At 68.7% G+C, this 57199-nt stretch carries 51 protein-coding genes (2 of these 51 running past the window's edge); 16 read left to right on the top strand and 35 right to left on the bottom strand.

The genetic code is table 11. The features are described 5' to 3' along the window. The 10 genes from DKG75_RS13595 to DKG75_RS13550 form a co-directional block, all read left to right on the top strand. Window positions 1-228, top strand: partial view of a vWA domain-containing protein gene (locus tag DKG75_RS13595; protein ID WP_109921660.1) — the 3' portion only. 954 nt of this gene lie to the left of the window's left edge; the window shows 228 of its 1182 coding nt (coding positions 955-1182); the start codon falls outside the window, past its left edge; it ends in the stop codon at window positions 226-228. Between the two features lie 14 nt (window positions 229-242). Continuing rightward, window positions 243-1061 carry an XdhC family protein gene (locus DKG75_RS13590; RefSeq protein WP_109921659.1) on the top strand — a complete coding sequence of 273 codons (819 nt, stop codon included), beginning with the start codon at window positions 243-245 and terminating at the stop codon, window positions 1059-1061. Between the two features lie 66 nt (window positions 1062-1127). Next, window positions 1128-1691, top strand: a complete 564-nt coding sequence (locus DKG75_RS13585) for an SRPBCC family protein (protein ID WP_243746570.1) — start codon at window positions 1128-1130, stop codon at window positions 1689-1691. Window positions 1692-1702: 11 nt separating this feature from the next. Further along, window positions 1703-2671 (top strand): XdhC family protein, encoded by a 969-nt coding sequence (locus DKG75_RS13580; RefSeq protein WP_109921657.1) that lies wholly within the window; start codon window positions 1703-1705, stop codon window positions 2669-2671. Next, entirely contained in the window at window positions 2668-4290 is a 1623-nt protein-coding gene (locus DKG75_RS13575) for an NTP transferase domain-containing protein (RefSeq protein ID WP_109921656.1), read from the top strand. Before DKG75_RS13580 ends, DKG75_RS13575 begins: the two co-directional genes overlap by 4 nt. 81 nt (window positions 4291-4371) lie before the next feature. Continuing rightward, the gene (locus DKG75_RS13570; protein WP_109921655.1) at window positions 4372-4998 is read left to right on the top strand and encodes an OmpW/AlkL family protein; all 627 of its coding nucleotides are present in this window, start codon (window positions 4372-4374) and stop codon (window positions 4996-4998) included. Between the two features lie 26 nt (window positions 4999-5024). Then, window positions 5025-6044 carry a GTP 3',8-cyclase MoaA gene (moaA, locus tag DKG75_RS13565; protein WP_109921654.1) on the top strand — a complete coding sequence of 340 codons (1020 nt, stop codon included), beginning with the start codon at window positions 5025-5027 and terminating at the stop codon, window positions 6042-6044. A 197-nt stretch (window positions 6045-6241) separates the two neighbouring features. Beyond that, window positions 6242-7408, top strand: coding sequence for an MHYT domain-containing protein (locus tag DKG75_RS13560; protein ID WP_109921653.1), 1167 nt, complete (start codon window positions 6242-6244; stop codon window positions 7406-7408). Between the two features lie 159 nt (window positions 7409-7567). Continuing rightward, window positions 7568-9586 (top strand): gluzincin family metallopeptidase, encoded by a 2019-nt coding sequence (locus DKG75_RS13555; RefSeq protein ID WP_109921652.1) that lies wholly within the window; start codon window positions 7568-7570, stop codon window positions 9584-9586. Window positions 9587-9588: 2 nt separating this feature from the next. Continuing rightward, entirely contained in the window at window positions 9589-11073 is a 1485-nt protein-coding gene (locus DKG75_RS13550; RefSeq protein ID WP_109921651.1) for an MBL fold metallo-hydrolase, read from the top strand. A gap of 9 nt (window positions 11074-11082) precedes the next feature. Here the strand turns inward: DKG75_RS13550 and DKG75_RS13545 are convergent, their stop codons facing one another. Then, window positions 11083-12444 (bottom strand): flavin monoamine oxidase family protein, encoded by a 1362-nt coding sequence (locus tag DKG75_RS13545; protein WP_166646543.1) that lies wholly within the window; start codon window positions 12442-12444, stop codon window positions 11083-11085. A gap of 95 nt (window positions 12445-12539) precedes the next feature. Here DKG75_RS13545 and DKG75_RS13540 point away from each other — a divergent pair, with 95 nt between their 5' ends. Together DKG75_RS13540 and DKG75_RS13535 are read left to right on the top strand one after the other, a co-directional pair. Continuing rightward, window positions 12540-13196, top strand: a complete 657-nt coding sequence (locus DKG75_RS13540) for a TetR/AcrR family transcriptional regulator (RefSeq protein WP_109921649.1) — start codon at window positions 12540-12542, stop codon at window positions 13194-13196. A gap of 112 nt (window positions 13197-13308) precedes the next feature. Then, entirely contained in the window at window positions 13309-15651 is a 2343-nt protein-coding gene (locus tag DKG75_RS13535; RefSeq protein WP_166646542.1) for a diguanylate cyclase, read from the top strand. A gap of 8 nt (window positions 15652-15659) precedes the next feature. Here DKG75_RS13535 and DKG75_RS13530 read toward each other — a convergent pair whose 3' ends face one another. The 12 genes from DKG75_RS13530 to DKG75_RS13475 form a co-directional block, all read right to left on the bottom strand. Then, a complete protein-coding gene (locus DKG75_RS13530; RefSeq protein ID WP_109921647.1) occupies window positions 15660-16385 on the bottom strand; it encodes an SDR family oxidoreductase in 726 nt (241 codons plus the stop codon). 53 nt (window positions 16386-16438) lie between these two features. Continuing rightward, window positions 16439-17641, bottom strand: coding sequence for an ABC transporter substrate-binding protein (locus DKG75_RS13525; protein WP_166646541.1), 1203 nt, complete (start codon window positions 17639-17641; stop codon window positions 16439-16441). Window positions 17642-17671: 30 nt separating this feature from the next. Next, the gene (locus DKG75_RS13520; RefSeq protein ID WP_109921645.1) at window positions 17672-18367 is read right to left on the bottom strand and encodes an ABC transporter ATP-binding protein; all 696 of its coding nucleotides are present in this window, start codon (window positions 18365-18367) and stop codon (window positions 17672-17674) included. Beyond that, window positions 18364-19077 (bottom strand): ABC transporter ATP-binding protein, encoded by a 714-nt coding sequence (locus tag DKG75_RS13515; protein WP_109921644.1) that lies wholly within the window; start codon window positions 19075-19077, stop codon window positions 18364-18366. The genes DKG75_RS13520 and DKG75_RS13515 overlap by 4 nt, the downstream gene beginning before the upstream one ends. Beyond that, window positions 19070-20077, bottom strand: coding sequence for a branched-chain amino acid ABC transporter permease (locus DKG75_RS13510; protein WP_109921643.1), 1008 nt, complete (start codon window positions 20075-20077; stop codon window positions 19070-19072). Before DKG75_RS13510 ends, DKG75_RS13515 begins: the two co-directional genes overlap by 8 nt. Next, window positions 20077-20925 carry a branched-chain amino acid ABC transporter permease gene (locus DKG75_RS13505; protein ID WP_109921642.1) on the bottom strand — a complete coding sequence of 283 codons (849 nt, stop codon included), beginning with the start codon at window positions 20923-20925 and terminating at the stop codon, window positions 20077-20079. Before DKG75_RS13505 ends, DKG75_RS13510 begins: the two co-directional genes overlap by 1 nt. Window positions 20926-20989: 64 nt before the next feature. Continuing rightward, on the bottom strand, window positions 20990-22720 hold the full coding sequence (locus DKG75_RS13500) for an FAD-dependent oxidoreductase (protein WP_109921641.1): 1731 nt from the start codon (window positions 22718-22720) through the stop codon (window positions 20990-20992). A 12-nt stretch (window positions 22721-22732) separates the two neighbouring features. Further along, window positions 22733-24151, bottom strand: a complete 1419-nt coding sequence (locus tag DKG75_RS13495; RefSeq protein WP_109921640.1) for an FAD-dependent oxidoreductase — start codon at window positions 24149-24151, stop codon at window positions 22733-22735. Between the two features lie 10 nt (window positions 24152-24161). Then, window positions 24162-24404, bottom strand: coding sequence for a hypothetical protein (locus tag DKG75_RS13490; protein WP_109921639.1), 243 nt, complete (start codon window positions 24402-24404; stop codon window positions 24162-24164). A gap of 231 nt (window positions 24405-24635) precedes the next feature. Then, the gene (locus tag DKG75_RS13485) at window positions 24636-26126 is read right to left on the bottom strand and encodes an FAD-dependent oxidoreductase (protein WP_109921638.1); all 1491 of its coding nucleotides are present in this window, start codon (window positions 26124-26126) and stop codon (window positions 24636-24638) included. 12 nt (window positions 26127-26138) lie between these two features. Further along, window positions 26139-26771 (bottom strand): maleylacetoacetate isomerase, encoded by a 633-nt coding sequence (maiA, locus tag DKG75_RS13480; protein WP_109921637.1) that lies wholly within the window; start codon window positions 26769-26771, stop codon window positions 26139-26141. Window positions 26772-26895: 124 nt separating this feature from the next. Then, the gene (locus DKG75_RS13475) at window positions 26896-27690 is read right to left on the bottom strand and encodes an SDR family NAD(P)-dependent oxidoreductase (RefSeq protein ID WP_109921636.1); all 795 of its coding nucleotides are present in this window, start codon (window positions 27688-27690) and stop codon (window positions 26896-26898) included. 140 nt (window positions 27691-27830) lie between these two features. Between DKG75_RS13475 and DKG75_RS13470 the strand changes: the two genes are divergently transcribed. Next, on the top strand, window positions 27831-28298 hold the full coding sequence (locus DKG75_RS13470) for a MarR family winged helix-turn-helix transcriptional regulator (protein WP_109921635.1): 468 nt from the start codon (window positions 27831-27833) through the stop codon (window positions 28296-28298). A gap of 3 nt (window positions 28299-28301) precedes the next feature. On the opposite strand, the gene DKG75_RS13465 is transcribed toward DKG75_RS13470, so the two are convergent. The 12 genes from DKG75_RS13465 to DKG75_RS13410 form a co-directional block, all read right to left on the bottom strand. After that, the gene (locus DKG75_RS13465) at window positions 28302-28997 is read right to left on the bottom strand and encodes a fumarylacetoacetate hydrolase family protein (protein ID WP_109921634.1); all 696 of its coding nucleotides are present in this window, start codon (window positions 28995-28997) and stop codon (window positions 28302-28304) included. Further along, window positions 28994-30046, bottom strand: coding sequence for a gentisate 1,2-dioxygenase (gtdA, locus tag DKG75_RS13460; protein WP_109921633.1), 1053 nt, complete (start codon window positions 30044-30046; stop codon window positions 28994-28996). The genes DKG75_RS13465 and gtdA overlap by 4 nt, the downstream gene beginning before the upstream one ends. Next, complete coding sequence (locus DKG75_RS13455; protein ID WP_109921632.1) at window positions 30039-31283, bottom strand: 3-hydroxybenzoate 6-monooxygenase; 1245 nt, start codon at window positions 31281-31283, stop codon at window positions 30039-30041. Before DKG75_RS13455 ends, gtdA begins: the two co-directional genes overlap by 8 nt. A 172-nt stretch (window positions 31284-31455) precedes the next feature. Next, entirely contained in the window at window positions 31456-32652 is a 1197-nt protein-coding gene (locus DKG75_RS13450) for an acyl-CoA dehydrogenase (protein WP_109921631.1), read from the bottom strand. Window positions 32653-32678: 26 nt separating this feature from the next. Continuing rightward, window positions 32679-33443, bottom strand: coding sequence for an enoyl-CoA hydratase/isomerase family protein (locus tag DKG75_RS13445; protein ID WP_208112127.1), 765 nt, complete (start codon window positions 33441-33443; stop codon window positions 32679-32681). Between the two features lie 2 nt (window positions 33444-33445). Continuing rightward, window positions 33446-34645 (bottom strand): 3-oxoadipyl-CoA thiolase, encoded by a 1200-nt coding sequence (locus DKG75_RS13440; protein WP_109921630.1) that lies wholly within the window; start codon window positions 34643-34645, stop codon window positions 33446-33448. Window position 34646: 1 nt separating this feature from the next. Continuing rightward, window positions 34647-35591, bottom strand: a complete 945-nt coding sequence (locus DKG75_RS13435) for an electron transfer flavoprotein subunit alpha/FixB family protein (RefSeq protein ID WP_109921629.1) — start codon at window positions 35589-35591, stop codon at window positions 34647-34649. A 14-nt stretch (window positions 35592-35605) separates the two neighbouring features. Then, on the bottom strand, window positions 35606-36340 hold the full coding sequence (locus DKG75_RS13430) for an electron transfer flavoprotein subunit beta/FixA family protein (RefSeq protein ID WP_109921727.1): 735 nt from the start codon (window positions 36338-36340) through the stop codon (window positions 35606-35608). 7 nt (window positions 36341-36347) lie between these two features. Beyond that, complete coding sequence (locus DKG75_RS13425) at window positions 36348-38390, bottom strand: 3-hydroxyacyl-CoA dehydrogenase NAD-binding domain-containing protein (protein ID WP_109921628.1); 2043 nt, start codon at window positions 38388-38390, stop codon at window positions 36348-36350. 13 nt (window positions 38391-38403) lie between these two features. Continuing rightward, entirely contained in the window at window positions 38404-39198 is a 795-nt protein-coding gene (gene badI / locus DKG75_RS13420) for a 2-ketocyclohexanecarboxyl-CoA hydrolase (RefSeq protein WP_109921627.1), read from the bottom strand. Window positions 39199-39336: 138 nt separating this feature from the next. Further along, window positions 39337-40665 (bottom strand): DcaP family trimeric outer membrane transporter, encoded by a 1329-nt coding sequence (locus DKG75_RS13415; protein WP_109921626.1) that lies wholly within the window; start codon window positions 40663-40665, stop codon window positions 39337-39339. Between the two features lie 316 nt (window positions 40666-40981). Continuing rightward, the gene (locus DKG75_RS13410) at window positions 40982-41749 is read right to left on the bottom strand and encodes a glucose 1-dehydrogenase (protein WP_109921625.1); all 768 of its coding nucleotides are present in this window, start codon (window positions 41747-41749) and stop codon (window positions 40982-40984) included. Window positions 41750-41845: 96 nt separating this feature from the next. Between DKG75_RS13410 and DKG75_RS13405 the strand changes: the two genes are divergently transcribed. Next, on the top strand, window positions 41846-42337 hold the full coding sequence (locus tag DKG75_RS13405) for a MarR family winged helix-turn-helix transcriptional regulator (protein WP_109921624.1): 492 nt from the start codon (window positions 41846-41848) through the stop codon (window positions 42335-42337). A 12-nt stretch (window positions 42338-42349) separates the two neighbouring features. On the opposite strand, the gene DKG75_RS13400 is transcribed toward DKG75_RS13405, so the two are convergent. The 5 genes from DKG75_RS13400 to DKG75_RS13380 form a co-directional block, all read right to left on the bottom strand. Continuing rightward, window positions 42350-43981, bottom strand: coding sequence for an AMP-binding protein (locus DKG75_RS13400; protein WP_109921623.1), 1632 nt, complete (start codon window positions 43979-43981; stop codon window positions 42350-42352). 73 nt (window positions 43982-44054) lie between these two features. Further along, a complete protein-coding gene (locus tag DKG75_RS13395; protein WP_208112126.1) occupies window positions 44055-45233 on the bottom strand; it encodes an acyl-CoA dehydrogenase family protein in 1179 nt (392 codons plus the stop codon). A gap of 4 nt (window positions 45234-45237) precedes the next feature. Then, window positions 45238-46392, bottom strand: coding sequence for an acyl-CoA dehydrogenase family protein (locus DKG75_RS13390; RefSeq protein WP_109921622.1), 1155 nt, complete (start codon window positions 46390-46392; stop codon window positions 45238-45240). Window positions 46393-46607: 215 nt separating this feature from the next. After that, window positions 46608-47078: a styrene-oxide isomerase StyC gene (gene styC / locus DKG75_RS13385; protein WP_133637022.1), complete on the bottom strand. Its 471-nt coding sequence runs from the start codon at window positions 47076-47078 to the stop codon at window positions 46608-46610. A 79-nt stretch (window positions 47079-47157) separates the two neighbouring features. Further along, the gene (locus DKG75_RS13380; protein WP_109921620.1) at window positions 47158-48282 is read right to left on the bottom strand and encodes an alkane 1-monooxygenase; all 1125 of its coding nucleotides are present in this window, start codon (window positions 48280-48282) and stop codon (window positions 47158-47160) included. A gap of 342 nt (window positions 48283-48624) precedes the next feature. Here DKG75_RS13380 and DKG75_RS13375 point away from each other — a divergent pair, with 342 nt between their 5' ends. Both DKG75_RS13375 and DKG75_RS13370 read left to right on the top strand, forming a co-directional pair. Beyond that, a complete protein-coding gene (locus DKG75_RS13375; RefSeq protein ID WP_109921619.1) occupies window positions 48625-50055 on the top strand; it encodes a coniferyl aldehyde dehydrogenase in 1431 nt (476 codons plus the stop codon). 34 nt (window positions 50056-50089) lie between these two features. Beyond that, complete coding sequence (locus DKG75_RS13370) at window positions 50090-51151, top strand: 2Fe-2S iron-sulfur cluster-binding protein (protein WP_109921618.1); 1062 nt, start codon at window positions 50090-50092, stop codon at window positions 51149-51151. A 15-nt stretch (window positions 51152-51166) separates the two neighbouring features. On the opposite strand, the gene DKG75_RS13365 is transcribed toward DKG75_RS13370, so the two are convergent. From DKG75_RS13365 to DKG75_RS13345, 5 genes are all read right to left on the bottom strand, one after another. Beyond that, entirely contained in the window at window positions 51167-52543 is a 1377-nt protein-coding gene (locus DKG75_RS13365) for a DUF1329 domain-containing protein (RefSeq protein WP_109921617.1), read from the bottom strand. Window positions 52544-52708: 165 nt separating this feature from the next. Next, on the bottom strand, window positions 52709-54547 hold the full coding sequence (locus DKG75_RS13360) for a DUF1302 family protein (protein ID WP_166646540.1): 1839 nt from the start codon (window positions 54545-54547) through the stop codon (window positions 52709-52711). Window positions 54548-54631: 84 nt separating this feature from the next. Next, complete coding sequence (locus DKG75_RS13355; RefSeq protein WP_109921615.1) at window positions 54632-55585, bottom strand: sialidase family protein; 954 nt, start codon at window positions 55583-55585, stop codon at window positions 54632-54634. A gap of 21 nt (window positions 55586-55606) precedes the next feature. After that, complete coding sequence (locus DKG75_RS13350) at window positions 55607-56989, bottom strand: DUF1329 domain-containing protein (RefSeq protein WP_109921614.1); 1383 nt, start codon at window positions 56987-56989, stop codon at window positions 55607-55609. 38 nt (window positions 56990-57027) lie between these two features. Beyond that, window positions 57028-57199: the end of an efflux RND transporter permease subunit gene (locus DKG75_RS13345; protein ID WP_208112125.1), read on the bottom strand. 2231 nt of this gene lie beyond the right edge of the window; 172 of the gene's 2403 nt are visible here — the last part of the coding sequence; its start codon lies beyond the right edge, outside the window — the gene reads right to left on this strand; it ends in the stop codon at window positions 57028-57030.

The raw sequence follows: 57199 nt of genomic DNA, 5'->3' as shown, positions 1-57199 counted from the left end.
GTCTCGGACGGTTACGACACCGGCGAAGCCCCGCGCCTCGGGCGCGAGATGGCGGCGCTCCGGCGCCGCTGCCGCCGCATCGCCTGGCTGAACCCGATGATGGGCTGGCGCGACTATGCCCCGGTCGCCGCGGGCATGCGGGCCGCCCTGCCCCATCTCGACCTTTTTGCGCCGGCCCACGACCTCGAGAGCCTCGAAGCCCTCGAACCCTATCTGGCACGGCTTTAGCGGGGGACGGCACGATGATCGAACCCGATCTCTTCGCCAAGGTCTACGACCTCCAGGAAGCGGAAACGCCCTTCGTCCTGGCGACGGTGGTGCGCACCGTCTCGGTCACCGCCGCCAAGGCCGGGGCCAAGGCGGTGATCCTGGCCGACGGCACGGTGGCGGCGGGCTGGATCGGCGGCGGCTGCGCCCGCGGCGCCACCCTGAAGGCGGCGCAGGACTCCCTGGCCGACGGCCAGCCCCGGCTGATTTCGGTCCAGCCCGACGACCAGATGGAGGAGCAGGGCCTGCTGAACGGCGAGACGCGCGATGGCGTGCGTTACGCCCACAACCATTGCCCGAGCCGAGGCACCATGGATATTTTCGTCGATCCCGTGCTGCCGCGGCCCGAACTGCTGGTCATGGGCACCTCGCCGGTCGCCCGCGTCCTGGTCGCGCTGGCCGGGGAATTCGGCTTTCGCGTGATGGCGGCAGCCCCCGCCGCGGCCCACGGCCAATTGTCCCTGGCCGACCGCCTGATCGACGGCTTCGTGCCGCCGCCGGCGAACGGGCTGCGCTACGTCGTGGTGGCGACGCAAGGGGCCGACGATTTCGCGGCGCTGAGTGCCGCGGTCGCCCTCGACGTGCCCTATATCGCCTTCGTCGGCTCGCGCCGCAAGGCCGAGAGCCTGCGCGGCGACCTGCTCGACGCCGGCGTGCCGGCCGCGCGCCTTGCCGCGCTCAAGGCCCCCGCCGGCTTCGACCTCGGCGCCGTCACCCCCGAAGAGATCGCTCTCTCGATCCTGGCCGAGGCGGTGGCGGTGCGGCGCCGCGGCATTGCTTCCCCCGCGCCCTGAAGACCCAGAAACCCAGAAACCCAGAAAACCCAAAAAACCCAGAGACAAGGCAGCAGAACCATGGAAATGACCGGTGCACAACGGATCAACGCGTCCCAGCAGGCCGTCTGGACCGCCTTGAACGATGTCGACGTCCTGAAGCAATGCATCCCGGGCTGCGAGCAGATCGCGCGCGTCAGCCCGACCGACCTCGAAGCCCTGGTCGTGCTCCGGGTCGGGCCGGTGAAGGCCAGCTTCAAGGGCGCCGTGAAACTGTCCGACATCGACCCCCCGAACGGTTACACCATCAAGGGCGAAGGCAACGGCGGCTCGTCGGGCCAGGCCAAGGGCGGGGCCCGGGTCTGGCTGACGCGGGACGGGCGCTATACCGTGCTCAACTATGATGTGAATGCCGAGGTTACGGGCAAGCTGGCCCAGCTGGGCGCCCGCCTGATCGATGCGACGGCGAAGAAGCTGGCGGACGATTTCTTCCAGAAGCTGGGCGATATCGTCGCCCCGCCGACGAACGAGATCCTGGCCGAGCGCGAGGCGCGGCAGTGGATCGTCATCCGCGTGATCAAGCGGGTGGTGCGGGCGATCCGGCGCCTGTTCGGCGGCGGCGGCGATGCCGCCGACCGGCCCGCGGGCTGACGGGAGGTCCCATGGACCGCACCGAGATCCTTGCCCAGGCCGGGCGCTGGGCCGATGCCGACGGCAGCGCCGCGCTCGCCACGGTGATCGAGACCTGGGGCTCGGCGCCGCGGGCGGCGGGCAGCCTGCTGGCGGTCAGCCGGCGGGGCGGTTTCGTCGGCTCGGTCTCGGGCGGCTGCGTCGAGCGGGCGGTGATCGAGGCGGCGCAGGAAGCGATCGACGACGGCCGCCACCGCGTCCTCAGCTTCGGCGTCGCCGATGCCGATGCCTGGGCGCTGGGCCTTGCCTGCGGCGGGCGCATCCGCGTCCTGGTCGAGCCGGTGGCGCGCACGCCCGACTTCACGGAATGGGAACAGGCGGTCGCCGCCGGCCGCCCCGCCGTGCGCGCGACCGACCTCGAGACCGGCAGCAACACCTTGCGTTACCCGGACGACGAGGCCGCCGCCGCCGTCCTGGCCGCCGACCAGGCACAACTGAGCGCGGACGGCCGCTTGTTCCTGAACCCGTTCAGCCCGCCGCTCCGCCTCGTCCTGGTCGGCGCGGTCCATATCGCCGAGCCGCTGGCGCGCATGGCCACGATCGCCGGCTATGCCGTCACCGTGGTCGAGGGGCGACGCGCCTTCGCCCGCGCCGAACTGTTTCCGGACGCGGCGCTCCGCGCCGGCTGGCCGGCGGAGATCCTGCCCGATCTCGGCCTCGACCAGCGCTCGGCGGTGATCACCCTGACCCACGACCCGAAGTTCGACGATGGCGCGCTGGCCGCCGCCCTGGCCACGCCGGCCTTCTATATCGGCGCCCTCGGCTCGAAGAAGACCCATGCCAAGCGCCTGGCCCGGCTGGCGGTCGCGGGTTTCGACACGGCGGCGCTGGCCCGGGTGCACGGGCCGGTCGGGCTCGACATCGGCGCCGGCACGCCGGGCCAGATCGCCGTCGCCATCCTGGCCGAGATGACCGCGGTCCTGCACGGGAGACTGTCATGAAATTCGGTGCCGTTCCCCTGGCCGAGGCGGCGGGCGCCATTCTGGCCCACAGCCAGGTGGTCGCGGGCAAGGCCTGGAAAAAGGGCCGCAGGCTCAGCGACGAGGATATTTCCCTGCTGGGCGCCGCCCGGCGCGAGACCGTGATCGTCGCCCGTCCCGAGACCGGCGACATCGGCGAGGACGAGGCCGCCCGCCGCTTGGCCGAGGCGCTGTGCGGCGCGGGCGCCGTGCTGACCGAAGCCTTCACCGGGCGCGCCAACCTTTATGCCCGCAGCGCCGGCCTCGCCCGCATCGACGTCGACCGCATCAATGCCGTCAACCGGATCGACGAGGCGATCACCGTCGCCACCCTGCCGGTGGACGAGATGGTGGAACCGCGCCAGATGCTGGCGACGGTGAAGATCATGCCCTTCGCCGTGCCGCGCGACCTGATCGAACGGGCGGTGGCCGCCCTCGGCAATGCGCCGGCCGTCGCCGTCGCCCCCTTTGCCCCGCTGTCGGCCGCGCTCATCGTCACCACCACGCCGACCACCAAGGACTCGGTGATCCAGAAGGCGATGGCGGCGACGGCGGCCCGGGTTGCCGGCCTCGGCGGGCGGATCGTGCTGCACCTGACCGTGCCCCATGAGGCCGGCGCCCTGACCGAGGCCCTGGCCCGGGCCGGGGCGGCGGGCCCGGACCTGATCCTGGTGATGGGCGCCAATGCGGTGATCGACCGCCGCGACCATATCCCGGCCGCGATCGAGGCGGCGGGCGGCCGGGTGGAACGCTTCGGCATGCCGGTCGATCCGGGCAACCTGCTGCTGACCGGAACCCTGTTCGGCCGGCCGGTGATCGGCGTGCCGGGCTGCGCCCGCAGCCTGAAGCTGAACGGTTTCGACCTCGTGCTGCGGCGCCTTTTCGCCGGCCTGGCCACCGACCGCGACACGATCGCCACCATGGGCGTCGGCGGCCTTTTGAAAGAGATCGAGATGCGGCCGCAGCCGCGCGACGGCGAGGGCTGCCCGGCGGCCCAGCCCGCCCGGGCGCCGCGCCTCGCCGCCCTGGTGCTGGCCGCCGGCCGCTCCACCCGCATGGCGGGGCCGAACAAGCTGCTGCTGCCGCTGGCCGGCAAGCCCCTGGTCCGCCACGCGGTCGAGGCGGCGGTCGCGGCCGACCTCGGGCCGGTCGTGGTCGTGACCGGCCATGAGGGCGAGGCGGTGCGCGCGGCGCTGGCCGGCTGCCCGGTGGAATTCCGCGACAACCCCGATTACGCCGAGGGCTTGTCCGCCTCGCTCCGGGTCGGGGTGGGCGCGCTCGACGATACGGTCGACGGCGCTTTCGTCCTGCTCGGCGATATGCCGCGGATTACGGCCGCGCATCTGCGCCGCCTGGCCGCCGCCTTCGCCCCCGGCGAAGGGCGCGAGATCGCCGTGCCCACGGTGCGGGGCCGCTGGGGCAATCCGCTGCTCTGGGCCCGGCGCTTCTTTCCCGCCATGGCGGCCCTCGACGGCGACCGCGGCGCCCGCCTGCTGGCGGCCGCCCAGGCGGACAGCATCGTCGAGATCGAAATGGCGGACGACGGCGTGCTGACCGACATCGATACCGGCGCCGCCTATGCCGAGGCCGGCGGTACGTAAGCGTTGCGTTCAACCTTGGCGCCCGGTGCCGGCGCCCGTCGAACCACAGGCAGCCAAGACTGAAGCAGGGAGGAAAAAATAATGCTCGGAAGACTAATGCTGATCGCCGCCACGCTGGCCGGCCCCATGATCGCCGCGGCGGAAGCGGCTGCCGCCGACCGCAGCCCCTGGATGGTGCGCGGCCGCGTCCTCGCCGTCCTGCCGGAAGAGGACCTCGACAGCATCAACCCGGTCCTCGGGCCGAATACCGATGTCTCGATCGACAATTCCGTCGTGCCGGAACTGGACATCACCTATTTCCTCACCCCCAACATCGCGGCCGAGCTGATCCTGGGCACCACGCCGCATGATGCCAAGGTGAAGAGCCCGGACGTCGATCTCGGCAGTGTCTGGCTGCTGCCGCCGACCCTGACCCTCCAGTATCATTTCGCGCCCGAGGGCAAGATCCGGCCTTACCTGGGGGTCGGGGTGAATTACACCATCTTCTACGGCAAGGACGAGCCGGGCGGCACCACGGTCGACTACGAGAACCGCTTCGGCTGGGCGTTGCAGGCCGGCGTCGACATTCCGATCGACGACCATTGGGCGCTGAACGTCGACGTGAAGCAGATCTTCCTGTCGACCGAGGTGACGGTGAACGGCGCGGTCAAGGCCGATGTCGACATCGATCCCCTGCTGGTCGGCGTCGGCGTCGGCTACCGCTTCTGATCCCCCGTTTCCTGCCGGAGCCCCCGATGCTCGTCCCCGCCGGCCCCGTGCCGCCGCTGACCGATCCCTTTCAGCGGCGGATCACCTATCTCCGGGTCTCGGTCACCGACCGCTGCGATTTCCGCTGCCTCTACTGCATGGCCGAGGAGATGGACTTCCTGCCGAAGGCGGAGGTCCTGGGGCTCGAGGAACTGGAACGCCTGTGCACCGCTTTCATTCGGCTGGGCGTGCGCAGGCTGCGCCTGACCGGGGGGGAACCCCTGGTCAGGCGCGACGTCATGACCCTGGTCGCCGCGCTCGGCCGCCAGGTCGCGGCCGACGCGCTCGACGAATTGACCCTGACCACCAACGGCAGCCAGTTGGCCCGCCATGCCGCGGCCCTGGCCGCCGCCGGCGTGCGCCGGGTGAACGTCAGCCTGGACAGCCTGGAGGCCGGGCGCTTCGCCCGCATCACCCGCCGGGGCCGGTTGGACAATGTGCTCGACGGCATCGCCGCGGCCCGGGCGGCGGGCATCGCGGTCAAGCTGAACGTGGTCGCGCTGCGCGGCCTGAACGACGACGAATTCATCCCCCTGGTCGAATGGGCGCACGGCCAGGGCCACGAGGTCACCTTCATCGAGACCATGCCCCTCGGCGATGTCGACGGCGACCGCACGGCGCATTACCTGCCCCTCGGCGAGGTCCGCGCCGCGCTCGCCCGGCGCTTCACCCTGATCGACAGCGCCCACCGCAGCGCCGGCCCCGCCCGCTATGTCCGCATCGCCGAGACCGGCGGCCGGGTCGGCTTCATCACCCCGCTCAGCGATCATTTCTGCGACAGCTGCAACCGGGTGCGGCTGACCTGCACCGGCCGGCTCTATCTCTGCCTCGGCCAGGAGGACAGCGTCGATTTCCTGCCCCTGCTGCGCGGCGGCGCCGACGATCCGGCGATCGAGGCCGCGATCCGGCGCGCCCTGGCGCACAAGCCCCGGGGCCATGACTTCGTCATCGACCGCGCGACGCCCCGCCCCGCCCTGGCCCGGCACATGAACGTGACCGGCGGATGAGGTCCGGAATGCCGCCTTGCCCCGGACCGGGTGATCTGACGGTTGACCCGGTCCCTGCCTGTGCCATCCTGGATCACAATAAGCCGCGCCGATCAGCACCCGGCGCGAAATCGAAGAAACCGACAGGAAACGCGGCATCACCGGGAGCCCCGGCCGCACGGTGACCCCGAAGCAACAAAAATCCTGGGAGGACGGACGTGCTCGCCCATAGCCCCTGGCTCGTCGGGCTGTCGATCATCATCGCCGCGCAGGGCAGCTATGTCGGCCTTCTCCTCGCGGACGAGGGGGATCGCGCCTTCGGCATGCGCCGGCGCTTCATCCTGGCAGCCTCGGCCTTCACCTTGGCGACCAGCATCTGGTCCATGCATTTCGTCGCCATGCTGGCCGCGCGCTTTCCCGTCATGGTCGGCTTCCGGGTCCTGCCCACCCTCGTCTCCCTGCTCATCTGCGTGCTGGTGGTGGGCGCCGGGGTGCTGATCGTCCATACCGAGCGGCCCAAGCTGCAACGTATCCTCTGCGGTGCCATCGCCATGGGGGCGGGCATCGCCGCCATGCATTACGTCGGCATGTCGGCGATCGACAGTTGCGAGCTGCACCATTCCGGCCTCTCCATCGTCGCCTCGGTCCTGATCGCGATCGCGGCCAGCAGCCTGACCCTGTGGCAGATGGAACGCTCGCGGCCGGCGGGCGTCGCCCACGGCCTGCCCGCGGTCCTGTTCGGGCTTGCCATCGCCGGCATGCATTACAGCGCCATGGCCGGCATGACCGCGGTGCCGATCGATCTCGCCCCGCCGTCCGATCCGGTGATGCCCCACGACACGATGGCGATCGTGGTCGCCGTCGTTTCCTTCGTCATTTCCGGCGGCTTCCTGCTCTCGCTGACGCCGGACCGGCGCCCGCCGCCGGCACCGGCCCTGGCCGCGCCGGCCTTGCCCGCCGCCGCCCCGGCCGAACGGCCGGCGCCCCGCGCGGGCATGCCGGCGTCGGGCCATGCCCCGACCGCCATGCCCCGGCCCCCCAGCTATCCGCGCCAGATCGAAGTGCAGAAGGACAACCGCCTGCACTGGCTGCCGGTCGCGAGCATCGCCTTCATCCGGGCCAACGGCCACTACACGCTGATCTCCGACGGCGAGCAGGAATTCTTCTGCCAAAGCGCGATCAGCGAAATCGAGGCCCAGCTGGACCCCGTCCTGTTCATGCGTGTGCACCGCAGCTACATCGTCTCGATCGGCCGGGTCGAAGCGGTGCGCCGGGCCGGCGACGGCGGCATCGCCGAAATCGGCGCGCCCTCGGCACAGAGCATCCCGGTCGCCCGCGGCCGCCTGTCGGCGGTGCGCAAGCGCCTCAGCGAATCCCACGGCTGAAGGGCGGCGGGGCCGCGAGAACGTCTTGACAGGCGTTCAATGATTGCGTGTATATTTTTAATAATCTCTCCCGATAGGCCGTTTCCGCCGGCCCCTTATCGTTCGCCGACGGCTGTCCTCCCCGCCACGCGCCCAGGTGTCGAAGACTGAGGGACGATCATGCAGATATCCACCATCCCGCCGGCACGGCGGCCGGCCGATCTCCAACCGCCCACCCTGCCGCCGCCGGCCATGCGGCATCTCAGGGTCTATGCCTTCGATCCCCAGGCCTCCACGCGCCTGGAATCGACCGCCTTCAGCCATGCCCTGATCAGCCTGCCGTGGGAGGATGGCATCCGGCCCGGGCCGGTGAACGAATATCTGGAAGTGATCGACTACGACCCGGTGACCGGCCTCTACTACGACCCGATCGATCTCAACGACCCCCATATCCTTGCCCAGCACGGGCTGGCGCCGTCGGAAGGCGACCCGCGCTTTCACCAGCAGATGGTCTTCGCCGTGGCCATGAAGACGATCAGGGCGTTCGAGCGGGCGCTGGGCCGCAAGGTCTTCTGGTCGCCCCGCTGGGACAAAGAGAAGCGGACCTATCTGCCGGTCGACAAGCTGCGCATCTATCCCCATGCGATGCGCGAACCCAATGCCTATTACAGCCCCGAGAAGAAGGCCCTGCTGTTCGGCTATTTCCGGGCGCCGAAGAACAGGAACGGCGGCAACCTGCCGGGCGGCTGGGTGTTCACCGCCCTGTCCCACGACATCATCGTCCATGAGACGACCCACGCCCTGCTCGACGGCCTGCACCGCCGCTATGCCGAGCCGACCAGCCCGGACAGCCTGGCCTTTCACGAAGCCTTCGCCGATATCGTCGCCCTCCTGCTGCATTTCACCCTGCCCGAGGCGGTGCGCGGCGAGATCGCCCACCGGGGCGGGCGTCTGGACGGGCCGTCCCTGCTGGGCGATCTCGCCCGGCAATTCGGCGAGGCCACCGGCCACTACCGGGCGCTGCGCTCGGGGATCGACGACAAGGGCCCGGACGGCGAGCCCGACCCGGGACGGCTCGACAGCCTGGACAAGCCGCACGACCGGGGTGCCATCCTCGTCGCCGCCGTCTTCGACGCCTTCGTCACCATCTACCAGCAGCGCACGGCCGATCTCCTGCGCCTCGCCGCCGTGCCGGCGGGCGGGGCGGCGCGGGACCTGCATCCGGATCTCGTCGCCCGGCTGACGGCGGAGGCGACCAAGGCCGCCGACCATGTCCTGCGCATGTGCATCCGCGCCCTCGACTACCTGCCGCCGGTCGACGTCACCTTCGGCGAATACCTGCGCGCGATCGTCACCGCCGACACCGACCTGATCCCGGAAGACCGGCTGAACTATCGCGTCGCCGTCATCGGCGCCTTCCGCCGCCGCGGCATTTTCCCGGACAATTGCATCTCGCTGGCGCCGGACAGCCTGCTGTGGGAAGCCCCGGACGAAAACATCGATGCCGCCGATCTTCTGCCCGCCACCTCCGCCGCCTATGCCGATTTCGTCTCCCCGGCCGGCGATGCGGATAAGAGCAAGGGGAAGGGCCTGCCGCAGCGCATCCGGGTGAATCTCGACCTCCTGCCGGCCTATCGGCGGACGCAGTCCTTCAGGCAGTCGGAGAAGAACCGGGAGGAAGTCTTCAAATGGATCTACCAGAGCGACGGCCATGATGCCGCGTGGGAGGCGACGCTGGGCGTCCATTTCAGCGTCAAGCCGGACCATTGGCGGAACACCATCCATATCAGTGCGGCCCTGACCAAGAAATACGGCTGGCCGGCCCCGGCGGTCGAGGTCCATTCGGTCAGGACGGCGCGGCGGGCCGGCCCCGACGGCCAGGACCTGCGCCAATTGGTGATCACCGTCACGCAGCGGCGGCGCGGCTTCCTCGATGCGGCGGTGCAGGCGGAGCAGGAGGATGATCCCGGCGGCGAGAAGCCCGGCGATTTCATTTTCCGCGGCGGCGCCACGCTGATCGTCGACCTCCGGGACGGCCGCATCCGCTATGCGATCCGCAAGAGGATCGACGACGACGCCCGCCTGATGCGACAGCGGGCGTTCCTCGACGCATCGGGCAGGATGTCCCTCGGCTTCACCTACAAGAGCGGCGACGGCCGGCACGGCGAGCCTTTCGCCGTCGCCCACCGGGGGTGCTGACCATGCCGGGGGGAACCACGGGCGCCTCTGCGGTCGGCGCCGTCACCATCCGCATGTACCGGGGCATTCTCGGCGATTGCTTCCTCCTGACCTATGCCGCCGGGGGCAGCGACCGCCGGATCCTGATCGACTGCGGCGTGCTGCAGGCCGTTACCGGGGCCAAGGACCGGATCGTCGCCATCGTCGAGGATATCCGGCGGACCACCGGCGGCATCATCGACCTTCTGGTCCTGACCCACGAACATGCCGATCACATTTCGGGCATCGCCCATGCCTGGCCCTGTTTCTGCGACCAGCTGACCATCCGCGAGCTTTGGCTGGCCTGGACCGAGAACGTGCACGACGACCAGGCCAAGACATTGGGGGTGCAGCTTGCACAGGGCAAGGAGGCCCTGAAACTGGTCCAGCAGTTCGGCATGATGGGCGCGGCCGACACTCCCGCCCTGCGCACGGTGATCGAACTCGGCCGCTTCATCACCGTCATCGACGACGAACCGCCTGCCGGCCCCCCGTCCCGCCCCCGGCCGCGCACCGGCAACGCGATCATGGAGGCAATGAAGGCGAAGGTCGGCGCCCCCGCGACCCGCTATCTCGAACCCGGACAGGTGGTCCGGGCGGCTTCGGGCGGGATCAAGGCCCATGTCCTCGGCCCGCCGCGCACCACGCACCGCCTGAAAAACGATGCGCCGCGCAAAGGCGCCGGGCGGGAAGTCTATCTGACCTCGCTGGACGAAACCCTGGCGGTCGCCAGCGCCGCCAAGGCCCGGCTCCTGGCCAGGGCGGCCGACCTGGGCGCCGCCCCGGCCACCGCCGCGGGCGGCGATGCCGTCGCCGACCCGCCGCCCTTCGGCCGGCGCCACGGCCGCGCCCCGGGGGTTCGGGCCGATCATATCGAGAAGACCTACAACAGGACCGTCGCCGACTTCGACCGGCGCATCGACGACGAGTGGCTCGGCGCGGCGGAATCCCTGGCGCTGAAGATGGATTCGGACGTCAACAACACCAGTCTCGTGCTCGCCTTCGAACTGTCGGACGGCCAGATCCTGCTCTTTCCCGGCGATGCCCAGGTCGGCAACTGGCTGTCCTGGGGCGACCAGACCTATCCGGCGGCGGCGACCGCGGAGATACCCTTTCCCGCGACCGTCAACGATATCCTGGGCCGGGTCACCTTCTACAAGGTCGGCCACCATTGCAGTCACAATGCCACCCTCAGCGCCCTCGGCCTCGAACTCATGACCGACCCCCGGCTCGTCGCCGCCATCCCCGTCGTCGAGGAGATCGCGAAAGGCAAGGGCAAGAACTGGAACATGCCCTATCCCCACCTCTACCAGCGGCTGCGGGAAAAGACGCGGGACAGGGTGGTGCGCGGCGACGGCGACCGGCAGGCCGAAGCCGCGGCCTTCGCCGCGGTCGGCGATCCCGGCGCCGCCCGCTATCAGAGCACCGAACTGTGGGTCGAGATCACCGTCACCGCCGCGACCGCCTGAAACCCGGCCTCAAGCGGGGCTGGCCATCACTTCCGCCGCCGCGCGCTCGCCCGCTTCGAGGGCCCCGTCCAGATAGCCGATCCAGCGCGTGGCGGTTTCGGTGCCGGACCAGTGGATACGGCCGCAGGGCAGGCGCAGGGCGGGCCCGCAGGTGGTCAGGGTGCCGGGCGCGGTGAAGCCGGCATAGCCGCCCAGGCTCCACGGCTCGGCGATCCAATCCTTGTCGACATAGCCGATCGGCGTCGCCGCTTCGGGCCCGAAATAGCGTTGCAGCGCTTTGACGGCGGCGGCACGGCGCAGGTCCATGGGCGCGCCCGACAGGGCCCGGCTGTGGCCGCCGTCGAAGAAGCCGACCAGAAAGCCATGGGGGCTGCCGGGCGGCGTCGCATCCATGACCGGGCCGAAGGGCCCGCGGTCGCTGACCACTTCGCCCGACCACCCCCGCGCCCGCCAGAACGGCCGCTCGTAGGCCACCAGCGCCTTGATCACCGAGCCCATGGGCATGCGGCTGTGCAACTGCTGGCGCAGCGGCGGCAGGGCCGCCCCGAAATCGATGCGCGCGGCCAGCGCCGGGGCCAGGGCGACGATCACGCGGCCGGCACGGATCTCGCCGCCGGCATGGCGCACCGTCACCCCGGTCTCGGACGGTTCGACGGCATGGACCGGGGCTTGCAGCACCAGCGCCCCCGGCGGCAGCCGGTCGGCCAGCCGGGCCGCGAGCTGGAAGGCGCCGCCGCGGATCTTCAGCTTCTGCGCGCCGTCGCCCTGGACTTCGGCCTGGACCTCCAGGCTGCCGGCCCCCGCGATGGTGGTCAGCGCGGCCAGCAGCGAGATTTCATGGGCCTCGCAGGTGAAGATGGCCCGGGTCATGATATCCAGCACGCGGCGCCCGTCCCGCGTGAACAGCGTGCGGCGCAGCCATTGGTCCAGGGTCATCCGGTCCAGATCGGCCGCCCCGGCCGCCAGCCAGGGCGCCGCCGGGTCGATCGTCGCCGCCGCCCGGTTCAGGCCGCGAACCGCCCGGCCGGCATCGAGGGCGGCGAGCAGGGACATCCGCGGCACGGTGCCCCGATAGCGGCGCAAGCGGCCGCCGATATCGAGCAGGCGCAGCCCTTCGGCATATTGCGGGTAAAGCTCGAGGCCGAGTTCGGCGCAAAGCGCGAGCACCCGGTGCTGGGTCGGGCCGACCCACTGGCCGCCCAGGTCGACCGGCTCGCCGCATAATTCCCCACCCATGGTGCGGCCGCCCACCCGGTCGCGCGCTTCGAGCACGCAGATGCTGCGCCCGCCCTCGCTCAGCCGTCCCGCCGCGCGCAGGCCCGCCAGCCCGGCGCCGATGATGCAGACATCGACCTGTGCCGGCGCGGTCATGCTACGATCCCCCGGAAAGGCGTGCCGGCCTGCCCTGGTTTGCCCGTCATCCCGATGCTCTCCCATTTTTCATATACGCGTATACGATAATACACATGAATCCTCCCGACGCCAGACCCCGCGGGCGCCCGCGCCAGGCCGCGACCGACGAGCACGACATGCGCCAGCGCATCGTCGCCGCCGCGCGCACGCTTTTCCTGCGGGACGGGGTGGAAGCGGTCTCCATGCGCAACCTCGCCGGCGAGGTCGGCTGCTCGCCGATGTGGCTCTACCGCTACTTCGACAACAAGCAGGAGATCCTGTGGCAGGTCTGGGACCTGTTCTTCCGCGAACTCTTCGACCGGCTGGAGCGGATCGAGGCCACCTCGCCCCGGGCCCGGCTGGAACAGGCGGCGCTCGCCTATCTGGACTATTGGACGGCGCATCCCGACCGCTTCCTGATCGTCTTCCTGCAGAAGGATCTGGTCCCCGGGGGGACCCGGCGCTATCTGGAGGCTTCCGATATCGTCGGGCGCTTCGGCCTTTTCATGCATCTGGTCGCGGACGCGCAGGCCGGGGCCGAGCTTGGCGGGCCGGATGCCGCCGAGGTCGCCCAGGGGCTGGTCTGCCTGTTGCAGGGGCTGGCGCTGAATTTCATCACCATCCCCGAATTCCCCTGGCACGATCCCGCCAGCCTGGGCCGGCTGACCGTGCAGAGCTATCTCTCGGGCCTGCCGCCGTCCCCAGACCGCCCGCCGCCTTCCGGGGATTGATCCGGGCCCCGGCCGGGCGGCCGGAACCCCGGGGCGTTTAAGTGATTTTAAGATGTCGGCCGGCACTCTGGGCGCGGGTCCGCCGGTGGACCCTTCCCGCTCCGATCGCGCCATGGCCTTACTTCCGTTCCGCACCCGCGCGCCGCTCTACTGGCGGTCCCTCGTCTTCGTGGCGCTCGCCTGCCTGTCGCTCGTCGGGCTCGAGGGCTTCCGCCAGTGGACGGCGCGGGAAAACCGGATCGAGGCGATCTACCGCGAGACGGCCAATCTCGCCGGCTCGCTGTCGCAGCAGGCGACGAATTCGCTCCAGATCACCGATGCCGTGCTGCGCGACATCGCCGACCGCTATGGCGACGGCAGCGCGCTCGACGACGACGCCCGCCAGCGGCTGCGGGCCGCCATGGTCGGCCGCACCGCCAGCTTTCCCCTGCTCCAGGGGCTGTTCATCATGGACGAGCACGGCGATCCGGTGGTCACCTCGGTTCCCGATCCGCAGCCGCGCTTCAACTACAGCGACCGCGCCTATTTCGACTATCACCGGGGCCATGCCGAAATCAGCCTGCATATCGGCGAGGCGGTCCTGAGCAAGACCTCGGGCAATTGGATCATCACCGTCACCCGGCGCCTGAACAAGCCGGACGGCAGTTTCAACGGCGTCGTCCTCGCCTCGATCTCGCTCGACTTCTTCAAGCGCTTCTACGACGGCTTCGACGTCGGCGAGCGGGGCGTGATCACCCTGGTCCGGGGCGACGGCCGGATCCTGATGCGCAAGCCCTTCGAGGAAGCGACGCTGGGCAAAAGCATGCTGAACGGCCCGGTATTCCGGGACCTGCTGCCCCGGGGCCCGACCGGCAATGCCGAAACCGTGTCCAGCATCGACGGCATCCGCCGCTTCCTGTCCTTTCGCCGGGTCGAGGATTTCCCCCTGGTGATCATCGTCGCCCTTTCGACCGACGAAGCCCTGGCCTCCTGGCGCGCGGCGACCTGGCAGGGCATGGGCACCGCCATCGCCCTGTCGCTGTTCCTCGCCTATCTCGGCCTCGCCATGGCCCGGCAGGCGCGCCAGCGCGACCGGGCGGAACAGGCGGTCACCGCCAGCGAAGCCAGCTACCGCCTGCTGGCCGAGAATGCCTCGGACCTCGTGCTGAAGCTCGACGCGGACGGCCAGCCGACCTATGCCTCCCCGTCCTGCGCCGATATTCTCGGCTACGAGCCCGGCCCCTTCGTGACCCTGCCCTATGGCGGGCTGGTCCATCCCGACGACCTGCCCCGGCTGCTCGCGATCATGAAGGCCGTGGCCAAGAACGGGCACGGCAGCGCCACGACAAGGGTCAGGCACCGCAAGGGCCATTACATCTGGCTGGAGACCTCGCTCCGCTATATCCCGGCCGAGCGCGGCTTCATCGCCGCCGCCCGCGACGTCTCGGAACGCCGCGCCGTCGAGGACCGGCTGGCCGCCACCAGCCGCGCCCTCGACGAGCGCCGGCACCGGATCGATCTCATCGGGCGCATGGCCCAGCGCCTGCCCTGCTGCCGCGACATCCGGGAATTCTCGGTCACGGTCGAATGTTTCGTGCCCCAGATCCTGCCCGGGGTGGCCGGGGCCTTCTACCTCTTCACCGCCGGGAAGGGCCACCTGGACCGGCTGGCCGCCTGGGGCGATACCGCCGCCCTGATGCCCGCCGGCTTCGAGGCCGAGGATTGCTGGGCGCTGCGCCGCGGCCAGGGCCATATCGTCGGCACGGACGGCGCGGAACTCGTCTGTTCACACCACGGCAGCCAGCCCCGCCCCTATGCCTGCCTGCCGCTGGTCGCGCAGGAGAAGACCGCCGGCCTGCTCTATCTCCAGACGGCGGTCGATCCCGCCGACCGCGACATGAACATGCTGGTCGAGACCATTTCCCTCGCCCTCGTCAACCTGCAACTGCGGGAAGACCTGCGCGAGCAATCGATCCGCGACGCATTGACCGGCCTGTTCAATCGCCGCTACCTCGAAGAAGCGATCGAGCTCGAGATCGCCCGCGCCGGCCGCGACAACACCCCGCTCTCGGTCCTGATGATCGACGCCGACCATTTCAAGCGGCTGAACGACAGTTTCGGCCACGAGGCCGGCGACCACGTCCTGGCCGAGATCGGCCGGCTGCTGGCCGCGCAGTTCAGGGCAGGCGATATCGCCTGCCGTTACGGCGGCGAGGAATTCACCGTGATCCTGCCCGGCGCCGGCCAGGCCGATGCCCGGCGCCGGGCGGAACAGCTGCGCGCCGCCGTCGCCGGCCACGCCTTCGTCCACCAGGACCGGGATATCGGCCAGGTCACGCTCTCGATCGGCGTCGCGACCTTGCCCGAGGACGGCGACACGGCGGACGCCCTGCTCACCAGCGGCGACAAGGCGCTCTATGCGGCCAAGCAGGCCGGGCGCAACCGGGTGGTGGCAAGGGTCGCCGCCGCCGCCTGACGCCGCACTCAGCAAACGGCCCGGCCGCCCGAGATGTCGTAGACCGCGCCCGTGCTGAAACTGCAGTCCGCCGAGGCCAGCCAGGCGGTCAGGGCCGCCACTTCCGACGGCTCGCCCACCCGCTTCAGCGGGATCTTGCTGCGGAAGAAGTCGACGCTTTCGGGCGACATCTGCTTCAGGATATCGGTCGCGATCTGGCCGGGGGCGATCGCATTGGCGAGAATGCCGGTCTCGGCCAATTCGCGGCCGAGGCAGCGGACCATGGCGATGATGCCCGCCTTCGAGGCCGAATAGGCCGCCATATAGGGATTGCCCTCCTTGCCCGCGATCGAGGCGATGCAGACGATGCGGCCATAGCCCTTCGCCTTCATCGCCGGAATCGCGGCCCGGGTCGCCAGGAAACTGCCGGTCAGGTTGATGTCGACGATGCGCCGCCAGTCGGCGAGGGTGTAATCCTCCAGGGCCCCGGTCGGCCCAGTGATGCCGGCGGCATTCACCAGGATATCGAGGGCGCCGAAGGCCGCGACGGCCTCCGCCATGGCGGCGCTCACCGCCTCTTCATCGGTGATGTCGACGATCCGGCGCAGGCGCCCGGGCGCCTCCGCGCCCTGCCGCACGTCCCAGACCGCGACCCGCGCGCCCGATTGTTCCAGCCGCTCGACGATGGCGGCGCCGATGCCGCCCGCACCGCCGGTGACGATGGCGAAGCGGCCGGCGAGATCGATCCTGTTCATGCAACGAAACTCCCGCGCCCGCGCCCGCCGCAAGCGGGCGCGGGCGCACAAGGTCAGGTGGACAATTTGCACTCGGCGTTCGGGGCGGGCATGGCCTGGTCGGCCGGCACGGTCATGGTGATGACCGGCTTCAGCACCCCTTCATGTTCCTTCACCACGCCGAAGTAATTGGGCACCACCAGCTGGTGGTCTTCCTTCCGCATCAGTTGCTGGCCGAACAGCGTGTCGAACGTGGCCCCTTCCATCGCGGCGGCGACATCGGCCGGCTTCACGCTGCCCGCCGTCTTCACCGCCTGGAAGATCACCTGCATGCCGACATAGGTCTCGCCCTCGAAATTGGTCGGCGCGGTGCCGGGGTATTTCGCGGCCCAGCGGGCGACGAAATCCCTGTTGGCCGGGGTATCGAGGGTGGAACTGTAGTTGATCACGCCCCAGACGCCCTTGGCGACCTCGCCCAGCGTCTTCACCGTATTGTCGGTGGCGAAGGAAACGCCGGCGGTGAAGACCTTGTCGAACAGGCCGAACTGTTTCGCCTGGGTGGCGAAATTCACCGCGTCGCGCCCGGCCAGCGCCACCCACAGGCCCTTCGCCCCGGATTCCGCGATCTTCTGGATATAGGGCGCGAAATCATTGTTGCCCAGGCTGGCGTAACCTTCAGCGACCACGGTGCGGCCGTTGGCGGCGGCGGCCTTGGCAAAGCTCGCCCCGGAATTCCGGCCCCAGGCGGTGTCGGAGCCCATGATCGCCCAGTCTTTCTCCTCGCGCGTGGCCAGCCAGGGGGTGACCACATTGGCGTCGGCCGAATCCGGGTGGTTCACCCGGAACAGGCGGCGGTTGCAGGACTTGCCGGTAATGTCGTCGGCCTTGGAGATCGTCGCGACATAGAGCGCGTCCCAGCGTTCCAGCATGGGCGCGATCGCCAGCACCTCGCCCGAGGCGATCGAGGCCGCCATGATGTTGAAGCCGGAAAGCGCCAGTTTCTCCGCCTGCTGGCGCGCCATCTCGGCCTTCGCCTGGGTATCGAGGAAGCGGACCTCGACCGGGCGGCCGTCGATGCCGCCTGCCGCATTGGCTTCGTCGACGGCGATGGTGACGGCGCGGCGCGCCTGTTCGCCGAGGTCGCCGTAGGGACCGGTCAGCGCGGTCGGGATGCCGATGCGCAGCGGATCGGCGGCGCGGGCGAAGCGCGGGCCGGCGGCGGCCAGCAGGGCGGCCCCGGCCGAGCCCGCCAGCAGGGTGCGGCGATTGAGATGCATGATGTTTCCTCCCGTTGCTTGTGTCATTCGTCAGACCGCGACGTGCTTCTTCAGGCTTTCCATGGACAGGCCGGCCAGTTGCCCGGCCTCCACCACCGCCCCCTTGGAGAGGACGTAGTAACGTTCCGCGACCTTGCGGACGAGGCCGAAGTTCTGCTCGATCAGCAGGATCGAGGTGCCGGCGTCGGCCAGTTTCACCAGGTTGTCGCCCAGTTCGTCGACGACCACCGGGGCGAGGCCCTCGCTCGGCTCGTCGAGGATCAGGAGGTCGGGATTGGCCATCAGGGCGCGGCCGATCGCCAGCATCTGCTGCTGGCCGCCGCTCATGGCCGTGCCCGGCGTCTCCGCCCGTTCCCGCAGGATGGGAAAGAGGCCGAACACCGCCTCGACGGTCCAGGGCCCCTTGCGGTTGGGGGCGGCGCCCAGGTGCAGGTTCTCGCGCACGGTCAGGCCGGGCACGATGCGCCGGCCCTGCGGCACCACCGAAAGCCCGGCGCGGGCCGCGCTGAAGGTGCGGATGGTGCCCACCCGCTTGCCGCCGAAGGCGACATGGCCCTTCTTCAAGGCGGCAAGGCCGAGACAGGTGTTCACCACCGTGGTCTTGCCGACGCCGTTCCGGCCAAGGATCGCCACCCGTTCCCCCCGGCTGACGGCGAGCGAAACATCGTGCAGCACCCGGGCGCGGCCATAGGCGGCATCGACGCCGTCGAGTTCAAGCAGGCTCATGCGACCGCACTCCCCAGATAGGCCCGGATCACGTCCGGATTGGCGCGCACCTCGTCGGGCGTGCCCTCGGTCAGGATCCGGCCGAGATGCAGCACGGTGATGCGGCTGCAGATCGAGAAGATCACCTCCATGTCGTGTTCGACGAGGAGAACGGTCAGGTTCCAGCGCTGCGCCAGGTCGCGCAGCAGGTGGGCCAGCGCCAGGCTTTCCCCCATGGTCAGGCCGGCCGCCGGCTCGTCGAGGAGGAGGACCTTCGGATGGCCGACCAGCGAGAGGGCGATATCGACCCGGCGCTGGTCGCCGTAGGAGATGTCGGCCGCGCGCCGCCCGGCATGGGGCAGGAGGTGCATCTCGCGCAGCACGTCTTCCGTATTGTCGTTCTCGGCGTTGCGCGCGGCCAGCGCCACCTGCTGGCGCACCGTGAGATCGGGGAAGATATTGGTCTTCTGGAACGAGCGGGCGAGGCCGGCGCGGCGCCGGGCCCTTTCGCTGATCCCGGAAATATCCCGCCCCTCGATCACGACCCGGCCCATCGGGTTGGCGCCCCGGCCGCACAGCACATCCATGCAGGTGGACTTGCCGGCGCCGTTCGAGCCGATCAGGCCGCGGATTTCCCCGGGCCGGAGCGCGATCGAGACATTGTCGAGCGCGGTGAAGCCGCCGTAGCGCCGGGTCAGGCCGCTGGCTTCGAGACTATAGGCGTCAGCCATGGCGACCTCCGAAGATACGACGGGCAAGGGTGCCCAGCGCCCCGCCGATGCCGGACGGCAGGGCGACGGTGACGACGATCAGGGCGATGCCGATGAAGGCCGGCCAATGGTCGGTGATGCTGCCCGCCGCATCGCGCACGAAGAAATAGAGCATGGCCCCCAGCGCCGGCCCCCAGACGGTGCGGGCACCGCCGATGATGGCCATGACCAGGGCTTCGCCCGAATGGGTCCAATGCACGGAATCGGGTGTGACGAAGCCGTTGTAGGCGGCGAACAGCACCCCGCCCAGGGCGGCGATCCCGGCCGAGATCGCATAGACCACGGCGCGCGGCACCATAGTTTCGTAACCGATGAAGCGCGCCCGTTCCTCGTTGCCCTGGATCGCCAGGGTCAGCGTGCCGAAATGCGACCGCCCCAGCAGCCAGAGGCCGAGCAGCACCAGCATGAGGATGCCCCAGCAGATCAGAAACATGCTGTCGGCACGCTGGAACACGGCGACCGGAATGCCGAAGACCGCATCCGGCAGGGCAACCGCGATACCGTCCTCGCCGTTGGCCAGCGAGCGCCAGCGCATGACCAGTTCGAACCCGGCCTGCGCCACCGCCAGCGTCAGCATCGAGAAGGCGACGCCGGCAACGCGCAGCATCACGAAGCCGATCAGGAAGGCGAAGACGGTGGGGACGACGACGGCGGCGATCACCGCCACCTCGACCGAGACCAGCCGGTGTTCGAGGGCCAGGGCCAGCAGATAGGCGGCACCGCCGTAGAACAGCGCATGGCCGAAGCTGACCAGCCCGTTCTGCCGGATCAGGAAGCCGACGGCGGTCGCCAGGATGGCGACGATCGTGCCCTGGGTCAGCAGCGTCGCCAGCAGGGGCGAGCCGGCGACGGCGGGCAGCAGGGCGCCGGCCAGGGCAACGGCGGCAAGGCCGGCCGGGAAGCCCCAGGCGCGGGGCAGGCGAAGGGCCTGTGCGGGCATGATGTCCGTTCTCTCGCTCATCAGTGGGCGCTCCTCACGATGCCGTTGGGGCGCCAGATCAGCACCGCGACCATCAGCATCAAGGGGATCATGGAGGCGACATTGGGGGTGTAGACGACGCCGAGGTTGTGCAGCTGGCCGATCACCAGGGCGGCGATGAAGGCCCCGCCGAAGGAGCCGAGCCCGCCGGTGACGACGACGATGAAACTCTCGATCAGGATCGAGGCGCCCATCGACGGCGACAGCGCGATCAGCGGCGCCGCGATGACGCCCGACAGCCCGGCCAGCCCGGTTCCGACCGCGACCACCAGCATGGACAGGCGCTCGGTGTCGACGCCCTGCATGGCGGTGGTCACCGGGTCGACGCTGGACGCGCGGACGTAGAGCCCCGCCCGGGTGAAGCGCAGCCAGGCGCTGAGACCGCCCGCGACCAGGACCGCGGCGACGATCACGGCAAGGCGATAGACCGGGAAGGTGACGTCGCCGATGGCGATCGAACCGGACAGCAGCTCGGGCATCGGGAAGCTGATCAGGTCCTTGCCCCAGATCGCGCGCACCACGTCCTCCAGCACCAGGAGAATGCCGAAGGTGACGAGTACGGTCACGATCGGGTCTTCCTTCTGCAGGGTGCGGAAGACCATGCGGTCGAGAACGACGCCGAGCGCGGCGAGGGCCAGCGCCGCGACCGGCAGCGCCACCCAGAAGCCGAAGGCGACGGCGGCGGCATAGCCGACATAGGCGCCGAGCATATAGAGCGCGCCATGGGCGAAATTCACCACCCGGCGCAGGCCGAAGATCATGACGAGGCCGACCGACATGACATAGAGCATGCCGCCGTGGACGAGGCCGTTCAGGATGTGAACAAGCATGTGCCGCCTCCGCCGGGATTGGGGGTGAGGGCTCGGGTCATGGGTGGTCCTCCCTGGTGATGGATCAGACGGCGCGCAGTCGCCGTTCTTGTTGCTGTTGCGGCACGCATCCCGCCGCATGGCGGGCGGCGCGCCAGGCGAAGACGATGGCGGGCCCGAGGGTGGTGCCCGGCCCCGGATAGGTCCCGGCCATGATCGAAGCCATGTCGTTGCCGCAGGCATAGAGCCCGGGAATGACCTCGCCGGCACCGTTCAGCACGCGGGCGTCCTCGTCGGTCGAGAGCCCGGTGGAACAGGCGATTTCGGCCGGAAAGACTTCGACGGCGCAGAAGGGGCCGGTCTCGAGCGGGGCCAGGCAGGGATTGGGGCCATGGCCGGCATCGCCGTTGAACCGCGACAATTCGCTTTCGCCCTTGCCGAAATCCTCGTCCCGGCCGGTCCGGGCGAAGCCGTTGTGGCGCGCCACCGTCGCGGCCAGGACGGCTGGGTCGAGGCCGAGGCGGCGGGCCAGCGCCTCGAGCGTCGGCGCCAGGGTCAGATAGCCGCTGTCGGCAAAGGGCTGCAGGTCGCGCGTGCCGGGATGGACCGGGCCGATGCCGTAGCGCCGCACGAACCCGGCGGTGCAGACGAGGAAGGCCGGGATCGACCTGGTCGCATACATGGCTTCGACGAAATCATGGTAGGAAGCGCCCTCGTCGACGAAGCGCCGGCCCTCGCGGTTCACCGCGATCAGGCCCGGCTTCGCCCGGTCAAGGGACAGATGGGGAAACAGCCCCTGGGTGCCGTCCCGGCGCGGCACTTTCGAGACCGGGGTCCAGAAGGCGCCGCTGCCATGTTCGCCCGGCGCGACGCGGGCGCCGAGCCCCTGGCCCAGGCGGATGCCGTCGCCCGTGTCCGGCGCCGCGGCCAGCGAGAGCGGCGTCACCGGCTGCGGCATGAAGGCGTTTCGCAGTTGCTGGTCATGGGCATAGCCGCCGGTGGCCAGCACCACGCCGCGCCGCGCCCGGATGCGCAGCCGGCCCGTTGCGGTCTCGATCACCGCCCCCTCGACGCCGCGCGGGCCCTGGATCAGTTCGACGATGCCCGCCCCGAACAGGATCGGCACGTCCTGCCGCTTCAGGCTGTAGAACAGGCGCGCCACCAGGGCATTGCCCATCACCACCCTGGTACCCCGGCTGTAACGCAGGCGATCCTTCAGGTAGCGGGCGAAGAGCTTGCCGGCATGGATGAAATTGGCCACGGACTTGAAGCGGCCGAGGAGGCGGGGAATATCGTCCTTGCCCACCATCATGCCGCCGAAGACCATGAATTCGCGGATCGGCGGGCGCACCCGCTCGAAATCCGGGCCGAGCAGGCGGCCGTCGAACATGCGGGCGACGATGGCCCGCCCGGCAACCGCGGCGCCCGGCCGGTTGGACTGGTAGTCCGGGTGCTTGCCGCAGGGCACGAACTGCACCTCGGTGCGCCGCATCAGGTCGTCGATGACCTCGGGCCCGCTGGCCAGATAGGCTTCGCGCAGGCGCCGGTTGGGAGCCTCGGGGCCGCCGGTCAGGGCATCCATGTAACGTTCCGCGTCAGCCGCGCTGTCGGTCCAGCCGGCGGCGAGGCTCTGACGGTTGCCGGGGATCCACAGGGTCCCGGCGGAGGTGGCGGCGGTGCCGCCCACCTGTTCGCTCTTTTCCGCGATCACCACGTCGAGGCCTTCGAGGCTGGCGACCAGGGCCGCCGCCATGCCGCCGGGGCCGGCGCCGGCGACCAGAAGATCGGTCTCGCGGTCGAATGTCGGCTGGGTCATGCTCGTTCTCCGTCAGGCCCGGCGCGCCAGGGACGCGGCCAGGGTTGCCGCCGCCGTCTCGCCCGCGATCAGGCCGAAGACGGCGGCCTTGGACAGGCCGCCGGAATAGCCGGCCTTGCTGCCGCCTTCGAGGCCGCCGGTGCAAGATCCGGCGGCGAACAGGCCGGGGATCGGTTGCCCCGCGCCATCCAGCACCCGGGCCGCGGCATCGATGGCGATGCCGCCCATGGTGTAGGTGACGCCGGCAGCGATCGGCACGGCATGGAAGGGCGCCTTCAGGATGGGCCAGGGCTTGTAGCGCGCGGCGCTTCGCCCCTGGGCTTCGGGCTGGCCGGCGGCGATGGCCGCATTGTAGTCGGCCAGGGTCTGCGCCAGCGCCGCCGCCGGCAGGCCGGTCGCCGCGGCCAGATCGGGGACCGTCGCCGCCGTGGTCAGGCGCCCGCCCGCCTGCAGCAGATAGGGATTGGCGGGCAGCAGCCAGTCGGTACCCGGCCCCTGCCAGATCGCCGCGTCGAAAATGATCCAGGCACCGGCGGGATCGGGCAGGCGGGCGATTTCATTGGTGATATAGACGCCGCCCAGCCCCTCGTCGCAGAAGCGGCGGCCGAGGCCATCGACCACCAAGCCGGCGGTGGCCAGCGAATCCAGCACCGGATAGGGCCAGAAGCGCTGGTCGGTCAGCGCCTCGCGGTATTGGATATGGCCATAGAAGCGATCCATGCCCCGGAGCGCCGCCCCCGCTGCCTCGGCCATGCGCAGGCCCGCCCCCCGGCCGCTGCCGGCGTTCCGCATCAGCAGTTTTTCCGGGGCCGGCGAGATGAAGCGGCGCATCAGTTCCATATCCGCCTGGAAGCCGCCGTCGGCCAGCACCACGGCACGGGCCGGGATCTCGGCCCTTACCCCGCCGATGGTGGCGATGACGCCGGCGACCGCCCCCTCGCGCAGGATCAGTTCCCCGGCCGCGGCCCCCCGGTGCAATTGCCCGCCGAGGCGGGCCAGGCGCTCGCCCAGGGTGCGCAGCATGACGTCGCCCGCCCGGCCCTGCCAATGCAGCCCGGTCTGGCGCACGCCCGGCGGGGCCAGGGAATTGCGGCGCAACCCGTCCGGCCCCGCCTTGATGAAGCGGATGCCCTGGCGGCGCAGCCAGTCGAGGGTGCGGCGGGCATTCCGGGTCAGCGCGGCGGCGAGGGCCGGATCGGTTTCGCCATGGGTCGCCCGGTGCAGATTGTCCAGCACCCAGGCGGGATCGCCCGCCATGTCGTCCATGGCGATATGGAACAGGCCGCCGGTATAGCGGCTGTTGCAGAGATAGGCGTCCTCGGCGCCGGCCTCCAGCACGGTGACGGCAAGCCCGTCCTCCGCCGCGCGGATGGCGGCGGCAAGGCCGGCCAGCCCGGCCCCGACGACGACGAGATCCTGATGGTCGCTCATCGCCCGGCCCTCACTTCGGCATCAGGGTGTCGGCGATGATGCGCAGCACCTCGACATAGGAGGCGAGCAGCCCGCCGAGGACGAGACTGGCGACGGCGCCGCCCGCGACCACCAGCGGCGGCCAGCCCGCCAGCGCCAGCAGCACCGAGGCCGCCAGCGGCACCAGGCCGAGGACGGCGGCCAGCACCATCCCCCTGGCGACCAGGAAGGTTACGATCGGATAGGTCGGAATACGGTAGTCTTGCCCGGACACGTCACGCTCCCCTTTGTCATCCGGGGGTCGGAAACCGGCAATCCGATCCCGTCGACACCGCGCGAGCGCGCATCGCGGCAACGGGCTGCGGGACAGTCCCCGGACGTTTTCCGACCCCTGGGGGTGACGGCCAGGCCGGCCCCCGCTTTACTTGGACCCGGCGCCTTGTCTGGCACCGTTATTTGCTCAGTATGCTGTTATTCTGCATACTGTCAATATTCCAATGTGAACCTAGCGCGGGTTTGCGGCCGCATGGCGGGCGGCCAGGCGGCCCGAGGTGAAGGCCCAGGCCAGGTGATGGCCATGGCCTTCGAGCAGCAGCCCGCCCTGCCCGACCGACCCCACGGCATAGAGGCCGGGCACCACCGTGCCGTCGACCTTGGTGACCTGGTGGTGGCGGTTCACGGTCAGGCCGCCGTCGGTCAGGATGATCCAGCTTTTCACCGGGCCGAGGCCATAGAACGGCCCCCTGGCCAGGGCCGGCCGGCCCGTCCCCGGGGTTTCGGCGTTGTAATCCCTGACGGTGCGCTCCAGCGCTTCGGCGGGCACGCCCATCGAGCGGGCGAGTTCGCCGATGGTCGCCGCCTTGTGGTAAAGGTCGGGCCGGGTGCGGCGGTAGTCGTCGAGATAGGCATAGGCCACCCCCGGCGCGGTCGAGATGAAATAGGGCCACTTGCGGAATTTCTGCGCCACCTCGTCGTCGAAGACGATGAAGCCCTGCTTGTCCGGCTGCGGGCCGAAGGCATAGGTCGGCTTGTCCAATTCGTCGGTGAAACGCTCGCCGCGCTTGTTCACCAGGATCGAGCCTTCCTTGAACATGCTGGGCTCGGGGCTGAGATAGGTGGTGACGAAGGACAGGATGAAGGGCCGCAGCAGCCAGGACGGCAGAAGTTCCAGCGCCATGCGCATGGCCTTGGTGAACCAGGGCCAGGGCGGCAGGCTGAGCAGCAGGCTCGGCTTTGCCGGCGGCATGAAGCGAAGGTTCGGGCCATAGACCACCTGGCCGAATTTGACCGCCGCCCCCAGTTCCTCGCCGAAGCGGTGGCCGTCGCCGACATTGGTGGTGTTGACACCATCGACATCCGCCACCGCCGGGTTGAACCGGCCTTTCCATTCGCCGCTGGACGAATAGTCGCCGGTCGCCAGGATCACCGCCTTCCGGGCGCGCAGTTCCACCGCCCGGCCGCCGACCGCCGCCTCCACCCCGACGACTTTCCCGCCGTCGAGGATCAGGCGGGTGACCGTGGCGCGCACGCGGGCATCGACCCCGACACGCTTCGCCTCCCGCGCCAGGAACCAGATATAGGCGCGGGAATTGGGCAGGATATTGTGCATGCGCGGCTGGCGATGCGGCGGCTCCGGCATGGGGCCGTAGAAGGTAACCCCCAGCGACATCAGCCAGTCGACGCTTTCGGTCACATTGTCGACCAGGATGCGGCGCAGTTCCAGATTGTCGCCGGCTTCGAGATCGCCCAGGAATTTGCGGGCCATGGCCCCCATATCCTCGAAATGGGCATCCGCGCTGTCGGTGACGCCGGCCCGCTTCTGGTGCCAGGTGCCGCTGGCGGTGATCGAGCCGATGGAAAGCCCGGTCGAACCGCGCAATTCCTCGTGCTTTTCGAGCAGGATCACCTTGGCCCCGGCCTGGCGGGCAAAGATCGCCGCGGTCAGGCCCGAACCGCCCCCGCCGACGACGATGATATCGGTTTCTTCACGGATCATCTGGCGTTCCCCCTATTCCGCATCCGGCTGGCGGCCAGGGGCCGCGTCGATGAAGGCCGGCAGGGCAGCGCAGGCCGCCTCCGCCGCGAGAAGCCGGGGATAGGGTGAAAGATCGAGGCCGAAACGCCGGGCATTGGCCAGTTGCGGCACCAGGCAGAGATCGGCGAGGCCGGGGCTGGCCCCGAAGCAGAAGGGGCCGTCTTCCGTCGCGATCAGGGCTTCGCAGGCGGCAAGCCCGTTGCCGATCACCCAGCGCGGCCAGGCCTCGACTGCCGCTTCCGCCATGCCTTCGGCGGCGAGACGGTTCAGGACCTTCAGATTCTGCACCGGATGGGTATCGCAGGCGATCACTTGCGCGAAGGCGCGCACCCGCGCCCGGCGGAAGGCATCGCCGCGCGGCAGCAGGGCCGGAACCGGCACGGTTTCATCCAGCCATTCGACGATGGCCAGCGACTGGGTGAGCACGCCTCCCGGGGCCTCGAGCGCCGGCACCAGCCCCTGGGGATTGAGGGCGAGGAAGTCAGGCGCCCGCTGTTCGCCCTTGCGCAGGTGGTGGAAGACATGGTCCACCGCGATGCCCTTGAGGTTCAGGGCAATCCGCACGCGCCAGGACGCACCACTCCGGTAATAACCGTGAAGTTTCATCGTCCGCCCAGGGCCGTGCCGTGGCACCGCCCCCTCCCTTGTCCGACCTTTTGACGGGGTCCGGTCATTCTGTTCGTTCCTTATTGTCTCTATACGTTATATCAACTCATTGCCATATATTTTTTCAGGTCCCGGGCGCCGTCAGGTCGATGCCGGCTTCAAGCGAAATGCGCCTTGCCGCCCCGCCCGCCTTGAAGCCGCCGTCGACGGCGATATCCTCGCCGGTGATGAAGCCCGCCTCGTCGGACAGCAGGAACAGCACGGTGTTCGCCACTTCCTCCATCCGGCCGTAGCGGCCAAGCGGGGTGGCGCGGCGCCAGGGTTCGAGATGGGCGCCGCCATTGTTCAGCGCGGTGACGATGATGCCGGGCGAAACCGCATTCACCCGGATGCCCCAATCGACGAATTCCATCGCCGCCGAGCGGGTGAGCCCCAGGATGCCGGCCTTGGTGGTCGAATAGGCGGGATCATTGTGCCCGGTATAGGCTGCGACCGAGGCGATGTTCACCACCGCCCCGCCGCCGGCAGCGCGCATGTGGGGGGCGACCGCCCGGATGCCGAGGAAGGCCCCGCTGAGGTTGACCGCAAGCACCTGGGTCCAGGCCGCGAGCGTGGTGCCCATGGTACCCGTGCGATTGACGACGCCGGCATTGTTGACGAGGCCGTGCAGCCCGCCGCCCCAGGCCGCCACGGCGGCGGCAGCGGCGTCCCAGGCCGATTCGTCCGTCACGTCGAGGGGGAAGAAGCGGGCGCGGCCGCCGGCCGCGACGATATCCGCCGCCGTTTCGGTGCCTTCCTTTTCCAGCCGGTCGCAGATCGCGACCAGGGCGCCTTCCGCCGCGAAACGGCGGGCTTCCGCCTCGCCCAGCCCCCTTGCCCCGCCGGTCACCAGGATCACCTTGTCCTTCAGCCGTGCCATTGCCTGCCTCCCGTTTCTTTTCTCTGCCGGTCCCGTAACGCACGGGTGGTTGGATGCGTCGGTCGCTTCGGCTATGCTGCCGGGGCGATCATTCAGTATTCTGTCGATATGGCCGGCGCCGCCTGCGGAGTTCCAACACCATGTCCCTCGCCGACCTTTATGCCCGTCCCGGCCACCTGATCCGCCGGGCGCATCAGATTTCCTGGGCCCTGTTCCTCGACGAATGCGCCGCTTTCGGCATCACCCCGGTGCAATATTCGGCCCTGGTCGCCATCGGCGAGCGGCCGGGGGTGGATGCCACCCGGCTTTCCGCCATGATCGCCTTCGACCGCTCGACCATCGGCAATGTGATCGAGCGGCTGGAAACCCGCGGCCTCGTCGCCCGCCGCCCCAGTGCCGAGGACAAGCGCCAGAAGCTGCTGTATCTGACCGCCACGGGCGAACAATTGGTCGGCGACGTCGAAGATCCGGTGACCCGGGTCCAGGACCGGCTGCTCGCGCCCCTGTCGGAGAAGGAGCGCAAGACCTTCGTCGCCCTGCTGCAGAAGCTGACGACCGAGAACAACGAAGTGACCAGCGCGCCGCTGCGCATCGACGACAGGCCCTGAGCCTCAGGCCGCCGGCGGGCCGATGGTGACGGCGAGCGGCGACAGGCCGTCGATCGTCACCACGATCGCATCGCCCGCCACCACCGGGCCGACGCCGGCCGGCGTGCCGGTATAGATCAGATCCCCCGGCTCCAGCCGGTAGAGGCCGGAGAGGAAGGCGACGATATCCGCCACCGGCCAGATCAGGTCAGCGAGATCGGCCTTCTGCTTGACGACCCCGTTCACCGTCAGCTCGATCGCGCCCCGGTCGGCCGCGCCTAGTGTTGCCACCGGATGGATCAGGCCGAGAGGCGACGAGGCTTCGACATTCTTGCCCGTGTCCCAGGGCCGGCCTTCGCTGCGGGCCTGGAGTTGCAGGTCGCGCCGGGTCATGTCGAGGCCGGTCGCATAGCCGAAGACATGGCCGAGCGCTGCCGCTGCCGGAATGTCCCGCCCGCTCCTGCCGATGGCGACGACCAGTTCCGCCTCGTAGTGGAAATTGGCGGTCTTCTGCGGATAGGGCACGAGGGCGCCGTCCGGCACCACGGTCTCGGCCCATTTGGTGAAGAAGAAGGGCGGCTCCCGGTCCGGGTCGCGGCCCATCTCGCGGGCATGTTCGGCATAGTTCCGGCCGACGCAGAAGACCCGGCGCACGGGGAAATCGGCACCGTCCACGGTCTTCGCAAAAGTCGGGGCGGGAATGGGCGGCAGCGGGCTCACGCGCAATGCTCCTTGAAGAGGTTCAGCTTTTCCTGGGACGTGCGGTCGGAATAGGCGAAGAGGACGAGGTCCCGCCCGGCGCGCAGGCGCAATTCCTTCCAGGACGGCACGACGAAGACCATGCGCTCCTGCAATGTCACGGTCCGGCCGGCGATTTCCGCCTCGCCGTCGCCCTCGACGACGACGAAGATCGTGCCGTCGGTGGAGCGCCGGGGCCGGGTCTCGAAACCAGCGGGCAGCAGGCGGACATGGGCGGAAATCGTCGCCATGATCGCGCCGCCATCGGCCGGGTTCAGGAATTCCAGCGCATGGCCGAAATGCGGGTCCGGCAGGCCCGATTGCGCCAGCGCATCCAGGCTGGGCCGCCAGTCGGCGTAAGGGTAGTGGAACAGCGGCTGATGCGCCGGGCGCCGATCCGCCGCCGTGCCCTTCACCGGGCGGAGGTTGCGGCCGTAGCGGGCGCCGGTATCGCCAGGCGGCACCGTTTCGGGATGGGCCGAGGCGCCGAGCTTTTCCGCAAAGCCGGCGTCGAAGGCGCGCACGGTCGGGATGTCCAGCCCGTCGAGCCAGATCATCGGCCGCCCGGTGTGATTGCCATGGTCGTGCCATTGGCCGCCCGGCGTCAGCACCAGGTCGAAGGGATGCATGATCGCCTTCTCGCCATCGACGGCGGTGAAAGCCCCCTCCCCTTCGAGGACGAAGCGAAGCGCGCTCTGGGCATGGCGGTGGCAGGGTGCGACTTCGCCCGGCAGGATCAATTGCAGCCCGGCGTAAAGGCTGGTGGTAATGCCGGATGTGCCGGGCAGGCCGGGGTTTTCCAGGATCAGCACCCGGCGCTCTGCCTGTTCGGCGCTGATCAGGTCGCCGGCGCGCAGCAGATAATCGCGCATCGGCCCATAGTCCCAGGCCCAGGGCAGCGCGCCCGACGCGGGTTCCGGCGGCACCAGGGCCGAAAGCACGGTCCAGAGCGGATAGAGGCTGTGCGGCTTCAGCTCGTCATAGAGATGGTCGAGCTGGCGGGATTGGTCGTTGGCAAGGGCCTCAGCCATGGGCCACCTTCCCGGCCGGGGCGGCCAGCGGCATCGGATCGGCGGCGACCGCCGCCTGGGTCAGGGGATCGCCGCCATAGATCCAGGCCAGCGTGTCGTACCAGTCGGCCGGGCTTTTCGCCCGCATGACCAGATTGCGCAATTCGGCGTGGACGCCCGACGGGTGATAGATGTGCTTGCCGATCTCGCGCGATTGCAACTGCACCCGTGCCGTGCGCAGCACCCGGCGGTCGCGATAGGTTGCGAGCGCTGCCGCCGGATCGTCGCGCCCGGTGCTCAGCGCATGGGACAGGCAGACCGCATCTTCCATCGCCATGCAGGCGCCCTGGGCGAAATATTGCATCATCGGGTGGGCGGCATCGCCGAGCAGGGCGACCCGGCCATCGACCCAATTGCCCACCGGCTCGCGGTCGCACAGCACCCAGGCCTTCCAATTGGTGCCGTGGCGGATGATCTGCCGGGCCTTGTCATGGACGTGCTCGAATTCGGCCAGCACCGTCTCGGTCGCGACGGGGACACCGGCGACAGGCGCCGGCGCGTCGTTGTGGGAGGTTACGACGAGGTTGAAATTCTTCCAGTCTGACAGCGGGTAATGGACGATATGGCAATGCGGCCCGGCCCAGAGGGTGGCCGCATTCCAGCGCAGGTCTTCCGGCATCTGTTCGGTCGGGATGACCGAGCGATAGGTGGTATGGCCCGAGACCCGGGGCTGGCCGTCGCCCACCACCCGGGCGCGGATCTTCGACCACAGCCCGTCGGCGCCGATCAGCACCGAGCCGGTGACCCGGGCGCCGCTGGCCAGCAGGGCGGTGACGCTGCCGCCGTCCTGGTCGTAATCCACCACTTCGCTGTTCACGCTGAGGCGGATGTTCGGGTGGTTCTGGCAGGCGCGCAGGAAGACGCCATGCATGTCGCCCCGGTGGATCACCGCGTAAGGATTGCCGAAACGCTTGCGGAACGGCTCGTCCAGCGGGATGCCGGCGATTTCCTCGGCCGTCAGGGCATCCATCAGGCGCAGGCGGTCGACGAAGACCGCCATGGCGCGGGCCTGCACCCCGATCCCGAGGAAGTCGAAGGCGTGAAAGGCATTGGGGCCCAGCTGGATGCCGGCGCCGATCTCGCCAAGGGCCGGCGCCTTTTCCAGCACATGGACCCGAAAGCCCCCGCCCGCCAGCCCGAGGGCCGCCGCCAGCCCGCCGATGCCGCCCCCCGCAATCAAGACTTCCCGATCGCCCATGACGCTTCCTTCCACTGTTTTCCCCGCCGGGCCTTGCGCCCGTTATTTGCTCAGTATTCTTATAATAAGTATACTGTCAATATCCCGGCAGCAAAAAAAGACCCGCCGGGTGCAGGGCACCGGCGGGCCGAGGCTGGCAGGGGAGAGATCCTGCCGAGGGCTCAGGGAAGGATCAGAAGAAGGCCTGGATGCCGGTCTGCGCCCGGCCGAGGATCAGGGCGTGGACATCGTGGGTGCCTTCATAGGTATTCACGGTTTCGAGGTTCTGGGCATGGCGCATCACGTGGTAACCGATCTGGATACCATTGCCGCCGTGCATGTCGCGGGCCACGCGGGCGATATCCAGCGCCTTGCCGCAATTGTTGCGCTTGACGAGGGAGACCATCTCCGGCGCCAGTTGCCCCTCGTCGAACAGCCGCCCGACGCGGAGCGAGGCTTGCAGCCCGAGGGCGATCTCGGTCTGCATGTCGGCGAATTTCTTCTGGAACAATTGGGTGCCGGCCAGCGGCTTGCCGAATTGCGTCCGGTCGAGGCCGTATTGCACGCTGCGCAGCCAGCAATCCTCGGCCGCGCCGAGCGCGCCCCAGGAAATGCCGTAACGCGCCCGGTTCAGGCAGCCGAAAGGCCCCTTCAGGCCGGCGACATTGGGCAGCAGGGCATCTTCGCCCACCTCGACCCCGTCCATCACGATCTCGCCGGTGATCGAGGCGCGGAGCGACAGCTTGCCGCCGATCTTCGGCGCCGACAGGCCCGTCATGCCCTTCTCGAGGACGAAGCCCCGGATCTCGCCGCCATGAGCCTCCGATTTCGCCCAGACGACGAAGACATCGGCGATGGGTGCATTGGAAATCCACATCTTGGACCCGGTCAGGCGATAGCCACCCGCGATCTTCTGCGCCCTGGTCTTCATCGAGCCGGGGTCGGAGCCGGCATCGGGCTCGGTCAGGCCGAAACAGCCGATCAGCCGGCCGGAGGCGAGGCCCGGCAGATACTTGCGGCGCTGTTCCTCCGAGCCATAGGCATAGATCGGATAGATCACGAGGGAGGCCTGCACGCTCATCATCGAGCGGTAACCGGAATCGACCCGCTCCACCTCCCGCGCGACCAGGCCATAGGCGACATAGGACGCGCCGGCGCCGCCATATTCTTCCGGCAGGGTAACGCCGAGCAGCCCGGCATCGCCCATCAGGGGGAAGAGGCCGGGATCGGTCACTTCATCCAGATAGGCCTGTTCGACGCGGGGCAGCAATTCCGCCTGGGCGAAGGCCCGGGCGGTATCGCGGATCATCCGCTCGTCCTCGGTCAGCTGGTCGTCGAGCAGGAAGGGGTCCTGCCAGACGAAGGGGGCATAGGCCGCTTTGGTGCTCATCGAATATCTCCCTGAAGTCTTGTCGGTCATGCCCCGAGGAAGGCGTGGACCCGGCGTTCCGTATCCTTGCTGCGCATCAGGCGGCCGATGCCGCTGATCTCGGCGGCGACACCCGCCTGGCTGATGGTCGCGGCAATGCGCACGCAATTCTTCGAGGCGCGCAGGGCTTCGGGCGACAGCCCGGCGATACGGGCCGCGATGGCATCGGCGCCCGCCTCGAAATCCGCCTGCGGAAAGACCCATTGGGCAAGGCCGATCCGCTCCGCCTCTTCGCCGGGGATCAGGTCGCCGGTCAGGATCACCCGCGCGGCAACGCCGGGGCCGCAAAGCTCGGTCAGGCGCTGGGTGCCGCCGGCGCCGGGCAGCAAGCCCACCTTCGCCTCGGGCAGGCCCAGCTTCGCCCGGTCCGAGACGACGCGGAGATCGCAGGCCAGCGCCAGTTCCAGCCCGCCGCCCAGGGCATGCCCGGTAATCTCGGCCACCGTCACCACCGGCAGGGAGGCGAGATGGTCATAGACCGCGTGGAAGCGCCGGACCGTGGTCACCATGGCCGCCGCCCCCGCCGCATCCTGCAACCGGCCGGCGACGAGGCGAAGGTCGGCCCCGGCGCAGAACACCCGCTGGTCGCTGCGGATGCGGAGCACCGCCAGGTCGTCGCGCACTTCGACGGCGCTCAAGGCCTGGTCGAGATCGGCCAGGAAATCGTCGTCCACCGCATTCACCGGCGCCCGCGACAGGGTGAGTGTCGCCACCGCTCCCTCGAAGGCCAGCTTCATGTAGGAATCGCGCATGGTCAGAGCCTTTCGATCACCAGGGCAATGCCCTGGCCGACGCCGATGCAGAGGGAGACGACGGCATAGCGCCCTTGGCTGCGCTGCAATTGCCGCGCCGCCGTCAGGGCCAGCCGGGCACCGGAAGCCCCCAGCGGATGGCCGATGGCAATAGCGCCGCCATTGGGGTTGACCCGCGCATCGTCGAAGCCGAGGTCCAGCAGTTTCAGGCAGCCGAGCACCTGCACCGCGAAAGCCTCGTTGATCTCGATCAGGTCCATGTCGGCCAGGGTCAGGCCGGCCCGGTCCAGCGCCTTCGGGATGGCATAGGCGGGCCCCACCCCCATGATCCGGGGGGCGACGCCGGCAACGGCGGCCGAGACCAGCCGGGCCATGGGCGCCTTGCCCAGGCGTTCCCCGGCCGCGGCACTGCCGATCAGCAGGGCAGCCGCGCCGTCGTTGATGCCGGAGGCATTGCCGGCGGTGACGACCCCGCCGGCGCGCAAGGGCTTCAAGCCCGACAGCGCGGCGGCATCCGATTGCGGGCGGGGATGTTCGTCCGCCGCCACCGTCTTCACCGTGCCCTTCGGCCCGGGCAGGGAAACGGGGATGATCTCGCCCTCGTAGAAGCCTTCGGCCAGCGCCCGGGCATAATTCGCCTGGGACCGGGCGGCGAAGCCGTCGCCCGCCTCCCGCGACAGGCCGAGGTCGGCGGCGACATTTTCCGCCGTCTCGGGCATGGAATCATCGCCGAAGGCCGCGGTGAACTTCCGGTTCGGGAAGCGCGAGCCGATGGTGGTGTCATAGATCCGGGCATCGCGGCCGAAGGCGCTTTCGCTCTTCGGGATGACGAAGGGGGCGCGGGTCATGCTTTCCACCCCGCCGGCGATGAGGAGATCGCCCTCCCCGGTCTTCACCGCGCGGGCCGCATCGATCACGGCGGCAAGGCCCGACCCGCAGAGGCGGTTCACGGTCTGCCCGGCCACGCGATCGGGCAGGCCGGCCAGCAGCAGGGCGTGGCGGCCAACATTCCGGCAATCCTCGCCCGCCTGATTGGCACAGCCGACGATCACTTCCTCGATCGCCTCGCCCGGCACGCCGGTCTTGCCGACCAGGGCGGCAATCGCCCCGGCCAGGAGATCGTCCGGCCGCACCGGGGCAAGGCCGCCGGCATGGCGGCCGAAGGGAGTGCGGATACCGTCGTAGAGAAAGGCATCGGTCATGTCAGCGGCCCTCCAGCGCGGCTTCGAGCGCCGGCAGCACCTGGAACAGGTCGCCCACCAGCCCGTAATCGGCGACCTGGAAGATCGGCGCTTCCTCGTCCTTGTTGATGGCGACGATCACCTTGCTGTCCTTCATGCCGGCGAGATGCTGGATCGCCCCGGAAATGCCGACCGCGATATAGAGATCCGGCGCCACCACCTTGCCGGTCTGGCCGACCTGCCAGTCGTTCGGGGCATAGCCCGCATCGACCGCCGCCCGGCTGGCCCCGGCCGCCGCGCCCAGCTTGTCGGCCAGCGACAGGATGACGTCGTTGAATTTCTCGGCCGAGCCAAGGGCCCGCCCGCCGGAGACGATGATCCTGGCCGAAGTCAGTTCCGGCCGCGCGCTGACCGAGAGCTTCGCCTCGATGAAGCGGGACAGGGCGGGCAGCGTGCCGACCTCGACCGTCTCCACCGGGGCGGCCGGTTGCGCTGCCGCCCCGGCGGGGGCGAAGGCGGCGGTGCGGATGGTGAGCACTTTCACCTTGTCCGCCGTCTTCACGGTCTGGATCGCGTTGCCGGCATAGATCGGGCGCTTGAAAATATCGGGTGCAACCACTTCGATCACATCCGAGACCTGCATGACATCGAGAAGTGCCGCCACCCGCGGCAGGACATTCTTGCCCTGGGCGGTGGCCGGCGCGACCACGGCCGCATAGGCCGGCGCCAGGGCGACGACCAGGGCCGCCACCGGCTCCGCCAGTTGATCGGCCAGCAGCGCGTGATCCGCGACCAGCACCTTGGCGACGCCATCGAGGGCCGCCGCCGCCCCGGCAACGGTTGCGGCGGCCTGCCCGGCAACCAGCAGGTGGATGTCGCCGCCAAGAGCACGGGCCGCCGTCAGGGCCTTTGCCGTCTGGTCGGAAAGCTGACGGTTGTCGTGTTCGGCAAGCAGCAGAATGGCCATCTTGTTTCCTTCCCTTACAGCACGCCGCGCAGGTGCTCGACCAGCTCTTCGGGCGATGCCACCTTGATCCCCGCCTTCCGGCCCGCCGGCTCTTCCGTCCGCAGGACCTCGAGGCGCGGGGCGGCATCGATCCCATCGAGGGCCCGTTCTTCCAGCGGCTTCTTCTTGGCCTTCATGATGTTGGGCAGGGAGGCATAGCGCGGCTCGTTCAGGCGCAAGTCGGCGGTGACGATGGCCGGCAGCGCCACCTCGATGGTTTGCAGGCCGCCGTCGATCTCGCGGGTCACCGTCGCGGCCGTCTCCGTCACGTCGAGGGTGGAGGCGAAGGTCGCCTGCCCCCAGCCGAGCAGGGCCGCCAGCATCTGGCCGGTCTGGTTGCTGTCGTCGTCGATCGCCTGCTTGCCCAGGATGACGAGGCCCGGCGCCTCCGCCTCGGCCACCGCCTTCAGCACCTTGGCGACGGCGAGCGGTTCGACCGTCTCTTCCGTCTTGTAGTGAATGCCCCGGTCGGCGCCCATGGCGAGCGCGGTGCGGATCGTCTCGGCGCTGCCCGCCGGGCCGATGGAAACGACGACGATCTCGCCCGCCTTGCCGGCCTCGCGGAGGCGCAGCGCCGCCTCGACCGCGATTTCGTCGAAGGGGTTCATCGCCATCTTCACATTGGCGAGATCGACGCCAGAACCATCGGGCTTCACCCGGATCTTCACGTTGTAATCGACGACGCGCTTCACCGGCACCAGGATCTTCAGGGCCATTTCAAGTCTCGCTCGGAAGGGTGGGAAGTCGGCCCCGGCGGAAGCCGAAACCGGTGGACTGCGCGACCGCCTCGAGCGCCGTCTCGAGGGCCGCCCGCTCCTGGCGGGACGCCCAGAACAGCGGCCCGCCCTTGGCCGCCGGAAAGCCGTAGCCATGGACCAGCACGATATCGATGTCGGACGGCCGGGCGGCGATGCCGTCCTCGAGCACCAGGGCCGCCTCGTTCACCATGGCCGCCAGGACACGCTGCTGGATTTCCGCCGGGCCCAAGGGCCGGCGGGTGATGCCGGCCCTGGCCGCCGCATCCTCGATCGCCCGATGGACGATGGGGTCGGGCTCCCGGCCCGGGTATCGGTACCAGCCGGCGCCGGTCTTCTGGCCGAAGCGCCCGGCTTCGCAAAGCGTGTCCGCCACCGACGAATAGCGTTCGCGCGGGTCGCGGCTGGCGGCGAGACGCTTCCGCCGGCTCCAGGAAATATCGAGGCCGGCGAGATCGGCGACCGCGAAAGGCCCCATGGCGAAACCGAAGGCTTCCAGCGCACCGTCCACCGCCTCGGGCGTCGCCCCTTCCTCCAGCAGGAATTCGCATTGCCGGCGATAGGCGGAGAAAATGCGATTGCCGATGAAGCCGTCGCAAACCCCGGCGACCACCGCCAGCTTGCCGATCTTCTTCGCCAGCGCCAGTGCGGTCGCCAGGGCCTCGTCCCCCGTTTGCGCCGCCCGCACGATTTCGAGCAGGCGCATGACATGGGCCGGGCTGAAGAAATGCAGGCCCAGCACCTTTTCCGGCCTTGTGGTAACGTCCGCGATCTCGTTCACGTCGAGATAGGATGTATTGGTGGCGAGAATGGCGTCGGGGCGGGTGATGCGGTCGAGGGTGGCGAACAGCTCGCGCTTCACCGCCATATCCTCGAAGGCCGCCTCGATCACCAGATCGACCGGGGCCAGGGTGGCAAGCTCTGTCGCCCCGGTGATCAGGGCCAGTTGCGCCGCCATGGCTTCCGCCGTCAGGCGGCTGGCCGCGACCCTGCGGGCCAATTGGTCGCGAATGCGCTCGATCCCCCGGTCGAGCCCGGCCGCGTCCCGCTCGACCAGGATCACGGGGAAGCCGGCGGCGATCAGCGCCAGCGTGATCCCCGTGCCCATGGTGCCGGCACCGATGACGCCGACAAGGCCGATGGCCTTGGCGGGGGCGCTCAGGCCGTCGATCCGGGGGGCGCTGCGTTCGGCCAGGAACAGGTGGCGGCGGGCCGCCGCTTCCTCGCTGTCGCGAAGTTCGATGAAGGTCCGGCGTTCGAGGGCGAGGCCTTCGGCAAAGGGCAATGCGGCCCCTTCGCGGATCACCTTGATCGCCGCGAGAACGGCGGCCGGTGCCTTGCCCCTGGGGCAGGCGGCGGCGATGGCGGCCTCGACATCCCCCGTGGCCGGGGGGGTAAGGTCGGACAGGCGGTGCTTGCCGGTCAGGGTTTCGGCCAGGGCGATGGCCGCCGGCAGGGGATCGCCCTCGACCACGCGATCGACGAGGCCCATGCCGGCCGCCTTCTTGGCCGGCACCGGCTTGCCCCCGGCGATCATCTCGATGGCGCGGGCAAGGCCGATCAGGCGCGGCAGGCGCTGGGTGCCGCCGGCGCCGGGAATGATGCCGAGATTGACCTCGGGCAGGCCAAGGCTGGCGCCGATATTGGCCACCCGGCCATCGCAGGCCAACGCCAGTTCGAGACCGCCGCCAAGGGCGGCCCCGCCGATGGCCGCGACCACTGGCAGGGGGCTGCCGGCGATGGCTTCCAGCACCTCGGGCAGGCTGGGGGGCACGGGCGGGTGGCCGAATTCCCGGATGTCGGCGCCGGCGACGAAGCGCGCGGCCCCGCCGGTCAGCACCAGGGCGGTGACGCCGCGCGCCGCCTCCGCCGCGCGCAGGGCCGAGAGCAGGCCCTGGCGGACAGCGGCGGACAGCGCATTGACCGGCGGATTGGCGATCTCGACCACCATCACCCGCCCCTGGCGCCTTGTCGCCACCACCGGGGTTTCAGCCACCGCGCTCATCGCTTGTTCCCCTTCACTTGCCTTGGGTGAAGCGGCGGAACTCGGGCTTGCGCTTCTCGCGGAAGGCAACGCCGCCTTCCTTCGATTCATCCGTATCGTAATAGAGGCTGAGCGCCGCCATGCCGAGGGAGGAGATGCCCCGGATGCTCTCCGTATCCGCGTTGAAGGACCTCTTAGCCAGCGCGATCGCGGTCGGGCTGCGCTCGATCAGTTCGGCACACCAGCGATCCACTTCCGCGTCCAGCTCCTCATGCGGGACGACCGCATTGACGAGGCCGAGTTGCAGCGCTTCCGCCGCCGTGTAGCGACGGCACAGGTACCAGATCTCGCGGGCGCGCTTCTCGCCGACGATCCGCGCCAGATAGGCCGTGCCGAAGCCCGGATCGACCGAGCCGACCTTGGGCCCGACCTGGCCGAACTGCGCCTTTTCGGAAGCGATGGTCAGGTCGCAGATGGTGGCCAGCACATTGCCGCCGCCGATGGCGAAACCGGCCACCCGCGCGATCACCGGCTTCGGCACGTCGCGGATCAGGCTCTGCAATTCGTCGATGGGCAGGCCGATGGTGCCGCGGCCGTCGTATTGGCCGTCATGGGCGCCCTGGTCGCCGCCGGTGCAGAACGCCTTGTCGCCGGCGCCGGTCAGTACGATCACGCCGATCGACTTGTCCCAGCCCGCGACCTGGAAGGCATGGATCAATTCCTCGACCGTCTGGCCCCGGAAGGCATTGTAGCGGTCGGGGCGGTTGATGGTGATGCGGGCGACGCCGGCCGGGCGCACTTCATAGGTGATGTCTTCGTAGGCGGTCATCCTGGAGCCTCTCCCTTGCTTGTTCCGGGCGTCACGCTAGGCGCCCCGGATATTTATGTCAATGCATTGTTATATATGGCCGGAAAAATCCCCGGGCAAGCATTTCTGCCGCCCGGGGCGCGTTGGAGGGGCCGAAACTCAGAACTTGTACATGACGGAGGCTTGCAGGCGGTCGGCGCTGCCGGTCTGGCCGCCTTCCGTCTCGCGCTGGGCGTGGCTGTATTCGAGGCCGACGTCGAGTGCCGGAATGATCGCGGCGATGATATTGCCGTGGAACGTCAGCATTTCCTTGTTCGCCGTCTGCGGCACCGTGCTGTTGTTCTCGATGCGGTGGTAGGCGAAGGTCACATTGCTGCGGAACATATCGTCCCAATGGTGCTGGACGGTGAAGGTCCCGCCCCAGGACGGCAGGGCATCGAGATCGGTGCCGTCGAAGCTCGCGCTCTGGCGGTAGGACAGCGTCATGTAGCGGTTGACGCCTTCGCCGTAGAGGGCCTGGAAGCCGAACTTGTCCTTCTCCAGGAATTTCACCGAACCCGACAGGCCGACACCCCAGCCAAGGACGGAATCATCCGCCGTCGCCGTATCGGCCGTGATCTCGCGCGCGATGGCAAAGCCCGCCAGATGGCCCCAGTCGAACTTATGGGCGTAGCGGACGGTCAGGTCCGGCAGGCGGTCGAAATTGGGATCGGCGAGGCCGGAAATGCCGCCGGTCGCCGCCGGGTTGGAATTGTTCGCCGCGACATTGCCGATGAAATCGCTTTCCGGATTTTCCAGCGCGACCGAGAAGGTTCCCGCCCCCTCCGCATGGGTATAGCGCACCTGGGGCTGGCGCAGCGCCAGTTCGGCGGGGAGACCGCCGAAGTCCAGCTTCTCGGGCGCCGCCACCAGGTCGTAGGCGGTGGTCCAGGTCTGGCCGATGGTGAAGGGCCCGGCGGTGATATAGGCATGGCGCAGCCGGGGGCTGACCGAATTGGTATAGGCTTCCGTCCCGCCCGAGCCGTAGAAATCGATCTCGAGCACGGACCGGGCGGTGAAGCCGTCGAAGGGGGTTTCGGTCGTCACGTTCAGGCGGGTCTGGCGGGCATTGAAGCCGAAGGCGCCGTCCCGTTCCCGGGTGCCGTCCAGCGGCATCGCATCCGGCGTCACCACCGAGCCCATGGACGGCCCCATGTCATAGGTGCCGTCCAGCTTCACATAGCCGCCGATCTTCAGCGAGGTGCTGGTGCCCGGAATGCGGATCGAGCCGGGCATCGAACCCTTGAGGTCGGCCTCGGTCAGTGCCTCTTCCTGCTTTTTCTCGACCGTCGCCTGGCGCGCCTGGATATCGTTCAGCTGGCGCTGCAACTGGTCGATCTGGCGCTTCAGCGCATCCATTTCCGCATCCGCCGCCGCGATGCCCGGCGCGCCCAGCACGCAAGCCAACGCCGTCCCGGCGATCAATTTCCTGCCCTTATGCTTCAACATGTTGCATCCCCTTATCCTGGATTTCGGCAAAGCGCCGCCCTTCCCGCGGCCAAGGGACCGCGAGCTTCAGCCCCAGCCGTGAAAACGACTGCGGTTACACCGTTACGGATTGCGAATGGCGATGCGCCTCAGGCGCCTTGCAGGCTTGCGTTCATTGCGTTTCCCCCGGTCTGCGCCTTTGCGGCCGCATCGTTCTTCATCGTCCGGATCATGCCGGCCAATTACTAAGTATTCTTATTTTATGTACACTGTCAATTCCATCGAACGTCGAAAGCGGAACCGGCCGTGTGCCCGCGGCCGGCTCCGCCCCCCGCCGTCAGCCGGCCATGGTCAGGCCGCCGGAGACGGACAGCACCTGGCCGGTGATGTAACCGGCTGCATCGCTGGCGAAGAAGGAAATGGCGCCCGGCAGGTCGGCCGGCTGGCCGATGCGGCCGAGCGGGATCGAGCGGCGGAAGGCTTCGAGCAGCTTTTCCGGATTGCCGGCGCCTTCCTTGTATTCGGCGAAGAGGGCGGTATCGGTCGGGCCGGGGCAGACCACGTTGAAGGTGATCTGGTCGCGGGCGTGTTCGCGCGCCATGGTCTTCGAGAAGGCGACCAGCGCCGCCTTGCAGGCGGCATAGACCGCCTCGCCCGACGAGCCCACCCGGGCGGCGTCGGAGGCGATGTTGATCACCCGGCCCGATTTCCGCGCCGCCATCAGGGGCACGACCACATGATGCATGTGCAGGGCGCCGGTCAGGTTGATGGCGATCAGCTTCTCCCATTCCGCAGGCGTCGTCTTCAGGAAGGGACGGAAGACATCCCAGCCGGCATTGTTGACCAGGACCTCGATCGGGCCCAGCTCCGCCTCGGTCGCGGCCACCGCCGCCTCGACCGCGGCGCGATCGGTGATGTCGCAGGCGAAGGCCTTGGCGATGCCGCCGGCGGCGGTCACCGTCGCCGCTACTTTTTCCGCCGCTTCGAGGTTGCGGTCGTAGACCGCGACCTTGGCGCCGAGGCCGGCGAAATGGGCGACGGTGGCCGAACCGATGCCGCCCGCGCCCCCGGTAATGACGACGGTCCTGTTGCTGAAATCGCTCATCTCTCAACCTCTATCTTCGTCGGGAATCTTGCTGTATTCGACCCTTGCTATAGACTGGTTATGGCAAGGTATTGTTTGAAGAACGGGGTGTCCTTGATGACGAAGGCCAAGACGGCGGCAGCCGGAAGCGAACAGATCGACCAGGCGATTTTCGATCTTTCGAACCGCCTGTACTTCCGGCTCTACCAGGCCTCCAACCTGCTGCACAAGAACGGCACCCGCTTCATGTCGGCCTTCGGCACCACGACCCAGCAATGGGCCGTGCTCGGCGCCCTTGCCCGCCCCCGCAGCCACCAGCGGGGCATGACGGTGAAGGAACTTCTGGAGTTTCTCTCGGTCAGCCGCCAGAACCTGACGCCGGTGATCGACCGGCTGGAGGCGCGGGGCTGGGTCGAGCGGGTGAAGGACCCGGACGACGGCCGCAGCCGGCGCATCCGCCTGACCCCGCTCGGCGATGCCACCTGGGACCGGATGCTGGTCAGGATCGACGAGTTCTACAACCGCTCCCTCGCCGGCTTCAGCATGGAGGAGAAGCTGGCGCTCTACCGCCTGCTGGACCGGCTGAAGCTGGGGCTGGAGGAGGTCTGAGGCCATCGCCGTTCAGGCCCCGGGCCGGGCGGCGATCTCGCGCAGGCGGAATTTCTGGATCTTGCCGCTCGGGGTGCGCGGCAGCTCGTCCACGATCTCCAGCCGTTCGGGGAAATACTGCTGCGCCATCCGCTGTTCCTTCAGATAGGCGATCATCGCCTCGAAGCTGAAGGACGCCCCCTCGCGCAGGACGACGAAGGCGCAGGCACGCTCGCCCAGGCGCAGGTCCGGATAGCCGACGACGGCGACCGCGGCGACCGCGGCATGCTTGAACAGCAGTTCCTCGACCTCGACCACCGGGATGTTCTCGCCGCCGCGCACGATGATGTCCTTGGAACGCCCGGCGATACGGATATAGCCCTCCGCATCCATGCGGGCGATATCCCCGGTATCGAACCAGCCTTCCGCCGACAGGCCGGGAAGATCGGGCCGCTTCATGTAGCCGACGAAATTGGAGCAGCCGCGCACCTGCAGCATGCCCTCTTCGCCCGGCGCCAGCAGGTTGCCCTGGGCGTCGATCACGCGCACCTCCATCCCGGGCAGGGCGAGGCCGTCGGTCGAGGTCGTCTTGTCCGCGCCGTCTTCCGGCCGCGTGGTGGTGACGGCGCCGTTCTCCGACATGCCCCAGGCGGAGACGACGGCAGCGCCGAGCGCCGCCCGCGCCCGCGCGACCAGGGCCCGGGGAATAGGCGCCCCCGCGGAAACAAAGACCGACAGCGTGGGCGTGCCCTGGCCGGTGGTCTCGACATGGCCGGTGAGGTCGTTCAGGAACGGCGTCGCACCCATGGTGAAGGTCGCCCGCTCGTCGGCGATCTGGCGCGCCATTTCGGGCGCGGCGAAAATATCCTGCAGCACGGCGGTCGCCCCCAGGACCACGGGCAGCACCAGGCCGTACATGAAACCGAGTTGGTGGGCCATGGGCGACGGCATGTGGATCACGTCGTCGGCGCCGAGGCGCAGCCGCGCGGCGAAGGGCACCAGGTTGGAGAGCATGGTGTTGGAGGTATGCATCACCCCCTTCGGCTCCCCGGTCGTGCCGCTGGTATAGAGCAGCTGGACGACGTCGTCGGCCGCCAGCGGATAGGGTTTCAGCGCCGCCCGCCCGGCCTCGCCCGCCGCGGGGGCCAGCAGGCGGTCGAAGGCGTTGTCGCCGGTGCCGCCGGCGACGAAGACATGCCCCAGCGCGGGCAGGCGGGCCTGGACGTCGGCCGCCAAGGCCGGATAGTCGAAGCCGCGGAAGCGGTGCGGCACGACCAGGACCTTGCTTTCCGCAAGGCCGAGCATGAAGGCCAGCTCGCGTTCGCGGAAGATCACCATCAGCGGATTGCTGATCGCGCCGAGCTTCAGGCTGGCGAGATGCAGGACGGTGAATTCCCACCAGTTCGGCAATTGGAACGAGACGACGTCGCCCCGCCCGACGCCGAGCGCCCGCAGTGACAGGGCGACGAGGTCGGACAGGCGATCGAGGTCGGCGAAGGTGAAGCGGCGGGTCTCGCCGCTTTCGGCCCGGTTGGCGACCAGGGCGGTCTTGTCCGGGGTTTCGGCGACGACGCGGGCGAGATGGTCGAGCAGGGTGATATCCCGCCAGTATCCCTGTGCCACCATGTCGTCGCGCCTGTGGGCGGTGCTGCCATAAGCGGTCATGTTTCGGTCTCCCTGGGACCCGGCCGGCCCCTTTGTTGTTTCCGGCCGGCTTCTGCCGGGCTTTCGTGGCTTCTCAGGCGGCCGCGCGCAGCGCCTCGCGGGCGATGATCAGCTTCATGATCTGGGCCGTGCCGTCGCCGATCTGCAGGCCGAGGACATCGCGCAGGCGCTGCTCGAAGGGCAGTTCGGTGCTGTAGCCGGCATGGCCGTGCATCAGCAGGCATTGGTGCACCACCTCGAAGGCGAGCTTGGGCGCCCACCACTTGCACATCGCCGCCTCCTTGGTATGGGGCGCGTGGGCATCCTTGGCCGCCAGCGTCTGGTAGCACAGCAGGCGTGCCGCCTCGACCATCGTCTCCGCCTCCGCCAGGGGGAATGAGACGCCCTGATTGTCGGCCAGCGGCTTGCCGAAGGCCTTCCGCTCCTGCACGTATTTCCAGGTTTCGGCCAGGCTGACGCGGGCGATCGACAGGCATTGCAGACCGATCAGCGCGCGGCTGAAATCGAAACCCTGCATGACCTGGACGAAGCCCATGCCCTCGTCGCCCAGGCGCGCCGCGGCCTTGACCCGGACGGCATCGAAGAAGATCGAGCCGCGGCCGATGGCCAGCTGGCCCAGATCGTGGAAACGGGTGCGGCTGATGCCCGGCGCCTCCAGGTCGACGAGGAAGGCGGAAATGCCGCGCGCCTTCTGCGCCTCGGTGCCGGTGCGGGCGAAGACGACGGCGTAATCCGCCTGGTCGGCCATGGAGATCGAGGTCTTCTCCCCGGTCAGGACATAATCGTCGCCGTCGCGCACCGCCTTGAGGCGCAGCGCCGCGGCATCCGAGCCGCCCTGCGGCTCGGTCAGGGCCAGCGCCACGATCGACTGGCCGGAACAGATCCGGGGCAGAACCGCCGCCGCGATCTCGGGCGAGGCGTAACGCGCCAGGATCATGCCGCACAGCGAGCCGAGCAGCTGGATGTAGCCGGTGTTGAAATCGCCTTCCGAGATCGCCTCGAGGATAACGCCCGAGGTGACATGGGAAACCCCGAGGCCGCCGTATGCGGCGGGAAATTCGGCGCCGATGAGGCCGAGCCCGCCCATCGAGCGGCGGACGTCGAGGGGAACCGCGCCCTCGGCCTCGAAGCGGCGGCCGGCGGGGGCGAGGACATCGCGGGCGAAGCGCAGCGCCGCCTCGCGGAAACTCGCCTGCTCCTCGGTGAAGCCGCAGGGCAGGCCGGCGGCGATCGCCGGGTTGATCGTGCTCATGGTCTCACCTCGCCCGGGCGCGAACCGTGTCGCGGCCGATTTTCAGACGCTGGATTTCCGACGTGCCCTCGTAGATGCGATAGAGGCGGACGTCGCGGTAATGGCGTTCGGCCGGATAATCGGCGATGTAACCCGCGCCGCCATGGATCTGCACATTGCGGTCGGCGACGCGCCCGACCATCTCGGAGGCGAACAGCTTGCAGCACGACGCCTCGATGCCGACGTCGCGCCCGGCATCCTTGGCCCGCGCCGTCTCCAGCACCATGCAGCGCGCGGCGAGGGCTTCGGTCCGGCTGTCGGCGATCATCGCCTGGATCAGCTGGTAGTCGGCGATCGCCTTGCCGAACTGCCGCCGCGTCGCGGCATAGTCGACGGATTCGCCGACGATCCGTTCGGCAAAGCCGGTGCAGGCGGCGGCGATGCCGAGGCGGCCGCGGTCGAGCACCTTCATCGCCGTGTGGAAGCCGCGCCCCTCGATGCCGCCGATGATGTTTGCCGCCGGCACGCGGCAGTCGTCGAACACCACGTCGGCCACATGGGAGCCCTTCTGCCCCATCTTGGTTTCCGGCTTGCCGATCGAAAGGCCGGGCGTGCCCGCCTCGACGATGAAGGCGGAAACGCCGGCGGCCCCCGGCTTGTCCGGGTCCGTGCGCGCCATCACGGTGAAGACCCCGGCGCGCGGCGCATTGGTGATGAAGCGCTTGGTGCCGTTCAGGACGTAGTGGTCGCCGTCCCGCCGCGCCCGGGTCTGCACGGCCACGGCATCGGAGCCGACGTTCGGCTCGGTCAGGGCGAAGGAACCGATCAGTTCGCCGGTGGCGATGCGGGGCAGGTAGCTGGCCTTCTGCGCCGCCGTGCCGTCGATCGAGATGCCCTGGGAACCGATGCCGACATTGGTCGCCGCCAGCGAGCGGAACGCTGGCGAGGCCCGGCCCAGTTCGAGCATGACGAGGACTTCCTCCTCCATCGTCAGGCCGAGGCCGCCGTATTCCTCCGGCACGGAAAGACCGAAGAGGCCGAGTTCGCGCATGCCGTCCACGATGTCGGGATCGATCTCGTCCGCCGCGGCCACGCGCGCCTCGGCGGGGATCAGCCTTTCGTCGACGAAGCGGCGCACGGCGGCGGTGATCGCTTCCAGGTCGCTTTTATGTAAAGGCATTGATATTCCTCCTGAGCGCAATCTACGCACCCGGATTTTAATGTCAATGCCTTGATATAAAATTTGAGCCGGAGGATCCGGCACGGGCGGGTTCTGCCCGCTCACACCCGGCGGCCGCGCGCCGATATCTCGATGGAAGCCGGCCGCGGCTTCCAGGCGGTCTCTCAGCGCCGGCCCGCGCTGCCGGCCTCAGGCAGGGCGGGCCGGCGCCGGCCTCACGCCCTGGCGAAGGCCCGGCGCGCGATGGCGATGAAGGTGACGATGACGACGACGGTGAACAGCAGGGCCGGGGCGAGGCCGGCGACGGCGATCCAGTTGCTTTCGCCGAAGCGGTTGTCGCCGAAGCTGAGCGCCCGGTTCGGCGACAGCAGCGCCGCCCAGTAGAACAGCGTATTGGCCCAGGCGGTCGCCACGATGGCGAAGCCGATGCGCCGGGCGCCGGCCTCGCCGAAGCCGACCGCAGGCAGGGCCAGGGCCACCACGATGACCATGATCGCGTTCAGGATCCCGCCCAGATGGGCCCGCACCCAGGCATCGGTCGGCCCGAACAGGTCGAAGCCGATGATCTCGCCCGGGACCAGTTCCAGCCCGCCGAGCAGGCTGGCCAGCAGGCCGACGCCGGCCGCGAAGGCCACCAGCATGACGAGGGCGCCGTGGCCGATCATGCGTCTTTGCAGGTTGCTCATGTTCCCACTCTCTCCGTGCCCGGAAAAAAGACCATGGGCCGGCGCAGCGCCGACCCATGGCGTTCGAAGACCTGAAGGATTACGCCGCCTGGGAAGCGCCGGCGGCCTTGCCGCCCGCGGGTGCTTCGTCGAACCAGTCCGGCCAGCCGGCGGCACCGTTCTGCTCGCGGGCGAGCTTGCGTTCCTCGGCCGAGGCGAATTCGTTGTCCCACCGCTTCAGCGCCGGCTTGATGATCATATTGTGCCAGAGCGGCGGCACCAGCGCGGCCAGGAAGCAGACGAAGACGCTGGGCATGCGGATGGCCGACCGGTCGGGCACCAGCCGGTAGAAGGCCTGGTAGGAGTCGAGGTGATGGTCGGCGTGATTGGTGATCTCGAACGCCATCGTCCGCGAGAAGAAGCCGAGGTGGTTCCAGACATGGCGGCGGGCGATCGGCGCGCCCTCGACCCGGATCAGGCCGTAATGCTGGAAGTAGTTGAAGGATTCGACCCAGATGCGGGCGACCACCACCCCGGCGACGCCGGCGGCGAGCGCGGTCCAGCCGCCGATCAGGAAGATCGCGAGCTGGAACAGCCCCTGTGCCACCAGTGCTTTGTAGAGCCGGTGGCCGAGCGACCAGCGCCCCTTGCCCCGCTTCTCCAGCGCGTCGCTCTCGGCACCCCAGGCTTCCCGCGTGCTGCGGATGATGGCGGGACCGGTGAAGGCATAGAGGCTGAGGCCGCGCCGGGCCGTATCGCCGTCCTTCGGGGTCGCGACGTCGATGTGATGGCCGATGACATGGGCGATATCACGGGTGCAGTCGAGGTAGCAGACCTGGGCGTAATGCCCGACGAAACGGGCGAAGGCGCTGCGCTGATGGTAAAGCTCGTGCGAGGCCGGCACGAGGGGGACCACGCCCATCCAGGCGCAGCCCATGACGCAACCCGCGAGCTGCCAGAAGGTCAGCCCGCCCTGGCCGATCTGCCAGGCGGCGACGAGGAAGAGCGCCGGGGAAAGCAGGGTGGCAAGCCAGATCGGGATATAGGCGATCGACTTGCTCTTGATGCGGCGCGGCGACATGTCGTCGGGCAGCATCGTGTCGAGGAGCGCGAAGAAGGGGAAACTGGCGATACCGACATAGACCCAGTCGCCACCGGCGATGAAACCGGCCGCGGTCGCCAACTGGACGAGCACTGGAATATAGTAGATCAGGTATGAGTACATTCTCGCGATCCTCCCGAGATGTGCCGGCGGGCTTTCCGTGCCCGGTTTTTCCGGCGTTCATTGAGGGCGGCGGGCGCCGGGCGCACCACCACTGCGGCCACTGTGGCCGATGCGGGCGAGAGGCGCGCCCGACGGAAGGTTGGCCCGCCCCACCTTCCCTTTCCGGGCCGTCCCATTTCGGGCCGTCCCATTTCGGGCCGTCCCATTTCGGGTGCACGGCGCCCGACCATCCTTTCGTCGGTTACGCGGCGGGGCGCCCGCGGTTCTGATGCGACGGCACCGGGCCGGTTCCGCCCCGGAACGCCTATAGAACCGGGAAATCACAGGGAAGGATTCATCGCCATGAGCACGGCCGCCTTCACGGCACCGCAACGCGAGCTGGAAAGGCTGCTTTCCGTCCAGAAAGCGGCACATCTCGCCACCGGCCCGCTGAGCGCGGAAACGCGCATCGCATGGCTGGACCGCCTGATCGGCCTGATGGTCGATCACCAGGACGATATCGTCGCCGCCCTGAACGAGGATTTCGGCAACCGCAGCGCCGTCGCCACCCTGCTGGCGGATGTCTTCGCCGTGGTCGGCTCGCTGAAATATGCACGCGAGAACCTGCGCGGCTGGATGCAGCCCGAAGGCTTCGAGACCCAGTTTCCCGATGCCGCGGCCCGGGTCGAGTACCAGGCGCTGGGCGTGGTCGGCATCCTCAGCCCGTGGAATTTCCCGTTCAACCTGATCTTCGCCCCGCTTGCCGGCGTGGTCGCGGCGGGCAACCGGGCGATCATCAAGCCGTCCGAATTCACCCCCGCCAGTTCCGAGCTGACGCGGCGGATGATCGCCGCCGCCTTCGATGAGAGCGAGATCGCCGTCGTTACCGGCGATGCCGCGGTCGCGGCCCATTTCGCCACCCTGCCGTTCGACCATATCCTGTTCACCGGCTCGACCTCGGTCGCGAAACATGTCGCGCGGGCGGCGGCCGAGAACCTGGTGCCGCTGACCCTGGAACTCGGTGGCAAGTCGCCGGTCATCGTCTCGGGGACGGCCCCGGTCGCCGATGCCGCGGCCCGGGTCATGACCGTCAAGACGCTGAACGCCGGCCAGATCTGCCTCGCGCCGGATTACGTCCTGCTGCCCGAGGGCAAGGTGCCCGAATTCACCGCCGCCGCCGGCGCCGCCGTGGCCGCGATGTTCCCGACGCTGAAGGACAATCCGGACTATACGTCGATCATCAACCAGCGCCATTACGACCGCCTGCGCGCCTATCTCGACGATGCCCGGGCGAAAGGCGCCGCCATCGTCGAACTCAACCCCGCAGGCGAGGATTTCAGCCAGCAGGAGGCGCGCCGCCTGCCGCCGACCCTGGTCATCGATGCGCCGGACGATGCCCGGATCATGCAGGACGAGATCTTCGGCCCCCTGCTGCCGATCCGGACCTACAGGGCGATCGACGAGGCCATCGCCTATGTCAATGCCAGGCCCCGGCCCCTCGCCCTCTATTACTTCGGCCAGGACGAGGCGGAGGAGCGCCGCGTGCTCGACCGCACGACCTCGGGCGGCGTCACCGTCAACGACGCGATGAGCCATGCCTTCGCCGAAAACCTGCCGTTCGGCGGGGTCGGCGGCTCGGGCACCGGCGCCTATCACGGCAAGGCCGGCTTCCTGGCCTTCAGCCACGCCAAGGCGGTCTACCGCCAGAGCAAGGCGGTCGAGGCGGAATATTTCCTGCGCCCGCCCTATGGCGATGCCATCCGGCAATTCCTGGCCGGCGCGATCGCGCGCTGAAACTCCACCGTCGACGGCGAATTGCGAAAGAAACATGGCCAGTCTGCTCAAGAAACTTTTCGGCCGGGGCGAACCGCGCGTGGCGACGATCAACCCGCTCGGCGTCCAGATCACCGTCGACGGCTCGCAAACCCTGCTGGAAGCGGCGCTCGCCCAGGGCATCGCCTTCCCGCACAGTTGCACGGTCGGCACCTGCGGGTCCTGCAAGTGCCGGCTGACCGAAGGCCGGGTCAGCGCCATCACCGACTTCGGCTATACGCTGTCGCGGCAGGAACTGGAGGCGGGCTATATCCTTGCCTGCCAGGCCCAGGTGAAGGGGGCGATCACGATCGAGATCGAAAACCCGGGCGCCGACCTGCCGGCGCCCGAGGTCTTCGCCGGCCGGATCATCCGGACCGACGACCTCACCCATGACATCAAGGCCGTGACCCTCGGCCTCGACCGGCCGATCGACTTCGTCGCCGGCCAATATGCCGATATCACGGCGCCCGGCCTGCCCGCCCGCTCCTATTCCTTCGCCACCGCGCCGGAACGGGGCGGACGCCAGGAAATCAGCTTCTTCATCCGCAAGGTGCCGGGCGGCCAGTTCACCGAGAAATTGTTCGCCGGCGCCCTCGCCGGGGCCGAGGTTTCGGTGAGCGGCCCCCACGGCACCTTCCACCTCCGCCCGGGCGAGGCGCCGATCGTCTGCATCGCCGGCGGCAGCGGGCTTGCGCCCCTGCTCAGCCTGCTCCAGCACGCGCGGAAGAACCGGGTGCGGCGGCGCTGCGTCATGCTGTTCGGGGCCCGGACCCAGGCCGATCTCTACAAGGTCGAACAGATCGAGGAAATCGCCCGGGACTGGCTGCCGTCGCTGCGCTTCGTGCCGGTTCTGAGCCACGAACCTGCCGAGAGCGGCTGGGCGGGCCTGCGCGGCCTCGTCACCGACCATATCGCCGCGACCCTGCCCGAGGGTGACCGGGCGGAATTCCAGGGTTACATGTGCGGGCCGCCGGGCATGATCGATGCGGCGATCGCCGAGCTGACCCGCCTCGGCGTGCCGCTGCCGGCGATCCACTACGACAAGTTCACCGACGCCGGTACCGGCAAGCGCTGACGCGCCGCCGGGGGTTCAACGCCCCCGGCGCTGCATCGCGCCCTGGTTCAGGTAGAGATCGTAGATCGCGGGATCGTTCACCCGCATGCCGTCGCCGGACGACAGTTTCGCCGCCTGCTCGATCCGGGTCATGCGGCCGGTCTGGACATTATAGGCGTGGACATGGGTCCATGACCAATAGGGATGCTTGCCGTCCATCACCTGCCGGGTGCCGTCGTCGTAGAGCGAATAGGCGCCGTCGAAGGAACGGAACAGGTCGCCCCGGCGATCGAAGCTGACCATGCCGATCGGCAGCATGGTGCGCAGGTCGAAGCGGACCTGCTTCTTCGAGACCGGGGCCCGCGGGAATTTCACTGGTTCCGCCTCGACCGTGATCGACTGCGGCACCAGTTCGACCGCCGTATCGTAGAAAGTCAGGCCTTTGGCCCCGCCGTGAGTCGGCACCTGCCAGTTCTCGCGCGCCCCCGACCAATTGCCCGAGATCGGCGCCAGCGCCGGCCCGGTGGCGACGACCTTGTAATTGCCCCAGGTCAGGAACGGGTCCCCCGCCGCCCAGGCGTCGGAGAGATAGAGATCCGAGCCCGGCAGCATCGGCTCGAAACGCTGGTTGGTCGGATAGCGGCGGATGCGCTTGAAGGTCGGGACGTAACCGAAGAGATCGGGAAATTCCCGCTGGTCGTAGGGCCAGACATTGAGGAACGAACCGCCGCGCACATCGTCGGGCGACATGAAGAAGATCGCCTGGTAGCGCAGCTTGTCTTCCTGCCCGGCAAGATAGGGCCGGGGTTCCATGGCGACGCGGGCGACCGGCGACATTTCGGCCCAGACCGCCTCATAGCGGTAGTCGATCGCGCCCTTGGTGCCGAGATCGCATTCCCTGATGGCATAGACGCAGGAATCATGCCGGCCCCAGGACAGGGTCAGGCCGGCGAAAGCCTCCAGGCCGTCGGTCGTCGCCGGGAAGGGATGGCCGCCGATCCAGGGCCGGCCGTCCTCGTTCACCACATTGCCGTCGGCATCGAAGCGCGCCTTGCCGGCGTTCCTCAGCGTCGCCTCCATATATTCCCAGGGCGACAGCCGCATGATCTCCCTGGTTTCGGGCGCGAGCAGCAGGCGCCGGCCCATGGTCCTGATCTGCAGGACCTGGATCGGGTCGAGCAGGTCGGCGACGAGGTCGACATTGCCGGCATCGATCACCTTCCCCGGGGCCAGCTTGCCCTTGGTATAGGCTTCGATCGAGAGCAGTTCCTCGGGATAGGCGGTGTCCGCCGCCCCCTTGGCGGCAAGCGCGGGCCAGAGCGGGGCGAGAACACCGGCGGTCACCACGCCGCGCGCCACCTGTTCCAGAAAGTGGCGGCGGGTGAAATCGGGGCCGTAACGGCGGATGTGCATGGTTCCATCCCAAAAAAGCGAGGGGGCCCGGACGGGCCGGTACCCCCTCAAGTGGAGCCGGGGGAGAACCGGCCTTGGGAGACGGGTGGCCTTCGCGTCTCGACGGAAAAAGGCGGGGGAACGGCAGGGACCGTTCCCCCAGTCGAGCCGGAGGAGGGCCGGCAGTCAGAACTGATAGGTTACGCGGACGGCGATCTCGTCGGCGAAGTCGATCGACGAGACGGCATTGTTGTTGTTGTCCTTGCCGGTGATGATGGTGGCGTGCAGGTCGACCTGCCATTTGTCGTCGGGCTTCCAGCGGACGCCGGGCTGGATGTACCAGCCGCCTTGCAGGTCGTAGAGCACGGCCCATTCGAAGCGCCACTCCAGCGAGGGCGAGGGCTGGAAGCCGGCGAAGGCCACCGCCTGATAGCTGGAGATCCCGCCGTGGAGACCGGTGCTGTTGCCGCCGTAGCCGTCGATGCTGCGGCTGAACAGGTCGCTGGCCGACTTGTAGATATATTGGCCGACGAGATAGGCGGCGGGGAAATCCTCGCTCCAGCGGTACCATTTCTCGACCACCGCGGCCAAGGCCCATTCGTCCTTGACCAGGAAGTCCTTGCTGAGCGACGGCGCCGTGAACACCTTGTTCGGCGTATAGGTCAGCTCGACGCGGCCGATCAGCTGCTCGAAGAACGAGCCGGGCGAACCGCTGAAGACATAGTTGGCGCTGGCGCCGAAGATGTTCTCATAGGGGAAGATGCGTTCGATATGGCCGCGGAGCCCCCCGGACAGCCAGAAGAACGTATCGAGTTCCGCCGCCGCCAGGCTCGGGCTGTTGCCGACGTTATAGGCGGTGAGCGAGCCGGTCGCCGGCTGGAAATCGTCGACCGCCGAGTTCAGCGCCTGCACGCCGTCGAGGCGCACCGCGCCGGCGTAGTGGAACCATTCCTCCTGGCTCTTCACGCCGTAAGCCTCGTCGCGCTCGAAGGGCGTCTCCGCCGCGATCGCGCCCGAACCGGGCAGCAGCGGGCTGATGTCCTTGTTCACGCCCGACCTGGTCCAGCGGATGGCACCGTCCGGATTATGGCGCGAGACGGCGATGAACTGCAGGCCGAGATCGCCCAGCTGGCCGCGGATGCGGCCGCCGACGTTCCAGACGTCGTCGGAAAAGCCGCGATAGCGCTCGTGCAGGGTGAACTGGTCGGGGATGATGTTGTAGGGCGACGACGGCGTCGGGAAGACCGAGGGCTGGAACTTCTGGACGAAACCCTCGACTTCCCATTCCGGCGTCACCTGATAGGACATGCGAAGCCCGAGCCCGGGCACGCGCTTGTCCGAATATTCCTCGAGGCCCGGATCCATGATCAGGTGGCGCCGGAGATCGAGGCCGTTCGGCGCATCCATCACGCGGAAGAACACCGCCTCGCCCCAGGCGATCTGCTGGTTGCCCAGCTTGGCGTAGAAGGAGCCGTTGGTGTAGTTGATGGTCGCGTTCGGCAGGTCGACCATGAAGCTCTTGTCGGCATATTCGAGCGGGGTGGCGCCGCCGCCGTCGTAGAACTGGGTTTCGTAGAAATTATTGCCCCCGGAAACATCCTTGTAGGGGTTCCAGTCGTAGATCGCCCGGACCGTGGCCGAGGCGCTCCAATTCGCATCGATCGAGGCCTGCATGTTGACCTCGAGGCGGGTCACCATCAGGTTGAAATCGTTGCTGGTCGAACGGACGTTGCGGTATCCGGTCGGCGGAATCGTGACCGCCTGCCCGGTGATGGGCGAGGTCAGGTCGTTCAGCGACGGCAGCGACAGGCTGGTCAGGAGGTTGTTCACCGCCTGCACCGAGCTGAGATCGAGGCCGAGGGGTTCCAGCGGCACCTGCTGGCCGTTGAACGGATCGCCCGCCTGGTTGTTGGGGTTCTCCTGGTCCGTGATCTTGACCGCGACCTGATGCTGGATGAACCCGGAGATCGTGAAATCGATACCGAAGGCCGGCACCACCAGCCCGACCAATGCGCAGCTGCTCATCAGGCCTGCGATCAACCGCTTCTCTGAGCTTCTCATCTTCCCCTACCCCCTTGTTCCCGCCCGCTTCCGGTCGCGGCCTTTTGTCTATTTAGAGGTTACCTGGACCAGCCGCCCGCTCTGGCCGCCGAGCAGCCAGGCGCCGTTGCCGCCGCGGGCGATGCCCTGGTACCAGCCGGTCGCGACGTCGCCCGCCTCGACCGAGACCAGCGCCGAGCCGTCGTCGGCGCCGACCAGCAGCGTCCGCAGGCCGCTGACCAGGACCTTGCCCGCGCCGTCCCGGCTGACGCCGAGAAGGTTGGTGGAAACCCCGGTGGGGACCGCCGTCCAGCTCAGCCCGCCATCGGCGGTGCGCAGCACGCGGCCGTCCTGGCCGACGGCGAAACCGATGCCGTCCGTGCCGACCGAAAGGTCGAACAGCGACGCCTTGCCCTTGTGGACCAGGGTCCAGGTCCGGCCCTGGTCGGTCGAGCGCAGGATCGATTCGAATTCCGCCGCGATCAGGATGGTGCCGTCCTCGGCCACCGAGACGGCATAGACATGCGGCTCGAAGCCTTCGGTATTGGTGCTCGACCAGTCGTATTGCACCGGCGTCCAGCTGCGGCCGGCATCGGTCGAGACCAGGACCGCGCCGAAGGCGCCGACGGCGACGGCGAGACCTTTGGCGTTATGGTCGACGGCGAAGAGGCGGGCCTCGGTCGCCTTGGGCACGGCGCTCCAGGCGCCGGCTTCCTGGCGGAAGATCTGGCCGCCCTGGCCGACGACGAAGCCGATGCCGTGCTTCAGGCGGCAGCCCATGGGGGCGCCGGAGAAGGCGACGGTGGTGTTCTGCGTCCAGGTCCGGCCGCCGTCCGCGCTGTCGAACAGCAGGTTCGGGGCGCCGACCGCGATCAGCCGGTCCTGGTCGCGATTGATGCAATAGACGGCCTCGTGCATGGTGCCCTGGTGCACCACGTCGAAGCCGATGGTCCCGGCCTTGGCCCCCGCCGGCGCGATGCCGGCGAGGATCAGGCCGAGGGCGAGATGTCCGCGAAAGCGCATGGGCCGCTCTCCCCCGCCCGCTCAGGAGCTGCCGAGGCGACGGATCGCCTGGATGGTCAGGAACTGCTCGTAGAGACTGCCGTTGTTCCAGCCCGGCTTGTAGCCGCCGCCGATTTCCTCGGCCATGTAGAAGCGGCTGAGGCGGTTCGACTGGATGTCGTGGGCCATGCAGGACTGCACCGACCAGACGGTCTCGCCGTTGCCGTCCTTGACCGACTTGCCGTTCTTCTCGTAGCGGCCATAGGGCGCCTCGACCAGCTTCCACAATTCGCCGCGGCGGTCGTAGGTGTTGCTGACGAGACCCTGCATGTTGCGGACGTCGACATAGGTGCGGCGCTTGCCGACGGGGGCGCGGGGGTAACCGGTCGGCTCGGACTCGATCACCAGCACCTCGGGCTTCAGTTCGTATTCGTACTGGTAGAAGCTGATGCCCTTCGGGCCGCCGTGGACCTCCGGTTCCCAGCCCGGCCGGTCGCCGTTCCAGTTGCTGCCGGCGGCGGCAAGATGCGGCTTGGTGTCGACGATCTTGTAATTGCCCCAGGTCAGCATCGGGTCGCCGGCGTGCCAGGCGTCCGAGAGGAACAGGGTCAGGCCCGGCACCAGCGGCTCGAAGCGCTGGTTGGTGGGGAAGCGGCGCTCGCGCTTGAACGCCGGCAGGTAACCGAACAGGTCCGGGAACTTCGACTGGTCGTAGAAGTGGTTCGACAGGAACGAGGTGCCGCGCACGTCGTTGGGCGAGGAGAAGAACACGGTCTGGAAGCGCAGCATGTCGTCGAAGCCCTCGAGATAGGGCTTGTTCGGATCGCTGATCAGGCCGGCGACATTCTGTTCGACCCAGCAGAAGTCGTATTTATAGGCGACCTCGCCCGACGGCGAGATGTCGCAGTCGCGAAGCGCATAGAAACCGACGTCGTTGCGCCCCCACGACAGCGACAGGTTGCCGTAGACTTCCTCGCCGGTCTTGGCGTTCGGGAAGGGATTGCCGCCGATCCAGCGCTTGCCGTCCTGGGTGACGACGTTACCCTTGGCGTCGAACTTCGCCTTGCCGGCGTTGCGGACGGTCGCCTCGAGATATTTGTTGCTGTTCAGCACCAGGGGATCGGTCGCGGTCTTCACGATCTTGATCCGCCGGCCCATCTCCTTGATCTGCTTGTAGGTGATGGGATCGAGCAGGTCCTTCACGATGTCGACATTGCCGGCATCGACGATATCGCCGGTCTTCACCTTGCCCTTGGTATAGGCGTCGATCGACTGAAGCTCTTCGGGATAGGCCTTGGACGTGTCCTGGGCGTTGGCGATCAGCGGCCACAGCGGCTGCAAGACGCCGGCGGCGACGATACCCTTGGCGGTGCGCTCCAGGAACTGGCGGCGGCTGAAGCCGGCGTCGTATTTGCGGATATGCATGGTCTTCCTCCCAGTAACTTCTGCTATTCCAGGTCCGGTCATTGAGCGGGGGCGAGGCCTTTGAGTTCGGCCTCGTCCGTGGTGTAGAGAGAAAGGTCGACGCCCTCGCCGACGATCAGGTCGTCGCGCGTCATGAACACGGGCTTCACGACCCAGACGAGGAGCGGCACCACGATCAGCGCGATCACCATGTTGATTAGCATGACCATG

It is taken from the genome of Zavarzinia compransoris (assembly GCF_003173055.1).
GTDB lineage: Bacteria > Pseudomonadota > Alphaproteobacteria > Zavarziniales > Zavarziniaceae > Zavarzinia > Zavarzinia compransoris.
The sequence above is the reverse complement of the archived record's forward strand: the minus strand, read 5'-3'. Positions and strand labels throughout refer to the sequence as shown.

Excerpts from the sequence above, each read along its gene's own strand:
- moaA (WP_109921654.1), top strand. The coding sequence starts at position 5,025 with ATGCTCGTCCCCGCCGGCCCCGTGCCGCCGCTGACCGATCCCTTTCAG.
- DKG75_RS13520 (WP_109921645.1), bottom strand. The coding sequence starts at position 18,367 with ATGAGCCTGCTTGAACTCGACGGCGTCGATGCCGCCTATGGCCGCGCC.
- maiA (WP_109921637.1), bottom strand. The coding sequence starts at position 26,771 with ATGAAACTTCACGGTTATTACCGGAGTGGTGCGTCCTGGCGCGTGCGG.
- DKG75_RS13360 (WP_166646540.1), bottom strand. The coding sequence starts at position 54,547 with ATGAGCAGCTGCGCATTGGTCGGGCTGGTGGTGCCGGCCTTCGGTATC.
- DKG75_RS13365 (WP_109921617.1), bottom strand. The coding sequence starts at position 52,543 with ATGCACATCCGCCGTTACGGCCCCGATTTCACCCGCCGCCACTTTCTG.
- DKG75_RS13440 (WP_109921630.1), bottom strand. The coding sequence starts at position 34,645 with ATGACCGATGCCTTTCTCTACGACGGTATCCGCACTCCCTTCGGCCGC.
- DKG75_RS13585 (WP_243746570.1), top strand. The coding sequence starts at position 1,128 with ATGACCGGTGCACAACGGATCAACGCGTCCCAGCAGGCCGTCTGGACC.
- DKG75_RS13570 (WP_109921655.1), top strand. The coding sequence starts at position 4,372 with ATGCTCGGAAGACTAATGCTGATCGCCGCCACGCTGGCCGGCCCCATG.
- DKG75_RS13380 (WP_109921620.1), bottom strand. The coding sequence starts at position 48,282 with ATGTACTCATACCTGATCTACTATATTCCAGTGCTCGTCCAGTTGGCG.
- DKG75_RS13455 (WP_109921632.1), bottom strand. The coding sequence starts at position 31,283 with ATGGGCGATCGGGAAGTCTTGATTGCGGGGGGCGGCATCGGCGGGCTG.
- DKG75_RS13505 (WP_109921642.1), bottom strand. The coding sequence starts at position 20,925 with ATGCTTGTTCACATCCTGAACGGCCTCGTCCACGGCGGCATGCTCTAT.
- DKG75_RS13485 (WP_109921638.1), bottom strand. The coding sequence starts at position 26,126 with ATGATCCGTGAAGAAACCGATATCATCGTCGTCGGCGGGGGCGGTTCG.
- DKG75_RS13530 (WP_109921647.1), bottom strand. The coding sequence starts at position 16,385 with ATGAACAGGATCGATCTCGCCGGCCGCTTCGCCATCGTCACCGGCGGT.
- DKG75_RS13535 (WP_166646542.1), top strand. The coding sequence starts at position 13,309 with ATGGCCTTACTTCCGTTCCGCACCCGCGCGCCGCTCTACTGGCGGTCC.
- DKG75_RS13580 (WP_109921657.1), top strand. The coding sequence starts at position 1,703 with ATGGACCGCACCGAGATCCTTGCCCAGGCCGGGCGCTGGGCCGATGCC.
- DKG75_RS13540 (WP_109921649.1), top strand. The coding sequence starts at position 12,540 with ATGAATCCTCCCGACGCCAGACCCCGCGGGCGCCCGCGCCAGGCCGCG.
- styC (WP_133637022.1), bottom strand. The coding sequence starts at position 47,078 with ATGAGCAACCTGCAAAGACGCATGATCGGCCACGGCGCCCTCGTCATG.
- DKG75_RS13395 (WP_208112126.1), bottom strand. The coding sequence starts at position 45,233 with ATGAGCACGATCAACCCGGCGATCGCCGCCGGCCTGCCCTGCGGCTTC.
- DKG75_RS13435 (WP_109921629.1), bottom strand. The coding sequence starts at position 35,591 with ATGGCCATTCTGCTGCTTGCCGAACACGACAACCGTCAGCTTTCCGAC.
- DKG75_RS13400 (WP_109921623.1), bottom strand. The coding sequence starts at position 43,981 with ATGACCGCTTATGGCAGCACCGCCCACAGGCGCGACGACATGGTGGCA.
- DKG75_RS13550 (WP_109921651.1), top strand. The coding sequence starts at position 9,589 with ATGCCGGGGGGAACCACGGGCGCCTCTGCGGTCGGCGCCGTCACCATC.
- DKG75_RS13475 (WP_109921636.1), bottom strand. The coding sequence starts at position 27,690 with ATGGCACGGCTGAAGGACAAGGTGATCCTGGTGACCGGCGGGGCAAGG.
- DKG75_RS13525 (WP_166646541.1), bottom strand. The coding sequence starts at position 17,641 with ATGCATCTCAATCGCCGCACCCTGCTGGCGGGCTCGGCCGGGGCCGCC.
- DKG75_RS13355 (WP_109921615.1), bottom strand. The coding sequence starts at position 55,585 with ATGCGCTTTCGCGGACATCTCGCCCTCGGCCTGATCCTCGCCGGCATC.
- DKG75_RS13350 (WP_109921614.1), bottom strand. The coding sequence starts at position 56,989 with ATGCATATCCGCAAATACGACGCCGGCTTCAGCCGCCGCCAGTTCCTG.
- DKG75_RS13555 (WP_109921652.1), top strand. The coding sequence starts at position 7,568 with ATGCAGATATCCACCATCCCGCCGGCACGGCGGCCGGCCGATCTCCAA.
- DKG75_RS13405 (WP_109921624.1), top strand. The coding sequence starts at position 41,846 with ATGACGAAGGCCAAGACGGCGGCAGCCGGAAGCGAACAGATCGACCAG.
- DKG75_RS13575 (WP_109921656.1), top strand. The coding sequence starts at position 2,668 with ATGAAATTCGGTGCCGTTCCCCTGGCCGAGGCGGCGGGCGCCATTCTG.
- DKG75_RS13410 (WP_109921625.1), bottom strand. The coding sequence starts at position 41,749 with ATGAGCGATTTCAGCAACAGGACCGTCGTCATTACCGGGGGCGCGGGC.
- DKG75_RS13425 (WP_109921628.1), bottom strand. The coding sequence starts at position 38,390 with ATGAGCGCGGTGGCTGAAACCCCGGTGGTGGCGACAAGGCGCCAGGGG.
- DKG75_RS13445 (WP_208112127.1), bottom strand. The coding sequence starts at position 33,443 with ATGCGCGATTCCTACATGAAGCTGGCCTTCGAGGGAGCGGTGGCGACA.
- DKG75_RS13515 (WP_109921644.1), bottom strand. The coding sequence starts at position 19,077 with ATGGCTGACGCCTATAGTCTCGAAGCCAGCGGCCTGACCCGGCGCTAC.
- DKG75_RS13370 (WP_109921618.1), top strand. The coding sequence starts at position 50,090 with ATGGCCAGTCTGCTCAAGAAACTTTTCGGCCGGGGCGAACCGCGCGTG.
- DKG75_RS13590 (WP_109921659.1), top strand. The coding sequence starts at position 243 with ATGATCGAACCCGATCTCTTCGCCAAGGTCTACGACCTCCAGGAAGCG.
- DKG75_RS13470 (WP_109921635.1), top strand. The coding sequence starts at position 27,831 with ATGTCCCTCGCCGACCTTTATGCCCGTCCCGGCCACCTGATCCGCCGG.
- DKG75_RS13390 (WP_109921622.1), bottom strand. The coding sequence starts at position 46,392 with ATGCCTTTACATAAAAGCGACCTGGAAGCGATCACCGCCGCCGTGCGC.
- DKG75_RS13375 (WP_109921619.1), top strand. The coding sequence starts at position 48,625 with ATGAGCACGGCCGCCTTCACGGCACCGCAACGCGAGCTGGAAAGGCTG.
- gtdA (WP_109921633.1), bottom strand. The coding sequence starts at position 30,046 with ATGGCTGAGGCCCTTGCCAACGACCAATCCCGCCAGCTCGACCATCTC.
- DKG75_RS13510 (WP_109921643.1), bottom strand. The coding sequence starts at position 20,077 with ATGAGCGAGAGAACGGACATCATGCCCGCACAGGCCCTTCGCCTGCCC.
- badI (WP_109921627.1), bottom strand. The coding sequence starts at position 39,198 with ATGACCGCCTACGAAGACATCACCTATGAAGTGCGCCCGGCCGGCGTC.
- DKG75_RS13545 (WP_166646543.1), bottom strand. The coding sequence starts at position 12,444 with ATGACCGCGCCGGCACAGGTCGATGTCTGCATCATCGGCGCCGGGCTG.
- DKG75_RS13495 (WP_109921640.1), bottom strand. The coding sequence starts at position 24,151 with ATGAGCGACCATCAGGATCTCGTCGTCGTCGGGGCCGGGCTGGCCGGC.
- DKG75_RS13450 (WP_109921631.1), bottom strand. The coding sequence starts at position 32,652 with ATGAGCACCAAAGCGGCCTATGCCCCCTTCGTCTGGCAGGACCCCTTC.
- DKG75_RS13500 (WP_109921641.1), bottom strand. The coding sequence starts at position 22,720 with ATGACCCAGCCGACATTCGACCGCGAGACCGATCTTCTGGTCGCCGGC.
- DKG75_RS13415 (WP_109921626.1), bottom strand. The coding sequence starts at position 40,665 with ATGTTGAAGCATAAGGGCAGGAAATTGATCGCCGGGACGGCGTTGGCT.